Source organism: Cellulomonas sp. Root485 (genome assembly GCF_001426705.1).
Taxonomy (GTDB): domain Bacteria; phylum Actinomycetota; class Actinomycetes; order Actinomycetales; family Cellulomonadaceae; genus Cellulomonas.
In genome coordinates, this window is the sequence record NZ_LMFC01000003.1 from 617916 (window position 1) to 673186 (window position 55271).

The following is a 55271-nucleotide window of genomic DNA, read 5'->3' on the forward strand; positions in this document are numbered from 1 at the left end:
AACTGCACGTGCGCCCCGTCGTACCGGGCGGCGTCGACGGACATGAAGATGACATACGTGACGACGACGAACAGGGTGGTCGCCACACCGAGGGCGGCCCCGGAGATGCTCGTCGCGACGCCCAGCAGCTGGGACGGCTGGAACGCGTCCGTCACGGAGCTCACGGCCTCCTGGTCGAGCCCGAGCGTCGCGAGCCACGAGGTGGCCCCGCCGACCGCGTCCTGCAGCTCGGAGAGGTACTCCTGCACGAGCCCGGCGAACTGGATGCCGGCGAACACGAGCATGGCGATCAGGACGAGCAGGATCAGGTAGACGACGGCGATGACGACCGTCGTCGCGGCGGCGCGGTGCCAGCCGCGGCGCTCCAGGGGGTGCCGGATCGGGTGCACGATGATGACGAGCACCGCGGCGAGGAACAGCGGGGCGAGCACCTCACGCGTGGCGTGGACGCCGGCGAGGACGACCACGGCGGCCGAGAGGAACAGCAGCGTCCGGGTGGAGGGCGCGAGGCCCTGGGGCGATGCCATGGGTCGCGCGGGCTCCTTCGACGATGTCCACGAGCGGGTGCTCGCAAGATAGCGCGGCGGCTCAGCCCGGGGCGGCGCGCCACTCGCGGGGAGTCATGCCGTACTCGCGACGGAACACGCGACCGAAGTGGGAGGCGTCGACGAATCCCCAGCGGGCGCCGATGCCGGACACGGTCAGGTGCGCGGACGCCGGGTCGCGCAGCGCCCGCCGGCACTCCTGCAGCCGCAGCGACCGGATGGTGTCCTGGAGCCCGACGCCGGCGCGCTCCAGCTCCGCGTACAGGTGCCGGACGGACACGTGGTGCGCCGCGGCGATGGTCGCCGCGGACAGGTCCCGGTCCGCCAGGTGCCTGCGCACGTACTCCTGGACGCGGGGCACCAGCGAGCCCTGCAGCGGTGCGGCCGCGGCCGGCTCGTCGGCCAGGTGCGTCGTGATGAGCGCGCGGAGCAGGTCGATGCTGGGCCCGGCGACGAGCTCGGCCGCGGTCGGGTGGTCGAGGACGTCGGTGCTGCCGAGCGTGTCGAAGTACGGCGCGACGACGGCCGCGAGCGCGTTGTTGTCCGGTCCGATGCGCAGCCCGGCGACCGCGTCGATCGTGCCCTCGGGCAGGGCGAGCGCGCCGCGCGGCACCTGGAAGTAGTGCAGCTCCGTGCGGTCCGTGTTCAGCACGGTGTACGGGCGGGTGCTCTCGTAGACCGCCATGTCGCCCGCGCGCAGCACCGCCTGGTTGTCGCCCTGCGCGACCATCGTGGTGCCCGCCACCTGCACCGCGAGGAACACCGTCGGCTCGTGGTCCTGCCGGGCCAGGCGCGGTGTGCGGCGCAGCATCGTGGGGGTGGACCGCGCCGACGAGAAGTTGACGGGTCCCGCCTCGACGACCCGGCAGAGCACCTCGATGTCTGCGGCGGGCCGGTCGTAGTCGATCTCGACCGGGAGGACACCGGCCCAGATGGCGTCGCGGATGAGCTCGATGCGGTCGTCGGGCGGCAGGTCGTCCGAGCGCAGGACAAGGCTCATGGATAAACCTCACATGTCGGACACGGCGAACGTCCCCACCGTAAGCGCCGAGCCCCCGCGTCCGACAGACCGGATCGTGCACGGACGGACCAGAACCGTGCACGTCCCGTCCACCCACCCGCCGCCTGGCCGGACGGAGACTGGCGTCACCCGTCACGCCGCCCGAAGGGAACAGACCATGAGCCCCACCGTCGTCCTGATCCACGGAGCCTTTGCCGACGCCTCCGGCTGGGGCGGGTGATCAGTCGCCTGACCGCCGCCGGGCACACCGTGTACGCGCCGGCCAACCCCTTGCGCAGCGTGTCCGCGGACTCGGCGTACGTCCGTTCCTTCGTGTCGACGATCGAGGGTCCGGTCGTCCTGGTCGGGCACTCCTACGGCGGCGCGGTCATCACGAACGCTGCCGTGGGCGCCGACAACGTCAAGGCACTCGTGTACATCGCCGCATTCGCGCTCGAGGAGGGTGAGGCGGTCGGTCCCGCCACCGCCCTGGGCAGCGACGGCCCGCCGCCCGACCTCACCCAGATCATCGTCGTGCGGCCGTTCCCCGACGCCGGTGAGGGGAACGCCGACGCCTACCTGGACCCGGCGGTCTTCCCGCAGGCGTTCTGCCAGGACCTGCCGCCCGAGACGGCAGCGATCATGGCGGTCTCGCAGCGGCCCGCCGCGCTGGCCACCCTCGGCGAGCCGTCCGGGCCGCCCGCCTGGCGGACGCTGCCGTCCTGGTACCTGGTCGCGTCGCAGGACCGCGTGATCCCTCCTGAGGCCGAGCGGGCGATGGCCGCGCGTGCCGGGTCGACGACGGTCGAGATCGACAGCTCGCACGTCGCGATGATCAGCCACCCCGACGAGGTCGCGGACCTGATCAAGCAGGCGATTGCGGCGGTCGGCTGACGCTGACCAGCGGCGCCGGGAACCGGGGCAGGACCGACGTGCCGTGCAGCCACGCGGTGAGCCGGTCGGCCTCGGTGTCCAGCGCTGACCGTGCGTCGGCGCCGACGTCCTCGAGCAGGACCAGGTCGACGGCGCCGTCCTTCGTCGACCAGCCGCCGACGATCCGCCCGTCGACCCAGATGGTCGCGCCTCCGTTGCCGGCGGTGTCGAACACCTGAGCGCGGTGCGGTCCGAGGTACCAGTCGCGCTCGGACCAGCCCATCGTGGTCGGGTCGAGCGCGGGCAGCAGGGCGACCCACGGCTCGACGGGGCCGACGGGGTCGGTGTCGTCGGGCAGCACCCAGCCGGACGAGCCGCCGTCCAGCGACACCTCGACCGCGCCGACGTCCCGCAGCGCCTGGCGCACGGCCGTCAGCGTCGAGCCGAGCCACCACTTCAGGTCGAGCGTGGTCCCCGGACCGAACCGGCGCAGCCACCGCTCGACCAGCTCCGCCCTGGCCTCGTCCTCGGGGACCGACGGGATCGGCTCCCCCAGCCAGTCGGCCGCCAGCGCCCACGTGGGTCGCGACGACGTCCACGAGCCGAGGTTCCCGGCGCGCACGATCGTCCCGGCGGCCTGCAGGCACGTCATCACGCGGGACACCACCGGGAACGACCCCGCCCACGACTTCCCGTGGCCGTACGCGATGGACCCCTCCAGCACGGGTTCGCGCTCCCGGAGCTGCGCCGCGGTGAGCGGCCCGTCGGCCAGGCCCGCCACGGCGGCCGTCGTCACCTCGTCGAACCACCGTGACGCGTCCTCGACGAAGCCCGCCTCCCGGACCTCCTTCTCCAGCCGACGCCTCTCGACGCCGGCGACCTTGTCGCTCGACGCGGCCTGCACGACCGGCAGCAGGTCCCGACCGACCGCGAACAGCGTCCGGCGCATCGCGAGGTGCTTGACCAGGGTGCGGTCGTCGTAGAACGCGCGGTCCAGGTCCGGCACCGTGAACCCGTCGACGCGCGCCCAGGCCGACAGGTACAGCCCGGCCGGGTCGGTGGCGTGCAGGCACACCATCGCGTCGGCCGCGGCCTCGACGGTGGCGACCCGGAACCGCGGTGCCACGGCGTGCCGACGAGCCAGGCGCGCGCGCCGTTCGTCGTCGTCGAGGTGGATCATGCGGTGATCCTCTCAGCAGACCGTTCTCAGCCGACCGTGTGGTTGTAGAGCCAGTCGTTGCGGGTGTCGTTCGCGGCCCTGCGCAGGAACATCGGCATCATCGCGTCCCGGATCGCCACGCCGAGGCGGCTCCTGGTGACCCGCTTCTGCGCGTTGATCGCGCGGGCGTACTTCACGACGGCATCGGTCCGCGGCTGCCGGGCCGCCTGGTAGGCGGCGAACGCGGTCGCGAGATCGCTCTCGCGACGCAGGGACCCGGCCAGCGCCGCCGCATCCTCCAGCGCCAGCGACGCCCCCTGCCCCGCACTCGGGCTGGTGGCGTGCACGGCGTCCCCCAGTGCGACGACCCGGCCGCGGCTCCAGTGCCGCACCCCGACGAGGTCGTCGATCGGGTACGGACGGAGCTCGTCGGTCGTCGCCGCGAGGATCTGCGGGACCGGGTACGGGTCGTCGGAGTGCAGCGCGCGCAGGTCGGCCAGCGTGACGGTCGCGTCCCGGTCGGGCGCGGTGACGTTGGCGAACCAGTAGGTGGTGCCGTCGGCGCGCACGAGGTAGCCGAAGAACGAGCGGGCGCCGAAGACGAAGTGCTGCGTCTCGGGCGTCGGCTCCAGCCCGGGCACGCGGGCGAAGCCACCGACCCCGACGAGCCCGCTGTAGGTCGGCTCGGGGGCGCCCGGGTCGATGTGCCGCCGCGTCGGGGAGCCGATGCCGTCGGCGCCGACGAGGAGGTCGCCGTCGGCGACCGTCCCGTCGGCGAACGTGGCGCGCACGCCGTGGGCGTCCTGGTCGATCGACACGAGCCGCGCGCCGTACGTCGTCGGGACCCCCGCCGCGTCGGACCCCTCACGCAGCACCTGGTGCAGCCAGCTGCGGCGCACGATGACGCTGCCGCGCTCGGGCTCGCGCGCCGGGCCGTTGGGCACCACGCCGAGCTCCTTGCCGGTCCGGCTCCACATGACCATCCGCCCGGCGCGGTGGCCGTCGGTGAGCAGCCGCTCCCGCAGCCCGAGCGTCCCCAGGACGGCGAGGCCGTTCGTCGCGACGTTGAGGAACAGACCCGCGTACGGGTCGGGCTCCGCGTGCGCCTCGAACACGCGGGTGTCCCAGCCGTCCCGCGCGAGGAGCTGGGCGGCCGCGGGGCCCGCGACCCCGCCACCGATGACGAGTGCTCTGGGCATGGCGTCCCCCTTTGATACCGTGGAAGTACGAGACTCTCGAATCTAGAGTCTCTCGTATTGCGAGAGAGTAGAGGCCGATGGAATCGGTGTCAACGCGGGAGCAGTCCATCGCGCGCATGGCGGACGTCATGCGCGACTTCATGGCGAACGCCGTGCTGTTCCAGGACGCGGTCGCGCGCACCGGCGGCCTCAACGGCACGGACCTGCAGGCGGTCAGCCTGCTGATGACCCAGGGCCCGGCCACGCCCGGGGAGCTGGCGGAACGCACCGGTCTGAGCGCGGGTGGCGCCATCACCGCGGTGATCGACCGGCTGGAGAAGGCCGGCTACGTCAGCCGCCGGCGCGACCAGGCCGACCGGCGGCGCGTCATCGTCACGGCGGACGTGGACAAGGTCCTCGAACAGGTCGGGCCGATCTACGGCCGCGTCGGCGCCCGCTGGGCCGCCTACCTGGACACCCTCACCGACGAGCAGATCGAGCTGGCGAACGAGCTCTTCGCGCGCGCCAGCCAGATCAACCGCGAGGAGATCGAGCTGTTGAAGGAGAGTCGATGATCGAGGTCACCGCACGCGACGGCCGCACCCTGCGCGCCTACGACGTCCCCGTCGACGATCCCGTCCTCACCGTCGTCTGGCACCACGGCACACCCAACGTCGGCACCCCACCGGAGCCCCTGCTGCCCGCGAGCGCCGTCCGCGGCATCCGCTGGGTGTCCTACGACCGACCCGGCTACGGCGGCTCGACGCCGCACCCCGGTCGCGACATCGCGTCGGCCGCGGGGGACGTCGAGGCCATCGCCGATGCCCTCGGTCTCGACCGGTTCGCCGTCCTCGGCCACTCCGGCGGCGGGCCGCACGCGCTGGCCTGCGCCGCGCTCCTGGGAGACCGGGTCGTCGCGGCGGTCAGCGGGTCGGGCCTCGCGCCGTACCCGGCGGACGGCCTCGACTGGTTCGCGGGCATCAACCCCGGCGGCACCGCCGAGCTGCGCGCCGCGGTCGAGGGCCGCGCTGCGATCGAGCAGGTGCTGAGCGCGAGCGAGTACGACCCCGAGATGTTCACGGCGACCGACCACGCGACGCTCGAGGGCGACTGGGGCTGGCTCGGCCGGATCGCGGGCGAGGCGCTCGAGGACGGCATCGGCGGGATGGTCGACGACGACCTCGCCTACGTCGCACCCTGGGGGTTCGACCCTGCGACCATCACCGCACCCGTCCTTCTCCTGCACGGCGACGCCGACCGCGTCGTGCCCAGCAGCCACGGGCTCTGGCTGGCCGACCGCATCCCGTCGGCGGAGCTCTGGCTGCGCCCGGGCGACGGTCACGTCTCGGTGCTGACCGCCGCGACCGACGCCCTGGACTGGTTGCTCTCGAAAGTCGACGCCCCGCGCGGGTGAATCGCTTCGGTGCCTGGTCACCGCGCGAACTCGTCGTGAGGGTGGACGGACGCCCCCGTCACCCGTCAGGGAACCGGTTGCCTGGCGGTGGGCGCTCCCGGGGGGTCAACGTCGACGTCTTCGAGAAGGGGATACCCCATGTCAGTCCGAGCACGCCCACGCACGCTGGTCACCGCACTCCTCGCGGTGACCATGGCGCTGGTGGCCGCGATCGTCACCTCACAGCCCGCCTCCGCCCACGGGTCGGTGACCGACCCGCCGCAACGCGCCTACGGCTGTTGGGAGCGGTGGGGTGCCAACCACCTCGACCCGACCATGGAGCAGAAGGACCCCATGTGCTGGCAGGCCTGGCAGGCCGACCCGAACGCCATGTGGAACTGGAACGGGCTCTACCGCGAGAACGTGGGTGGCAACCACCAGGCCGTCATCCCGAACGGCCAGCTCTGCTCGGGCGGTCGCACGCAGGCACCCCGCTACAACGCCATGGACGCGGTCGGACCCTGGGTGGCCAAGGGCGTGCCGACGTCGTTCACCCTGACACTGACCGACAGCGCCAAGCACGGTGCCGACTACCTGCGCATCTACGTCTCGAAGGCCGGCTTCGACCCGACCACCGAGGCGCTCGGCTGGGACGACCTGGACCTCGTCAAGGAGACCGGTCGCTACGGCACCACCGGGCTCTACCAGACGGACCTGAACCTGTCCGGTCGTAGCGGCCGCGCGGTCCTGTTCACCATCTGGCAGGCCAGCCACCTGGACCAGCCGTACTACCTGTGCAGCGACATCAACATCGGTGGCGGCAACACCACGCCGACCCCCACCCCGACGCCGACGGTGACCGCCACGCCGACGCCGACCCCGACCGTGACGCCGACCCCGACGCCCACCCCGACGGTCACCCCCACCCCGACCCCCACGCCGACCGGTGGCACCGGTTCCTGCACGGCGACGGTCAAGGTGGTCAACGCCTGGAACGGCTCGTTCGTCGGTGAGGTCACGGTCAAGGCCGGCTCGACCGCACTGACCGGCTGGCACGCCGCGATCGGCGGCGCGACGGTGACCCAGGCATGGAACGGCACCCTGTCGGGCGCCAACACCATCACGAGCGCCGCGTGGAACGGCTCCGTCCCGGCGGGAGGCACGGCGACCGCCGGCTTCATCGCCAACGGCACCGGCAGCGGCCTGACCGCGACCTGCGGCTCGCACTGACGCAGTGACGCACTGACGCCCGCCCGTCTCCGGTCCGGAGGCGGGCGGGCGTTCCCGTGGGCAGGCCCGTACGGTCTACTTTCCGCATGGCATCCGAGCCCGTCGCGACCGTCGAGCGCCACGCCACCTGGAAGGAGCTGTTCTTCGACCTGGTGGTGGTCGCCGGCATCGGCCAGCTGGCGCACCTGCTGCACGAGGACACCGAACCGACCACGCTCGGGCTGTACGCCGTCCTGTACCTGGCGTTCTGGATCTCCTGGGCCGGGTTCGCCGTCTACGGCAACGTCGCCGGCGACGACGCCAAGACCCGGGTCCTGATCACCGCCATGCTCGGCCTCGCGGTGATGGCCGCCTCCGTGCCGGGGATCCACGGCTCGCGCGCCTCCGCGTTCGTCATCGCCTACGTCGCGCTGCGCTGGTACGCGGGGGCGGTCGTCCAGCGGGGCAGGGTCCTGCTCGACTGGCCGCTCGCGCAGTACGGGCTCGGCGCGCTGCCCTGGCTGGTCTCGCTGTGGGTCGACGCGCCGCAGCGGTACTGGCTGTGGGGGGTCGGGATCGTCATCGACCTGGCGGTGCTGCTCCTGACGTCCGGCGAGCGCGCCCTGCAGGAGGCCGAGGAGCGGCTCGAGCGCGTGAAGACCTCGCGCCGCCGCGGCGGACCGGCGGCCGGGCTCCTGAGCATCGAGGGGAAGCACACCGAGGAGGAGCACCTCGCTGAGCGGCTCGGTCTCTTCGTCATCATCGTGCTCGGCGAGGGGCTGATCCAGATCATCGACGCTGCCGCCGACTCCGCGCAGTGGGACCGTGCGACGGCCGTCGTCTCGCTCGGCGCGTTCACGCTGCTGGCCTCCGTGTGGGCCGCAGGCCTGCTGCACGGGACCGCGGGCATCCCGCAGCTGCAGCCGCGCGTGGTCGCGCCGCGGATCGTCATGCTCCTGCACGCCCTGCTCACCGGCTCGCTGGCCGCCCTGGCCGCCGCCCTCGGGGTCGCCGTCGAGCACACGCACGAGCACCTGCCCGAGCAGTACCGCGCCCTGCTGTGCGGGACGGTGGCCGCCTACTGCGCACTCGGCGTCGTGACCGCTCTGCTCGTCGGCAAGGGCCGCCGGTGGATCCTGCTCCGGGGCGTGCCGAGCGTCGTGGTTCCCCTGCTGCTGCTGTTCGTCTGGCCCGACCTGCACGTCGGTCTGCTCGTCTGGATCCTCGTCGCCGTCGTCGTGTGGCTGGTGCTGGAGAAGCCGGCCGACGGGCGCCGGCGTCGCGAGGTCAGCTGACGAGGGCGCGGCGCCGTTCGGACGCGCGGAACACGAGGATCGACACCGTCCAGACGAGCGCCACGCCCGCGAAGAACACCGAGACCGCGCCGAGGGTGCCGGGAAACCGCTCCTGGAGCGCCGCGGTGCAGTACTCCTCGACCGTGACGCCGGGGACGAGGTCGATGAAGGGACCCTCGTCCTCGTAGCAGTTCCGCTCGATCGCATAGGCCCCGATCGCCAGGAACAGCCCCCACGGGAGCAGGAGGACCAGCAGCCGGAGCAGCTCCGCGCCGAGCGACAGCGGCGGCCGGCCCTGCCTCCGCCGTGCCGTCTGTCCCCTCGACCGCAGCGCACGGGCGCCGAGCCAGATCCCGGCGAAGAGCAGCAGCCAGAAGATGGCCATCTCCATGGTCAGCCCCACCTCCGTCGCGCACGACAGTAGGGCGGGCACCGACCGGACGACGTCGGATCAGGCCGCGGTCACCCGGACGGGTCAGGCGCGCGTGAGCGGCAGGCCGAACGCCTCGAAGTGCTCCGGGCCGATGAAGGCCGTGAGTGCAGCGACGTGGTCGCCGCGGAGCGTCAGGACGTCGATCGACCAGGCGAGGTGCACGTCGTCGCCGGGTGCTCGCAGGTACGACGCCACCGCGGGCTGGCCGTTCGCGCTCGTCGGGACGTGCTGCCAGGAGCCGCACGTGAACGCGATCGTGGTCGCGAACTCGGTGACCGCCGCACGGCCGCGGTACCAGTGCGGCAGCGGCGGCATCGACCAGGTGACGTCCTCGGTCAGCAGCGAGAGGAGCAGGTCCACGTCGCCGCGTTCCAGGGCCGACGAGTAGGCCGCGACGACCTCCCGCACGCGGGCGTCGGCCGCGGGGTGGGCGTCGCGGGAGGGTACCTTCGCCGCGACCGTCGCCCGCGCCCGCTGCAGCGCGGAGTTCACCGACGCGGTCGTCGTGTCCATCCACGTGGCGATCTCGGCGGCCGAGAAGCCCAGCACCTCGAACAGCAGGAGCGCGGCACGCTGGTTGCCGGGCAGGTGCTGCAGGGCGGCGACGAACGCGAGCTCCACGGACTCGCGCTGCTCGTAGCGCGCGTCCGGGTACGGGCTGAGCCAGGCGGCGTCGGTCAGCGGGAGGTCGCCGACGACGGCGTGCTCGCTCGACGGTCCGAGGTCCACGGGCATCGCGCGACGGCCGCGCCGGGCCATGAGGTCGAGGCACGCGTTGGTGGCGATGCGGTACAGCCACGACCGCAACGAGCTGCGTCCCTCGAACTCGTCGATCGCCCGCCAGGCTCGCAGCAGCGCCTCCTGCACGGCGTCGTCGGCGTCGTGCACCGAGCCGAGCATCCGGTAGCAGTGCGCGTGCAGCTCACCGCGCAGGGGCGCCAGCTGCTCGGTGAAGGTGTCCACCTCGGACAGGTCCGTCATGACCGATGATTCTCCCCCGTCGCGCAAGTCTTACCTGTATGACCACACTCACCACCGCCACCACGCTCGACGTCCCCGGCGCCCGGCTCCACTACGAGCTGCGCGGCTCCGGCCCGCTGATCGCCCTCGTCGGCGCCCCCATGGACGCCACCGCGTTCGCCCCGCTGGCCGACCTGCTCGCCACCGACCACACCGTGCTCACCACCGACCCCCGCGGCATCAACCGCAGCTCGGTCGACCATCCCGACCGCGACTCGACGCCGGTCGAGCGGGCCGCCGACCTGGCCGCGCTTCTCCGGCACGTCGACGCGGGACCCGCGACGGTCCTGGGCTCGTCGGGCGGAGCCGTGACCGTCCTGGCCCTGGTGGAGAGCGCGCCGGAGCTCGTGCACACCGCCATCCCGCACGAGCCGCCCCTCGACGAGCTGCTCCCCGACCACGCCGACCTGTACGACAGGACCGAGCAGATGATCGCCACCTACCTGACCGGCGACACCCGCTCGGCGTGGAAGCAGTTCATGGAGATCGGCAACCTGCAGATGCCCGACGAGGTGTTCGAGATGTTCTTCGGCACGCCGCGCGAGGGTCAGGACGCGCTCGACGAGCACTTCCAGTTCGCGCACATGCTCCGGGCGACCGTGCGGTTCCGGCCCGACATCGAGGCGCTCAGGGCGGCACCGACGCGGCTCGTCGTCGGCATCGGCGAGGAGTCCGCCGGCGAGCTGTGCGACCGGACGTCACGGGCGCTCGCGGACCTGCTCGGCATCGAGCCGACCCTCTTCCCCGGCGACCACATCGGGTTCGCCCAGCAGCCCGAGGCGTTCGCGGCGCGACTCCGCGAGATCCTGGGCGCATGAGCCTCGACGCCACCTTCACCACGCCCATCCGCAAGGACGGCGCCTTCGCCACCTACCTGGAGCTCGACGGCTCCGCGGAGCTGCTCGGCACCCGCAAGGCGGTCAAGGTGACCGGCACGCTCGACGGCCACGAGTTCGCCGCGACCCTGATGCCGTCGGGCTCGGGCCCGCACTGGCTCCCGTTGCGCAAGGCCCTCTGCACGACGATCGGCAAGAGCGCAGCGGGCGAGCTGGTCGAGGTCCGCCTGCTCGCGCGCACGACCTGACCGTGCCGAACCCGACATGAGTGTCGCGATGACGTTCATGACGTCACTCATGTCGGGTTCGGCGGAGGTCAGTTCCCTGTGATGACGAACTGGCTGCCCGGTTGGGTGACCACGTTGCCGGTCGCGTTCCCGGAGAACGTGACGTTCGACAGGATCGCGTTGCCGCGGATCCCACTCATCGCCAGGATCCCGGCACCGTTGCGCGAGTTGGTGATCCGCACGTTCGTGATCCGGACGTCCGGCACGACGCCGCCGCCGTTCTTGAACTGGATGCCGTCGTAGGTGGAGTCGTCGATGTCGGTGTCCCGGATGGTGACGCCGGTGATGTCCAGGGTGCTCGGGAAGATCGTGATGGCCCCGAATTCCTGGTCCTCGTTCCAGAACGCCCCGCCGGTCCGGTACAGACCGTTGTTGGCGATGAGCGTGGTCCCGCCGAACGGCAGGGGGCTGTGGTCGGTCGCCAGCATGATGCCCGGGTAGTTCATCGTGTCGTAGACGAGGTTGTTCTCGATCGACTGGTTGGAGCCGCCGTAGATGGCGATCCCGTTGGCGCGCCACGGCAGCTGGATCGTGTTGTTCACGAAGTGGTTGTCGTGGGCGTTGTCGGTGGTGCGGTCCTTCACGTACGGGTTGGCCCAGATGGCCAGCGCGTCGTCACCGGTGGTGCGGAACGACGAGTTGAACACCCGCGAGTTCCGGGTGCCGTTGGAGAAGTTGATGCCGTCGGCGTAGGTGTTCCGGATGCGCATGCCGGTGAGCTGGAGGCCGTCGGCGGGTCCCCAGAGCTCGGGGATGTTGTCGTAGTCGCGGCCCACCCAGACACCCACGTTGGCGTGCTCGATCCACACGTTGCTGATCGCGGTGCCCGTGCCGAACCGGCCGTTGAGCCCGACGCCGCCCTCGTCGTTCCCGTCGCCGCCGCGGATCCGGCCGGAGCCGAAGATGGCGATGTCGGAGATCTGGACACCCTTGTCGATGTCGAACCCGAAGTTGCCCTCGTGCGGGTGGTTGAGGGTGTTCGCGTCCTGCGGCTCGATCAGCGAGTACAGCTGCGAGCGCCACATGCCGGCCCCGCGGATCGTCACGTTCGAGATGCCCACCTGGTTGTACATCCCACGGTTCAGCGGGTCGTCGGTGAGGATCTTCTTCTCCTGCCGCCACTGCCCCTCGGGGATCCAGACGCAGCTGATCTGGCCGTTCTGGTCGGCCGTCACGGCTGCCTGGATCGCCGCAGTGTCGTCGAGCCCGTCGTTCGGGACGGCACCGTAGGTCGTGATGGAGGTGCACTCCGCGGGCTTGGGGAGCGCCGGTGCCACCTGCTCGAGGTCGACCAGGTCGATGATGTAGAACGCCGCCGTGTCACCGGCGTCGCGCTGCAGCCGGAACACCGTGCCCGCCGGGTAGGACTGCGCGAGCAGCGCGTGGGACTCGTCGAACAGCCGGCGGGCGTCGCCACCCGGCGTGTTGGTGAGGCCCTCGGGCTGGTCGGTCGTCCCGTACAGCCAGCTGTGCCGTGACGACAGCGTCACCTTCTGCACGAAGGTCCCGTTGGCGTACAGGCTGATGGTCGCGTCCTGGCCGCCGCCGCCCGCCGCGTCCGGGATGGAGTTCCGGATCACGATGGAGTTGGTGGCGTTGGTCGACGTGAGCTGCACGTACTGGCCCTGGCTGGTGAGGCGCACCGACTTGCGGCCCGAGGACTCGGTGCCGAAGTTGGTGTGCCCGAACGTCCGCACCGCGTCGGCCTCGAGCAGGGTGCCCGTGTAGGTGCCGGCCTCGGCCTCGTAGGACGTGTACGGGACGGCCGCCCCGCGTCCGACGACGATCGACTGCGCGAGTGTGTTGTTGTTCTCGTTGGTCTCCGCGACGGCGTTCGTCGCGTCGGCCGTGGCGGTCAATGTGGCCCCGCCGGTGGCGGCGGTCCACGTGCCGCTGATCGCGACGGCGGCCGTCGCTCCGGAAGCCAGGGGCCCCGTCGCACCGTTCAGGGTCGTGCTGCCGACGACGAGCCGCGTGGTGGACGCGGCCGCGGCCGACGAGCCCCGGTTCTTCACCGTGACCGTGAAGGAGACCGACGAGCCGACGGCCGGGTTGGCCGGGTTCGACGCGATGGCGAGGACCTGCAGGTCCGGGCCGGGCGCCTCGGTCACGACGACCTTGGTGGGGTTGCTGTAGCCGTTGTTCGCCTCGTTCTGCTCGACGACGGTGTTGGCGGGGTCGACGACCGAGCCGATCGTGTATGACCCAGCGGGGCGGGTGCCGATGGCCGCGGAGACGGTCGTCGACTGCCCCGCCGCGATCGCCGGGACATTCACGCTCCCGACCTTCGTCCCATCGACGGTGAGGTCAGCCGTGGTCGCAGCCGACGCCAGGTTGCCGCCGTTGCGCACGGTCGCGGAGAGCGTGATCGTGGCGGTCTCGACGGGCGACGCCGGGCTGGCCGTCACCGCGGTGACGGTGAGGTCCGGGTTGGGTGCCGGCAGGCCGATGACCTGGAGCACGGACACCTGCCCGTTGCCCGCACCGGTGTTGCCGGTGAACACGAGCCGGACGTCCGTGGCCGACCCGCTGACCGGGACGGTCACCTTGTTGCCCGATCCCGGCGCGAACGCGTACGCGGCCGACCCCTTCAGCGACGTCCACGCCCCGGTGCCGACGCGCCCCTCGATCGAGAAGGTCTGCGTCCGCGCACCCCACGCGGCGACCGGCGGAACGCCGACGACCACCTGCTGGAGCGTCGACTGCGACGCCAGGTTCACCGCGAGCCAGCTCGGGTAGGCGCCGCCGGCGCCCTCCCAGTACGTGTTCGGGTCGGCGTCGACCGCGTTCCCGGCGACGAACGAGAACTCCGTCGACGACGCCGTCGCCGGGCGGGCGGCTGCGAGGTCCTCTCCCGTGGTCGGCTCAGGACCGGACGACACGACGACCGAGCCGGACGCCACGTTGTTGGTCTCGTCGGACTCGGCGACGGTGTTCGCCGGGTCGACCGTGACGGTGAGCGGGTAGGTGCCGGTGGCTCGGGTGCCCGCGTTCACGGTGATGGTGGTCTGCGCACCGGCCGCGAGCGCCGGGACGTTCACCGTGCCGACGGTGGTTCCACCGATCGCGACGACGCCGGTGGTGGCGGCCGAACCGGCGGTCCCGGAGTTGCGGACCGTGGCGCCGACCGAGATCGCCTGCGTCGGTGTGACCGTGATCGGGTTCGTCGTCAGTGCGACCTGGAGGTCGGGGGTCGTCGGCACGGGCGTCGTGGTGCCGAACACCTGGAGCTCGGCGACCTGGGCGTTGGACGAGCCGGTGTTCGCGGTGAACACGAGCCGGACGTCGGTCGCGGAGCCGCTGACCGGGACGGTGACCGTGTTGCCGGACGACGGACTGAACGCGTAGGCCGCGGAGGCCTTGAGGGTGCTCCACGAGCCGCTGCCGGTGCGGCTCTCGACCGCGAACGTCTGCGTCCGGTTGCCCCACGCGGCGTCGGGGTTCAGCTTGACGACGACTCCCGTGAGCGTGGACGGCGCGGCCAGCGACACCGTGAGGCTCGACGGGTACGCGCCTGGCGCACCCTCCCAGTAGGTGGCGGTGGAGCCGTCGACCGCGTTGCCGGCGACGTAGGCCTGCTGCACGGAGGTCGCGGTGATCGGCCGCCCCTGCGCGAGGTTGCTGCCCTCGGGCGGGTCGACGGGCGGGGTCGAGGAGGTGCCGTAGACCTCGACCTCGGACAGCTGCGCGGCGGGCCAGCCGGTGTTGGCGCTCACGGCGGCGCGGACGTAGCGGGCGCTGGTGTCGGTCACGTCGACCGCGACCGCGTTGCCGCCGGTGAACGCGTACGACGCCGACGCCTTGAGCGTCGTGAAGCTGGACCCGTCGGTGGAGCCCTGGAGCGTGACGGTCTCGTTCCGGGCACCCCAGCCGCCGGGGATCTTCAGCGTGATGTCGGTAACCGTCGCCGCCGCGCCGAGGTCCACCTGGACCCACTGCGGGAACGCGTTGTTCGCCGACTCCCAGTAGCTGGCCTGGTTCCCGTCGGTGACGTTGCCGGCGACGTAGGTCTGGTTCGAGCTGCTGGCGGTGGCGGGCTTGCCCGCGGAGAGCAGCACGGGCGCGGCGGACGCCCCCTGTGCGACGAGCGCGACGCCCAGGGGCGCGACGAGCGCGATCGTGGCACCGGCCACGATCGCGTGCTTCAACCGAGTTCTCATGAACGTCCTCGTTCTCCCGCGTCATTGCGGGGTCGACCCCGGGCGCGCGAGAGCGACCGAGGTGCGGAGTGGGACGGCGAGATGAGTGCGGTTCATCGCGACCGGGATGCACGGCTTTGTGCATTCTGTTTGTCGAGTTCTTGCAGTAGTGAGGTGCGACATTACGAACATGTCGCACATCCCGTCAAGGGTGCGTGTCAGGGTCACGCTAGGTTTTCCAGGACGGAGAGGGGACACCCATGTCGTTCCAGGCCTACCTGGACACCATCGAGGACAAGACCGGTCTCACGCCGCGACAGCTGGTGGAGATCGCACACGCGAAGGGCCTCGACGCCCCGGGCGCCAAGGCGGCCGGCGTCGTGACCTGGCTGGCAGACGACTACGGCCTCGGCCGCGGACACGCCATGGCGCTGTGGCACGTGATCTCGAAGGGGCCCACCATCAGCACCAAGCACGTCGGCACGGACGGCGTGCACCGCGACGAGTCCGAGACGCTGTGGCTCGACGGCAAGGCCACGAAGCCCAGCTGACATGAACGCGACCGACGACTACATCGCGACGTTCCCCGACGAGGTCCGCCCGATCCTGACCGAGGTCGCCGAGGCGCTCCGTCGTGCGCTCCCCGGCGCCGAGGAGCGGATCCGGTACGGCATGCCCGCGTTCATGCTGAGCGACCGGTACGCGCTCCACTTCGCCGGCTGGAAGCACCACGTCGGGATCTACCCGGTCTCACCCCTGGAAGCGGAGCTGGAGGCCGAGGTGGCGCCGTACCGCGCGGCGAAGGACACCGTGAAGCTCCTCTACAAGAACCCCGTGCCGACCGAGCTCGTCGAGCGCATCGCCGTCGCGATGCGCGCCCGGCACCCCTAGAGCGTCGCGGCGAGCTTGTCGAGCGACGACTCCAGGCCCTGCCGGGACAGCTCGGCGGTCTGCGCGTCGGCGTACCCGCGCTCGACCACGGTCAGGAGCCCGTCGCGCACCGTGATCACGTGAGGGACCTCGCGCGGGATGCCGGCCGGGAAGCCGAGCTCCTGCGGGTCGTAGGAGCCGCCGTCGGCATCGCTGAACCCGTTGACGAACTCCAGCCGCTCGCCGTCGACGATCCGCGTGTAGGTCCACGTGTTCCAGAGGTCGACCCCGTCGGGCGTCCGCATCGCGACGAGCGAGACCCCGCCGACCCGCACGTCCATCCGCGCGACCGGGCACGTGAACCCCTGCGGTCCCCACCACGCGCGCACGACGTCGGACTCGGTCCAGGCGGCCCACAGGGCACTCGCCGGGGCGTCGAACGCCCGCTGCACCTCGAGGTCGGTCATGACGCCAGCACCTCGTCGAGAAGGGCCATCGACGCGCGCGTCCCGGACTCCAGCCCGCCGGACGGCACCCAGCCGTCGCGGTCCTCGACCGACGCGAAGAGCGACACCGACGTCAGCCGGCACCCGGTCGGCGTGGGCTCGAACGTCTCGACCACCAGCTGCAGCGCCCCCGGACCGCCGGGCTCGAACTCGGAGGTCGACACGAGGCGGTGCGGCGCGCTGACCTCGTGGAAGACCCCGCGCATCGGGTACTCGGTGCCGTCGGCGCGCGTCATCACCAGCCGCCACCGCCCGCCGACCCGCAGGTCGTGCTCGTCCACGACGACCGCGAACCGCTCCGACCCCTTCCAGCGCGGCATCCGCTCGGGGTCGGTGTAGGCGCGGAACGCCAGCTCGGGCGGCGCCTCGAAGTCGTGCACGACGACGACGTCCTGCCGTCCCGGCTCGACGATCAGCTCAGTGGTTCCCATCGTGTTCCCTCCGCATCGCGGCGATCTCGCGGTCCAGGGCGTCGAAGCGCTGCCGGAACGCCGCCCGGTGGTGCTCGAGCCAGTCGGTGGCGTCGTCCAGCGCGTCCTCGCGGAGTCGGCTCGGACGCCACTGCGCACGCCTGCCCCGGGTGATCAGACCCGCCTCCTCGAGCACCCGGAGGTGCTTGGAGACGGCCTGCGTGGTCATGTCGAACGGCTCCGCCAGCTCGGCCACGGTCGCCTCGCCGTCGGCCAGCCGGGCGAGGATCGCCCGGCGGGTCGGATCGGCGAGGGCAGCGAACGTCGCGCTCAGCGGATCCACCTGTGAAACCTCTCGGTTGTGCAACCTCTTGGTTGAAGAGTGCTCCTGCGGCGCGCCGCTCGTCAAGCGCATACGCTCGCGAAGGCGGCGACGCCGCTGCACTGCTGCGAGACGAGGGGAGTGTCCATGAGCATCAACGATGACGACATCACCACCGAGCCGGCACCCGCAGGGGAAGGCGTGGCCGACGGCGGCGCGAACCCGGGCGGTCACGACGGCGGCGCGGACGGCTCCGCAGGCGAGGGACCCGCCGACGGCGGCGCGAACCCCGCCGGGCACGACGGGGGCGCCGACGGCTCCGCAGGCGAAGGACCGGCCGACGGCGGCGCGAACCCCGGCGGGCACGACGGCGGGGCGGACGGCTCGGCGTAGTGCCCGAGCGCATCCTGAGGCGGCAGGAACGAGAGCGCGGACCGGTCCTGCGGTCCGCGCTCTCCCGCTGCATCGGCGTCCCGACCGAACAGTTCGCCGACGAGTTCTGGGGCCGCACCGCCCTGCTCTCCCCCGCGAACGACGACTTCACGGACCTGTTCTCCCCGGCGGCGGTCGACGAGCTCGTCGGCCGACGTGCCCTGCGCACGCCGTTCGTCCGGCTGGCGCACGAGGGCTCCGTGCTGGCGCCGGACCGGTTCACCGCGTCCGGCGGGTACGGCGCCGCGGTGTCCGACCAGGTGTCGAGCGACAAGGTGCTCGCCGAGTTCGCGGCGGGCGCGACGATCGTGCTCCAGGGCCTGCACCGGATGTGGCCGCCGCTGGTCGACTTCACGCGCGAGCTCGTCGAGGAGCTGGGGCACCCCGCGCAGGTCAACGCGTACGTCACGCCGCCGTCGTCGCAGGGGTTCTCGCCGCACTACGACACCCACGACGTGTTCGTCCTGCAGGTCTCCGGCGAGAAGCACTGGGTCATCCACGCGCCCGTGCACCCCGACCCGCTCCAGGACCAGGTGTGGACCGACCACCGCGCCGCGGTCGCCGACGCCGGCCGCGGTACGCCCGTCATCGACCGGGTCCTGCGCCCCGGCGACGCCCTGTACCTGCCGCGCGGCTGGATCCACTCCGCGACCGCTCTCGGTGACACGTCCATCCACCTGACCGTCGGGCTGTCCGCGTACACCCGGGCCGACGTCGTCGACACGCTCCTGAGCCTGGTGGGAGACTCCGCAGCCCTGCGCGCCTCCCTCCCGATGGGCATCGACGTCAGCGACCCCGACCAGCTGCGCCCGATCGTCGAGGAGACGGTGATCGACCTCGTCGCGGCGCTGCAATCCACTGACCCGGCGAGCCTGACCGCGAGGCGCCTCGGCGCCCGGTTCGACCGCGACACCCGCCCGGAGCCGGTCGCCCCGCTGGCCACGCTCGACGCGATCACGGGCCTGACCGAGCACACCCGGGTCCGGTGGCGCAGCGGCTACGGCGGCCGCATCGAGACCGCGGGCGACCGCGTGCAGCTGACCGCTCGGGGCACCGTGCTGTCGTTGCCGGTCGAGGCGGCACCGGCCCTGGAGGCGCTGCGCACCGGCGACCCGGTCACCGTCGGGTCGCTCCCCGGGCTCGACCTGGCCAGCGCGCTCGTCGTCGTCCGCCGCCTGCTGCGCGAGGGCGTGGTGGTGACGTCGCCGTGACCTCGTCGTGAGCGGAGAGTGGGTGCCCTGCAGCGACGGCGCCCGCGACCGCGGCGACCCGCTCGTCGCCACCGGCTCTCACGGCGACCGCTGGTTCCTGGTCGAGAACCAGGCCGCGTGGGGACGGCACGCGCTGCTCGACCCGCCGTTCGACCACGCCCTCGGCCGAGCGCTGGTGCACCGGATCGAGGGCGACGGGATCCGCCCGCTCGCCATCCGCCGCCCGGGCCGACGAGCCCCGCAGGTCGGTGTCCGGTGGGCGCTCGTCGACTCACGCCCCGGCCGGGAGTCGGTGCGCTGGGGCCACGTCGTCGATGCCCGCGACCTGCTCGACGTGCCGCTCGACGGCTCTGCGGGTGTGCCGTCGGACCGGCCCGTCTTCGCCGTCTGCGCCCACGGCCGCCACGACCAGTGCTGTGCCGTCCGCGGGCGGGTGGTCGCGGCGCGGTTGGCGACGCGGTACCCGGAGGAGACCTGGGAGTGCTCGCACCTGGGTGGTGACCGGTTCGCGGGCACGATGGTCCTGCTCCCGCACGGCCTGTACTACGGCTGGGTCGACGACGGCGACGCGGTCACGGTGGCCGACGCCTACCTCGCCGGACAGGTCGACCCGCGACTCCTGCGCGGCCGCAGCGCGTACTCGCACCCGGTGCAGGCCGCGCAGCACTTCGCCCGGGAACAGCTCGGCGACCACCGCCTCGACGCCTACCCGCCGCTGGGCGAGCAGCGCACGCCCGACGGCTGGTCCGTCCGGCTCGACGCCCCCGACGGTCCGGTGACCGTCGGGCTCGTCGAGACGTCGTCGGCACCCCTGCTCTCCACCTGCGCCGCCACGCAGGCGCTGCCGGTGCGGCAGTGGTCGCTCGCCGGGATCGAGTCCTAGGACGCCTGCGAGATCCGGATGTGGTTGCCCGACGGGTCACGGAACGCGCAGTCGCGCGGGCCCCAGCCCTGGTCGGTCGGCTCCTGGACCACCTCGGCGCCGGACGCCTTCACGGTCTCGAAGGTCGCGTCCACGTCGTCAGAGGCGAAGACGAGCATCGGCAGGACGCCCTTGGCGAGCAGCTCCTGGATGACGTCGCCGTCGGCCTGCGAACGGCCGGCGTGGGGGTCGGACAGCACGATGCCCAGACCGGGCTGGGCGTCACTGCCGAGGGTGACCCAGCGGTGGTCGCCGGCGGACACGTCCTGCGTGACCTCGAGGCCCAGGGCGTCCCGGTAGAAGGGGAGCGCCTCGTCGACGTCGCTGACGGTGATGTTGGTGTACTGGAGTGAGATCGTCATGAGACCGACCCTAGGAGCGCGGTTCCCGGCACCGCTTCTTCGATCCTGACCACTTACGGGACGATGTACCCCGCCGTCCGGAACAGCTCGTACCACTCCGGCCGCGTCAGCGGGATGTCGGAGCCCTGCGCCGCACCCGTGACCCGGTCGGGGCTCGTCGTGCCCAGGATCACCTGCATCTGCGCGGGGTGCCGGGTGATCCAGGCGGTCGCGATCGCGATGGCCGGGACGTCGTACTTCGCGGCCAGCCGGTCGATCACCGCGTTGAGCTCCGGGTAGTCGGGCGAGCCGAGGAAGACGCCGGTGAAGAAGCCCGCCTGGAACGGGGACCACGCCTGGATGGTGATGTCGTGCAGGCGGCAGTAGTCGAGGATGCCGCCGTCGCGGTCGATCGACTGGTCCTCGGCCTGCATGTTGGCGGCCACCCCGCGGGCGATGATCGACGAGTGCGTGATCGACAGCTGCAGCTGGTTGGCCACGATCGGCTGGCGCACGAACTTCTTCAGCAGCGCGATCTGCCCGGGCGTCTGGTTGGACACCCCGAACGCACGCACCTTGCCCGCAGCCTCGAGCTCGTCGAACGCGCGCGCCACCTCCTCCGGCTCCACCAGCGCGTCCGGGCGGTGCAGCAGCAGGATGTCGAGGTAGTCGGTCCCGAGCGCGGCGAGCGAGCCGTCCACCGACTCGATGATGTGCTCGTAGGAGAAGTCGAAGCCGTCGGGCGGGACGATGCCGCACTTGGACTGGATGACGACCTCGGCACGGTCGGCCGGGGTCAGCCGCAGCGCCTCGGCGTACCGCCGCTCGCACACGTGCATCGCGCCGCCGTAGATGTCGGCGTGGTCGATCATCGTGATCCCCGCGTCGCGTCCCGCGGCGACCAGGGTGCGGATCTCGTCGTCGGACTTGTCGGCGATGCGCATCAGCCCGAGCACCACGTTGGGCACGACGATGTCTGTTCCGGGCAGGGTGAAGGTCTTCATCGCCTCATGCTGCGTCGGAACCTCACGCCCCGCGCGCCGAGGTCGCGAGCAGGCTCGCCTGCGGGCGGCGTTCCCGGCCGGTCGGCTCGCGGACCAGGCGGGAGTCCACGACGAACCCCGCGTCCTCCAGGAGCGCCGCCACCGTGTCCGGTGAGTGCAGCCACGCGTCGCACTGCACGTCGTGCCCGTACGCGTGCGTCAGCGACCGGTGCTCGTCGGCCCCCGCCTGGAAGCCCAGCAGCACGTGCCCGCCCGGCGCGACCACGCGACGGAGCTCGCCGACGACCGCCGGCAGCCCGTCCGGCGGCGTGTGGATGATCGAGTACCAGGCCAGCACGCCGGCCACCCCCGCGTCGGGCAGGTCGAGCGCGGTCATCGACCCGACCTCGAAGCGCAGCGACGGGTGGTCGCGACGAGCCACCGCGATCATGCCCGGGGACAGGTCGATGCCGACCACGTCGATGCCCAGCCCGGACAGGTACGCGGTCAGCCGGCCTGTCCCGCAGCCGACGTCCGCGACCAGTCCGTCGACCCGGTCGGCGAAGTCGGCGAGCATCGCGCGGTCGAGCGGACCCTCGGCGTCCAGCCCGGTGACGATGCGCGCGTAGTCCTCCGCGACGGTGTCGTACGTCGTGCGGGTGGCGTCGAGGCCCACAGGTCAGTCCCGGACCACGAAGCCCGCCCGCAGCAGCACCTCGTCGCGCGACGACGGGCCCACCAACAGCTCGAACCTCCCCGGCTCCACGATCCGACGGCCGCTCGCGTCGACCAGCGTGCAGTCCGCGACGGGCAGCGTGAGGTCGACCACCACTCGCTCACCGGGCGCGACGTCCACCTGCCGGTAGGTCTTGAGCTCCTTGGTCGCCCAGGTCACCGACGTGACGGTGTCGCGGACGTAGACCTGCACGGTCTCCAGCGACGGCCGGTCCCCCGTGTTGTGCAGCGTGACGTGGGCGCGCACGGTGTCGTCGGCGCCGAGCACGGGCTCGAGCACCTGCAGGTCCGCGTACTCGACGGTGGTGTAGGACAGTCCCTCACCGAACGCGAACGGCACCCGCTGCGTCAGGTCCGCGTACCGCGTCCCGTGCTGGCCGGGCAGCTGGTTGTAGAACACCGGCAGCTGGCCGACGTGCTCCGCGAAGGAGATGGGCAGGCGGCCAGACGGCTCGATCCGGCCCAGCACCAGCTCGGCGATCGCGGTCCCGCCGCGCATGCCCGGGTTCGCGGCCCAGATGATCGCGGCGGCGTTCCTGGCCGACGGCGGGAGCACGTGCGGCTTGCTCGCGATGACGACGACCACCATCGGCGTGCCCGTCTCCGCGAGCGCGTCGAGCAGGGCGACCTGCCCGCCGACGAGCTCGAGCGTCGCGGTCGACCGGCCCTCGCCCACCAGCTCGATACGGTCACCGACGACCGCCACGACGACGTCGGCGGACCGCGCGGCGGCCACCGCCTCCGCGATCAGCGTGGCGTCGGGGTCGACGGGGAACACGACCTGCGGACGCGGCTGGCCGTCGGGGAAGAACTCGCCGTCCGGGTCCACACCGAGCGTGAGGATGTCCGCACCACGGGCGTGCGTGACGGTCCAGCCGTCGGGCACCTGGGCGCGGAAGCCGTCGAGCACGGTCTGCGTCAGCTCGCGGGGGTGGCCGTCGGGCAGCCAGTCGGCCTGGCCCGAGGCACCCGCCCAGTCGCCGAGCTGGGTGTGCTGGTCGTCGGCGTTGGGGCCGACGACCGCGATCGTCTTCGCGGTGGCCGACAGCGGGAGCGTCCCGTCGTTGGTCAGGAGCACCAGCGAGCGCCGCGCCAGCTCCAGGTTCAGCTCGGCGTGCTCGGCCGAGCCGATGACCGCCGTCTGGCGCTCCACCGACGGGTGCCGGGGGTCCTCGAACAGCCCCAGCTCGAACTTCAGCGTGAGGATCCGGCCGACGGCCGCGTCGAGGGCGGCCTCGTCGAGGAGCCCGTCGTGCACCGCCTCCTGTGCCCCCTCGAAGAAGCCCGGCGTCGTCATGACCATGTCGTTGCCGGCCCGGACGGCGGCGGCCGACGCGTGCGCGTAGTCGGGCTGGATGTGCTGCTCCCAGACCATCCGGCCGACGTTGTCCCAGTCGGTGACCAGCGTGCCCTCGTAGCCCCACTCGCCGCGCAGGACCTCGCCCAGCAGCCACTCGTTGATGGTGATCGGCACGCCGTCCATCGACTGGTACCCGAGCATGAACGTCCGGCAGCCCTCGCGGGCCACGCGCTCGAACGGGGGCAGGAACCACGAGCGGAGCTTGCGGCGCGAGATGTCCGCCTCCGTGGCGTCGCGCCCACCCTGCGTCTCGGAGTAGCCGGCGAAGTGCTTGGCGGTGGCCAGGATCGCCGTCGGGTCGGACAGGCCGTCGCCCTGGTAGCCGCGGACCATCGCCGACGAGAGCTCCCCGATGAGGAACGGGTCCTCGCCGAACGTCTCGCTGACCCGGCCCCAGCGCAGGTCCCGGGCGATGCAGAGCACGGGGGAGAACGTCCAGTGGATCCCGGTCGCGGCCACCTCGACCGCCGTGGCACGCGCACCGCGCTCCAGCAGGTCCGCGTCCCACGTGGCGGCCATGCCCAGCTGCGTCGGGAAGATCGTCGCGCCCTCCCAGAAGGAGTGCCCGTGGATGCAGTCCTCCGCGACGAGCAGCGGGATCTGCAGCCGCGTCCGCGCGGTGAGCTCGTGCGCCTGGCGCACCCGCTCCGGGGACGTGTGCAGGATCGACCCGACGTGCAGGTTGAGGACCAGGTCCTCGACGCTGCCCTGGGCGTTCAGCTGCATCATCTGCCCGACCTTCTCCTCGAGCGTCATGCGCCCGACGAGGTCGGCGACGCGTTCGGCGACGGGAAGAGAAGGGTCCTGGTACGGCGCGTTCATGGCGATGTCCCGGTGTCGGATCGATTCGAGGATGATGTCTGCGGGACACCCTAGAGGAGCGTGCAATGACGGACGAGTACGAAGCGGTTCGGGCGAAGCTGAACGACGGATCGCTGTATGTCGACTTCGGCCCCGGGCTGGAGGAGCTCGAGGCCGATCGCGTCGCGGGCAAGGAGCTGACCTACGACTACAACCACTCCCGCCCCGGTGAGGCCGCCCGACGGACGTCGCTCCTGCGGCAGCTGCTCGGATCCGTCGGTTCGGATCCCTGGGTCGAGCCGCCGTTCCACGTGTCCTACGGCTCGCACGTGCACGTCGGCGACGGCTTCTACGCGAACTTCAACCTGGTGCTCGTCGACGACGCCGACATCCACATCGGCGACCGCGTCCTGATCGCGCCCAACGTCACCATCTCGACCGCGGGCCACCCCACCGTGCCCGAGGAGCGCGTCGGCGGCTGGCAGTTCTCCCTGCCGGTGCGCATCGAGGACGACGTGTGGATCGGCGCGAACGTCGTGATCCTGCCCGGCGTGACCATCGGCGCGGGCAGCGTGATCGGCGCCGGCTCCGTCGTCACGCGCGACATCCCGCCGCGCGTCGTCGCGGTCGGGTCGCCGTGCCGGGTGCTGCGGTCGGTGGACGAGGGGGACCGGCCTCCGCACCGGAGGCGGTAGCCGCGCTCCTCTGTTGTGCGTCCCGCGCACCCTCCCGACGATCAGGGCGGACGGGGACGCGATCCTCCGTTGCTTTTCACCGCCTTCCCGACGGCCCCCCGACCTCGCCGACCGGCCGCGACCGAGCCCGTGGATGCGGTGCCCGCGCGGAACTGGTCCGCCTATATGCACAGGTCAGCGCCGGATGTCAGCGGCCAGTCGTACACTTGTTCTAGCCCGGTGCGGGTGGTTGCGGTGCGACTGGAGGTGATCACGGTGACGGTGCTGCTCGCCGAACCCGTCGTCACTCGTTCCCCTGAGCGCGGTCGCATCCCCACCGATGCCATCCCCGCGTCGCTCGACATGCCCGCCGAGGCCGGCTCGATCGCGCCGTCCGCTTCCGCGACGCCTTCGCTGGCGCCGTTGGCTGCCTCACTCCGGTCAGGACCGTCCCGCGCCACGATCTCCCCCGTCGCCTCACCTCCTTCCGCACCTGCTCCCGCGGCCTTTGACCTGCCGAGCTCTACCTCCCTCGCGTCGCTCCCGGCGCCCGCCCTGGTGTGGGCCGACTCGGGGCGCGGCGCTCGTCCGGGAGCCTCGCCGACGGTGCCGACGGGTGCGCGCGTCGTGGACCTGGGTGCGGTGGAGGACTTCCCGCTCCCCGGGATCGACGTCGCGCAGCTGGTCGCGATGCTCGGCTCGGTGCCCGTCGCAGAGGTGTCGGGGGCGGCGCTCGTGAACGGCGTCGCGGTTTGGCAGCAGGCCGTGAACATGATCCAGGCCGCGCAGGCGGCGTGGGTCCGCGAGCTCGAGGCCCGCACGCCGGACGCGCTGCGGCACGTCCCGGACGAGCTCGCGTGCGCGCTCGTCTCCACCAAGCGGCATGCGGAGAACCTGTTCCTGCGCTCGTGGGGTGCCGCCCAGCACCCGGCACTGGCGGACGCCTGGGCATCCGGAGCGGTCGACGCGCGCAAGGTCGACGTCATCCTGGACGAGGTCCGCCGAGGCGGAGGAAGCCTGTCGGACGGCGAGGTCGCCGCGGTCGTCGCCGACGCCGTGGACAAGGCGGGGACGATGACCGGCCCTCAGCTGACCCGGCACGTGCGCACCACCCTGATCGCCGCGGACCCCGCCGTCTCCGAGCGACGGAGGGTGGTGGAGCGGGAGCGGCGAGGTGTCTTCCTCGAGCTGGCGCCCGACGCGATGGCCCGGCTGATTGCCTACCTCCCCGCGGCCGAGGCCACCGCGGCGTTCACCGCGATCGACGCCCTGGCCGGCCACGCTGCGGCGGACGGCGATACCCGGACGGTGGACCAGCGCCGCGCGGACGCCTTCGCCGACGTGTTCACCTCGGTCCTGGACCGCCAGGCCACCCCCGACGGTAGCCCGCTGCCGACCCGGCACGGGCAGCGGGTCGCGCTGCAGGTCTCCGTCGCGGCCACCACCCTGCTCGGGCTGGACGATCGGCCCGCGCACCTCGGGTCGTACGGTCCGATCCCCGCGCAGGTCGCCCGTGAGCTTGCCCAGGACGCCACCTGGCGCCGGGTGCTCACCGACCCGGTCACCGGACAGGTCTGCTCCGTCGGCACCGCTGCCTACCGACCGGGGGCGGACCTGACCCGCACCGTCATGGCCCGCGACGTCACGTGCACGTTCCCCGGCTGCCGCCAGCCCGCGACCCGGTGCGAGATCGACCACCGCATCCCCTACGACTTCGCCCGCAGCCCCGAGCAGCAGGTGCACGATCCGCAGACCTGCGAGGCGAACCTCCACGCGCTCTGCAAGCACCACCACCAGGCCAAGACCGAGGGCTGGTGGACCGTGCACCACGACCCGGCCACCGGTGTCTCCTGGTGGACCGACCGTCACGGCATCACCTACGCCCGACATCCGGTCCGCGTCCTGGTCCCACCCGACGCCCTGCACCACCGAGCGACCTCACCGCCACCTCTCGGAGATCCGCCCTTCTAGGTGTGCTTGCCTCATCCTCGTCGAGGCACAGCGCCGCGCGACGCGTCTGGGCGGATGACGTCGCGAGTACGCCCTCGGGGCGCACGACACCCCAGCGCGGCGCCCCAGGCGAACCGCACGGCTCCGCACGCCGGCCCGGCATGCGGGGTGCGAAATCCAGAACGCGCAGCGGAGTTGCCCGTTACCTTGGCGCGCATGCGCATCGCCGTCCTGTCCGACGTGCACGGCAACCTGACCGCGTTCGACGCCGTGCTGGCCGACATCGACGCCCGCGGGATCACCACGATCCTCAATCTGGGCGACGTCGCCGGGAAGGGTCCACGCGGCTCGGCGGCGATCGCCCGGACGCGTGAGCGCTGTGCGCTGACGGTCCGCGGGAACTGGGACGACTTCCTGCCGGCGTCGGCCGAGCACGAGGACCCGTCGATTCGGTGGTGGCACGACGAGCTGACCGCCGACGACCGCGGCTGGCTGAAGAACCTGCCGCTCAGCCACGACCTGGTGGTCGCCGGCCGCAACATCCGGCTGTTCCACGCGTCGGCGACGAGCGTCTACACCCGAGTGCACTTCCACCACACCGACGACGAGTTCGCGGCGATGTTCGCGACGACCGAGCTCACCGGCGACGGCCCGGAACCGACGGTGGTCCTCTACGGCGACGTGCACGACGCCTACGTCGAGACGGACCACGGCCGCACCCTGGTCAACGTGGGCAGCGTCGGCAACCCCCTCGACGAGACGACCGCGTCCTACGTGGTCCTCGAGGGCGTCGGGGAGACGTTCAGCCTGCAGGTCGTGCGCGTGCCGTACGACGTCGAGGCGGAGATCGCGGTCGCGCGGTCCGTCGGGATGCCCGAGCTGGAGCCGTGGTCGATCGAGCTGCGGACCGCCGTCTACCGCGGCCGGCACGCCGAGCTGGGGCTCAGCGTCCCGGGCTGACGCCCACGGCGGTCACCAGGCGGCGGACCACCTCGTCCGGGTCCGACTCCCACTCCGTGGCCAGCACCTGCACGACACGCCAGCCGCCGGAGCGCAGCGCGGTGGGCTGGGTGACGCGGCGCTCGTCGAGGGAGTGTGCGGAGAGGCGCGCCGGCTGGTCGACGAGCACCCCGACCGTGTGCTCGGCCGCGCCGACCGGACGGAGCGCGAGGTCGGCGCGGAACGCGGACTGCCCGACGCCCGCGACGACCTCGACACCGGCCGCGCGGACCGCGTCGGCGATCTGCTCCACGATCGGCGCGACCGGCTCGGGCGCAACCCGTCCGCTGCGGTCGCGCAGCCCGGTCAGCACACCCGCCGCTGCGGCCGCATCCCCGTTGGAGACCGCGTCGGCGTAGTGCAGGAAGCCGCGCAGGGTGTTGGCGCCGTCGTTGTAGGTGTTGGTGATCGCGGTGTGGTCGATGCTGCTGACCAGCACCATGTGCCGGCGGGCGCGGCTGAAGATGACGTTGAGCCGCTTCTCGCCGCCCGCGTTGTTGATAGGCCCGAAGTTCATGCGCATCCGACCGTCGGGTCCGGCGGCGTAGCAGACGCTCATGAGGATGATGTCGCGCTCGTCGCCCTGGACGTTCTCGAGGTTCTTCACGAACAGCCCGACCACCTGGCCGTCCTCCTCGCGCGCGATCTCGGCGTCGTAGAGCCGCGCGAACTCGGCGTCCTCACGTCCCAGGCGTTCCAGCGCGCGCTCGATCTCGGACTGCTGCGCCTCGGAGAACGCGACGATCCCGAGCGTCTGACCGGTCCCCCGCGCCAGCAGCTCGCGGACGACGTGCGCGATCCAGACGGCCTCCAGCGGGTTGGTGCGCTGCGTGTACACACCGTCGAGCACGCGCATCGCGCTGATGCTCCGCTCCAGCATCCCGTCGACGGCCGCAACGACGTCGTCCGGGGAGAAGGATCCGCCCGTCACCTCCAGCGGCTGTGCGCGTACGTGCGTCAGGGTCCGGTCCGGGATCGTGGTGAGCCGGCCCTCGTAGAACGCCGCGTTGCTGAACTGGATGAGCGCCTCGTACTGGCTGCGGTAGTGCCAGGTGAGCATCGTCGACGGGAGCCGCACGGACCCGACCGCCAGGAAGCTGTCGGAGTCGAGGACCACCCCGACCGGGGCGTCGTCATCGGCGACGGGCTGGTCCGCGGCCGGCCCGGCCACCTGGAAGTACCGCGTCGGCGGCAGCTGCATCCGGTCGCCGACCACGATCACCTGCGCACCTCGGAACAGCGCCGGCACGGCCTCCTCGACGGGGATCTGGCTGGCCTCGTCGAAGATGACGACGTCGAAGGACGTGTCCAGCGGCAGGGTGTCCGACAGCGACGACGGGCTCATCAGCCACACGGGCCGCATCGCCGCGACGACGGCCCCGGGCTCGGAGGACGCGAGGTGCCGGATCGACTTGTACGCGCGGACCTTGCCGAACTCGTGCTCCAGCTCGCGCCGGCCGGTCATCCAGACCGCCTTGAGCGCGCGGTCCTCGGTGCTCATGCCGGTGACGCTGCGCTGCGAGTGCGCGACGGACTCCGTGAACCGCGCACGCAGGCGGGCGGTGACCACGTCGGCGTTCGCGCGCTGGAGCGCCGGGGCGCGCTCGGCCACCCGGTCCAGCAGGTCCGCCAGGCGATCACCGTCGAGCCGGTTGAGGGCCGGCTCCTGCGCGCGGGCCTCACGCATCGACGCCGCGACGACGGCGTGCTCCAGCTGGTCCGGGGACGCGTCGAGGTGCCGCAGCGCGCGCAGGACGGTCGGCGCCGCGGCGAGGTCGCGCAGGGTGCCCGCCGCCGCGCGAACGAGCGCCTGCCCGTCCGCGCCGGTCAGGCCGCGCAGCTCGTCGCGCAGCGCGGTCATCGGGAGGTCGTCGGCACCCACGACGAGCCCGGACAACGCCGCCCGCACCGCCTCGACCTGTTCGGGGAGCCGGTCGAGGACGTCGTCGGGCTCGGTGTCCGCGAGGCGCGTGCGCCACACCGCGAGCGCGCCCGTGTACCGGCGGATCGCGGTGATCCGGTCGCTGAGCACCGCGAGGTCGCCGTGCCCCCACTCCCGGGCGAGCTGCTGCGACAGGGCGTCGGCGCGGGCCGCGGTGTCGTAGCGCGCGACGAGGAGCTCCAGCGCCTGCGTCACGCTCGGCCGGACCTGGCGGTCGCCCGCGTCGAACCCCGCCGCGACCAGCCGCTTCACGCGCCGCCACCCCCCGTCGAGGAACTTCCACGCCGACGTCTCCCGTCGCCGGGCGATCTCCAGGGCAGCCACCGCGTCGGGTGCGGACAGCGGCTCGCGCCAGCCGACCGCGGAACGGTCGGCCGCGTCCGCGGTCGCCTCGACCGCTCGCCACTCGTCCGTCGCGTCCTGCAGCCGACGCGCGGCCGGGGTGCGCGGGGTGACCGCCGAGCCGAGGTCGCGCTGGACCAGCGGGGCGAGCACCGCGTGCATCTGCCCGATCGCGTCGGCGTCGTCGACCGTGAGCCCGTCGCCGTCGGACGACGCCACGAGCAGGGCGAGCACGGCGTCGATCGCCGCCGCCGCCTCGGAAGCCCGCTGTGCGACGACCGCGTCGGCGCGCGACTCGTCGAGGATCACGGGGTCGACCAGCCGGACCGGTGTGCGCGCGAGCACCGGGGCGGCCCCCGCGCGTGCCAGCGCGGACACCAGCGCGTCGACCAGCGGACGGGCGGGCACCCAGTCCGCCGGCTCGGGCAGCAGCGCCTGCTCCGCGGGGGCCAGGTCGTCGCCCCAGCGGAAGCCGCGCAGTGCGATCAGCCGGTCGAGCACGTCCTGCACGCCCGCGAGCGCCTGCTCGTAGGCACCGACCTCGGCGAGTGCGGCCGTCGTCGCCTCGATCAGGGCGGCCCGGCGGGCCTCCACCGCGTCCAGCGGCTCGTCGTCGGCCAGCCACCGCTCGTACGTGTCCCGCAGGCCGTGCACGAACTCCTTCTTGTCCTGCTGGCTGTCGTGCACCAGCGTGCAGATCTCGCCGAGCCCCTGGGCGCGCAGCCGCGCGTGCACGACGTCGAGGGCCGCGCGCTTCTGGCACACGAACAGCACGCGCTTGCCGTGCGCGACGAAGTCGGCGACCAGGTTGGTGATCGTCTGCGACTTGCCCGTGCCGGGTGGTCCCTGGATGACGAAGTTGTCCCCGGAGCGGGCGAGCGCCACGGCGCCCACCTGCGACGCGTCCGCGGGGACCACCAGGTAGCGGTCGGCCACCGGGATGGTCGCGCCGTGCTCGGCCACGTCCCGCGGGGCGGTGGAGAACAGCTCGTCGAACGCCGCGTTCGCCATCGGCTCGGTCAGCAGGGCGTCGTAGTCGCGGACCAGGCTGAGCGTGCGGTAGTTGAAGTTGGCCAGCGTGACCATCGTCAGGTCGACGTCCCACGTGTACGGGTTGTCGTCGGCCGTCGTCTGCACCGAGAACGTCTCGACGACGTGCTGCGGCGCCGGCGCGTCACCCAGCTCGACCGACAGCGGGATCGGGCGCCGCTGGATCCGGTCGGCGTAGATCTGCACGCCCAGCGGCGCCCACGCGGGCCGACGATAGGAGTACGCGTACTGGCGGCGGCCGATCGTGGGCCGGCTGGACGGCCGACGGCGCCGGTAGGCCTGCAGCGCCACCTGCGCGCGGTGCTGGACCAGCTCGATGCGGGGCTTCTCGACGAGGCCGACCACCACGGCCGGCTGCGTCGCGCGCGCCTGCTTCTCGATGCTCCCGCGGAGCTCCTCGATCGCACCGTCGGCGGCCAGGTCGATCGTCTCGGGCAGCCGCAGCCCGAACAGCTCGTCCAGCTGGTGGCGCAGCACGGGGTTGACCTCGGCGACCGTGCTGGTCAGCTCCAGCCGGTACGCATCCCGCACGCCGCGCTGCTTGGTCAGCGTCACCGGCGCCAGCACCAGCGGCGACTCGATGGGCGCGGTCGGGTCGTTCTTCACGTCGTGCCAGCGCAGGAACGCCACGACGAGCCGCAGCTGGTCCCGGCCGTACTCGGCACGGTCGCGACGGGCGGACGAGATCAGCGCGTCGAGCGCGGCCGCGGCGTACGGGGCGTCGTCCCAGCGGACCAGCGAGCCGACGTCGAGCACCTTGCCGTCCAGCAGCCGCGAGGACGCCGGCCCGCCCCACGTGAACAGCTGCGACGCGCGGATGTGCCGGACGTCGAGCACCAGGGGCACCGACGCCTCGGTGAGGTTGAGGGTCCGGCCGGTGGGCCGGAAGTGCAGCAGCGGGTTGCGTCGCGACGCGTCGAACAGCCGGTCCCGCAGGTTCTCCAGCACGGCGGCCCGACCATCGGAGCGAGCAGTCAGCACCCGGTCGAGGTCGAAGTCCTCGGGCTGGTCGCGGTACGACTCGAGCCGGGAGACGACGTCGGCGAGGTCCTGGGCGCGGCGCCGGCGGTCCGGCGCGATCATCGAGCTGGCGACCGTCGCGAGCACCGGGTGCAGGCCGGGATCCAGCGCGAACAGGTTGTTCCGGTGCTCCTGGAGCAGAGCCGCGTCGCCCTCGTCGGCCAGGTCCAGTCCGCACACGAGCGCGACGAACAGCTCGCCCAGGCTGGCGATGTCGGTGAGCTCGTCGTGGTGGCCGGCGAGGTGCTCCCAGCGCTGCCAGCCCGCGACGATGCGGACGACGCTCTGGTCGGACTCCACCTCCACCGCGCCGCCCAGCTCGGCGGCGGCGATCGCGGCCCGGTTCCGGACCGGCGGCCCGGCCGTCGACACGTCGATCGACACCGGGTCGTCGCCCTCGTCGTCGAGCGCCGCGAGGCCACGCAGCGGAGCCACCCGCCCGGTCTCGTGCAGCGCCTGCACCGTGCGGAACATCGGCAGCAGCAGCCCGAGGACGTCGTCGGCCGGCAGACCACCCCGGTCGACGGAGCGCGCGATCAGCCGGCGCATCAGCGCACCACCCGCGGGGAGTCCGCCGACGCCATTACCCTGGTCATCGCCCGGTCGCCCAGGTCCAGCTCGGCGCCGATCATCCGCAACAGCTCGTCGCCCAGACCCACCCGGCGGGCCAGCGCGAGGACCGCGCCGAGGTCGTCGGCACCGCCCTGGTCGTCGGCCGTCGCGAAGTCGAGCAGCACGGCCGCCAGGTAGGTGCGCGTCTCGGCGGCCAGCGTGGTGGGCATGTCGGTGATCGTCGGGGAGCCGCCGATCACCACCCCGAACCGCTGCGCCAGGTCGAGCGCCTCCTCGCTGCGCACGGCATCGTCGGCCACCAGCATCCACACCAGCGATCGCGTGACCTCCGCCAGCCGGTCCTGCCCGAGGACGTCGAGCACCGCGAGGTCGAGCTGCGGGCCGAGCGAGGCCCCGACCATCGCGTCGGCACCCTCACCGCGCTCCGCCCACTCCTGCAGCGCCCAGGCACGAAGGACCGTCTCCGGGTGGGTGCTGCCGGCGCTCGGCACGCTGTAGTCCACCTCGGCGGCCTGCCGCAGGTACGCCGCGGAGTCGACCTTGGCCAGCCCGGTGACCAGCTTGACCAGCCCGCTGACCGCGGTCGTCAGCGAGCCGCAGGCCAGCATCGCGCCCCGGTCCGCGACCAGCTCGGTGGCCAGCCGGAACCGGCGTGCGGTCTCCAGGTACTCCGACGGGGTGCGGGCGTCGGACTCGGCCGCGTCGAGGAGGCGTGACGCCGCCAGGTACCGGCCGTCGTCCGCGGTCCACAGCACGTGGTGCGCCAGCTCGTGCCCCGCCACCGCGCACAGCTCGTCCGGGTCGAGCAGGTTCAGCGTGCCGCCGGTGAGGATCAGGACCGCCCGGTCCGGCACGAACACCAGCTCCGCGTTGGCGCCCTGGCCGCGCTCGTCGACGTAGATCTCGATGGGGAGCACCACGCCGAGGGCGTCCGCGGCCCGCTGGACGGCGGCATGCACCTCCGCATGACCGGCCGCGTCCACCCGGTACGTCTGCCGCAGCAGCAGCTGCTCCAGCTCCGCCGTCGGCGTGGTGGGCCGCAGCGACCGGAACGCGACCGGGTTCTCGCGCTCCAGGACGGTCGCGACGTCGCGGTGGTACGCCAGCGGTCCCCAGACGGTCACCCGCGCTCCCTTCGTCGTGGCCCGGCGACGATAACGCGAGCGGGGGACATCTTTGCTGAGTCTTCACATTCGCGCCTTGGCGCGGGGGTGTCGGGTTCGGCAGGGTGAGGCGGGTCCAGGCCGGACCGGACGCAGGGGGCGGACGGCCGGCGGACGCACACGCAGGGGGATCGCATGACTGCTGCACGTCACCATGCCCGCAGGTGGGGGGCACTTCTCGGAGTGCTTGCCCTCACCGTCACGCTCGGGTCGACCACCGCGACCGCGAGTCCGTCGTCCGACCGCACCGACCGCACGAGCCGGGCGGAGGCCGCCCGGGTCGACCGCGTCCCGGTGCCCGACCCGCAGTGGTTCGACTGCAGCAGCGCCTTCGGCGAGCGCACCTCGTGCGGCACCGTCCAGCTGCCGCTCGACTACGACCAGCCGCGCAAGGCCACGACGGAGGTCGCGCTGCTGAAGCTCTCGGTCGCCGACCCGTCGCGCAAGATCGGCACCCTGTTCATCAACCCCGGCGGTCCGGGCGGCTCCGGGGTGCAGATCGCCGCGGCCGCGTCGTTCTTCCTGTCCCCGGAGGTCCTGGAGCGGTTCGACGTCCTCGGGATGGACCCGCGCGGCACCAACTTCAGCAGCAACGTGCGGTGCTTCCGCAACCTCGGCGAGCAGGCGACCGGCCTGGCCGGTCTGAACGTGCCGTTCCCCGTCGGTGACGCCGAGACGGCTGCGTACGTCGCGTCGTCGAAGGCGTTCGGCGCCGCCTGCTCGAGCACCGGCACCCCGCTGTCCGGCTCGATGTCGACGGCCGAGGTCGCTCGCGACATGGACGTGCTGCGCCGGATGGTCGGCGACCCGAAGCTGACGTACATCGGCTTCTCGTACGGCACCTACCTGGGGAACGTGTACGCGAACCTGTTCCCCGACCGCGTCCGGGCCGTCGTGATCGACGGCGTGCTCGACCCGCTCGCCTGGGCGGGTACGAACGAGAACGCGAGCATCCCGCAGACGCAGCGGCTGAAGTCCGGCGAGGGTGCGTCGAAGGCGCTGGACGAGGTCCTCGCCCGGTGCGCAGCAGCCGGACCGGAGTACTGCCTCCTCGCCGGCCTCGGCGACCCGGCCACCGTCTACGCGGAGATCGTCGCGTCCCTGAAGGGGAACCCGATCCTGGTCACGGACGACGAGGGGAACCCGCTGTTCGAGATCACGTACGCCGTGCTGATCTCCGTCCTCCTGTCCGACCTCTACGCGCCCGAGGGCTCGAGCTGGGTGGACCAGGACCTGACCTTCGTGCACAGCCTCCAGAACCCGACCGACGCCGACCTGTCCGCTCTTCGGGCGGCATTCGTCACGCGGTTCGAGGCCCTGCACCGATCGGACAGCTCGCCGGCCGGCGCCCCTGCCGGGTTCCCGTACGACAACTCGTTCGACGCGTTCCAGAGCGTGCTGTGCACCGACGGGCGCAACCCGGCCACCGCCGAGGAGTGGGTGCCGGCGTCCGCCGCCGCCGACGCAGCCGCACCGGGCTTCGGACCGTTGTGGACGTGGGCCTCGGCGCCGTGCGCGTCGTCCACGTGGACGGTCCGCGACGAGGACGGGTACACCGGTCCGTTCACCCGGAAGACCGCTGCTCCGGTGCTCGTCGTCGGCAACTACTGGGACCCCGCGACGAACTACGAGGGTGCCGTGGCCGCGGCCGGGCTGCTTCCCCGGAGCAGCCTCCTGTCGAGCGACTCGTGGGGCCACACGGCCTACGGCACGTCGGCGTGCGTGACCGACGCCGTCGACGCCTACCTGCTGACGGGTCAGACGCCCGCAGCGGGAACCGTCTGCACCGGTGACGTGCAGCCGTTCACCGACCCGCTGGGCTCCGAGCCTGGTCCGCAGTCGCGCGGCGCTGCTCCGTCGCGACCCCTCCCGCCGGTGGTGCCGCCGCTGCCGGGTGCCGCGCCGCGCTCCTGACAGCCGAGTGCCCTGGCCGGGCGGTCCGCCGCCCGGCCAGTGCTCGCGGTGGCCCACATCGTCCGGACTGCTCTGATAGCGTCCCGGCGAGGTCGAGCCCGGAGCATGCTTCCTGGGTCGCGTCAGGGGATGACGAGGTCGCCGGTTCGGCGACGGCAAGGGGCAACGATGACCGACTCCTTCGCGGCTGCCGCGCGGCGCTCGGACGACATCTGGGCCCGCCTGAGGACGGACCCGACCGGGTTCCGGGTCCTCACCGGCGAGCGCACGACGGGCGCCCTGCACATCGGCCACTACTTCGGCTCCCTGCAGAACCGGGTGGCGCTCCAGGGCATGGGCGTCGAGATGTTCCTGGTCATGGCCGACTACCAGGCGATCACCGACCGCGACGCGGACGACGCCATCGCGGACAGCGTGCGGAACATCCTGCTGGACTACCTCGCGATCGGCATGGACCCCGAGACCACGACGATCTTCACGCACAGCATGGTCTCGGCCCTGAACCAGCTCCTGCTGCCGTTCCTGAGCGTCGTGACGATGGCGGAGCTGCAGCGCAACCCGACCGTCAAGGACGAGATCGCGCTCACCGGGGGGCGGGCGGTGAGCGGCCTGATGATGACGTATCCCGTGCACCAGGCGGCCGACATCCTGTTCTGCAAGGGCAACCTCGTCCCCGGCGGCAAGGACCAGCTGCCGCACATCGAGGTGACGCGGACCATCGCACGTCGGATGAACAGCACGTACTTCGGCCGCGACTACTTCCCCGAGCCCGATCTGCTGATCAGCGAGACGCCGCTGCTCCTCGGCACGGACGGTCGCAAGATGGGAAAGAGCCTCAACAACGCGATCTACCTGCGGTCGACCGCGGACGAGACGCTGGCGCTCGTCCGGCGCGCGAAGACGGACGCGGAGCGGTCGATCACCTACGACCCCGACGCGCGGCCGGAGGTCGCCAACCTGCTGCGCATCCTCAGCGCCTGCACCGACAGGACCCCCGAGTCCTGGGCACAGACGCTCGGTGACGGAGGTGGCGGAGAGCTCAAGCGCGTGCTGGCCGAGGCGCTGAACGACTTCTTCGCTCCGATCCGCGCGCGCCGGCAGGTGTGGGAGCGCGACCTCGACGGCGCCATGGCGGTGCTGCGCGCTGGGGTCAAGCACGCGAACGCCCTCGCTGACGACACCCTCGACGACGTGCGCAAGGCCATGCGGATGGACTACTTCGACTAGGTCCCGTCCGGCGACGACAGGGAGAGGGGCACGCTCACGCCTGCGCGGAGCTCGCGCCGACCGTCAGCTGGCCACGAGCGCCGCCGGATCACCCATTCGGCGATCGCGAGGTTCACGGTCCAGGCCAGTGCCATGAGCAGCGCGCGAACGGTCACGCCGGTCATCCCGATCGCCAGGAACGGGCCGAGGATCAGCGCCTGGGTTCCGGCGCCCTGACCGATCGCGTAGCCCCGGGTCATCCATGCGCTGTGCGTGACGACGTCCCGGCGCAGGATCGCGACCACCCCGAGCACGAGGAACGCGACCATCGCGGTCCCGAACAGCAGCCGGAACACCTCCAGGAGCGGCCCGTCGGTGGCGGGCAGCTCGGCGAACGACGCCATCCACAGACCCGACAGGGCAGCGGCGACCCCGGCGGGTGCGACGACCCGACCGGCCAGGCGGTGCCAGCGTGGGCGCCGACGACGCAGGCCCGGGTGGAACTGGAACGCCCCCAGCAGGCAGAACACGCTCGCGGACACGATGTGCACCACGACGGGCAGCGGCATCGCGACGAACCGCGCGTTGTCCGGGGTGACCTCGGGGTCGCCTGCGAGCTCGGTGAGCCGGATCGAGCCCGCCAGCATCGGGACGAGGCTGAGCAGGACCAGGCCCGCCGGGATGAGCCACTCGCGTCTGCGGTTCGTCATGCCGTGAGCCTCGCCGCCGCGGACGCCGCGCACATCGGCCGAGCAGCCGCACCGGCGTCGGCCGTTCGGCCGAGGAAACCCTGCGGCCGGTTCGGTCGTTCACCCCTCGACGGCCACCCCCATCCGGACGGAGACCCCATGAACCCGCTCGTCTGCCCCAAGTGCGGCTCGGACATGCGCGCGTACGAGCGCAACGGCGTGACCATCGACCAGTGCACGGGCTGCCGCGGGATCTTCCTGGACCGCGGCGAGCTGGAGAAGCTCACCGACGCCGAGGCCTCGTACTACGGCTCGCGACAGGCACCCCCCGCACCTGCACCCGCACCCGCCCGCTACCCCGAGGACGACCGGTACCGCGACGACCGGTACCGCGGTGGCGACCGCGACGACTACTACAAGAAGAAGAAGAAGCGCAGCTTCCTGGACGACCTCTTCGACTGAACCCGGATGTCAGACCCTCACGGCAGGGTGTGCGCATGGATGTGCGGGCAGCGGTCGAGCGCAGGGTCGAGTCGGGTGAGGTGCACGGGGCCGCGTGGCTCGTGGACCGCGCGGGGGACGTGTCCAGCGGCGCGGCGGGCAGCAGCGCGGTCGACTCGGTCTTCCGCATCTCGTCGGTGACCAAGCCGGTGGTCGCGGCGCTCGCGATGCAGCTGGTCGACGACGGGCTGCTCCGCCTGGACGACCCCGTCGACGCCCTGCTGCCGGAGCTCGCCGACCGGCGCGTGCTGCGGACCCCCGACGGCCCGATCGACGACACCGTCCCCGCCGACCGCCCGATCACCGTGCGCGACGTGCTCGAGTTCCGGCTCGGCCTCGGCATGGACTTCGCCGGCCCGTTCCCCGGCACGGTGCTCGGCGCGCTCGCGGAGCGGGGTCTGCCGGTCGGTCCGCCGTCGCCGCAGGCCGCCCCCGAGCCCGACCAGTGGATGCGGATCGTCGGGAGCGTGCCCCTGTCCCACCAGCCGGGTGAGAAGTGGCTGTACAACACCGGCGCGCAGGTGCTCGGGGTGCTCGTCGCACGCGCGGCGGGCCGACCGCTGCCGGAGCTGCTGGCGGAGCGCGTCCTCGGCCCGCTGGGCATGACCGACACCGGCTTCCACGTGCCGCCCGACCGGCTGGGGCGGCTCGGCCGGCAGTGGCTCGGGACCGAGGTCTACGACGAGCCCGACGGGCAGTGGGCCACGCCGCCCGCGTTTCCCGACGCCGCCGCCGGGCTGGTGTCGACGGTCGCGGACCTCCACGCGTTCGCGGCGAGCCTGCGCACGGCCGACCCGTCGTGGCGCACCGCGCGCCACGGGGAGGAGTGGGGCCTGGGCGTCGGCGTCCAGCTCGCCGACCTGCCCGACGGTCGGCACGCCGGCAGCTACGGGTGGGACGGCGGCCTGGGGTCGACGTGGTGGACGGACCCGGTGACCGACACGATCGCGATCCTGCTCACCACCGACGCGTGGACGTCACCGCAGCCGACGCCGGTGTTCGACGACTTCTGGGCGGCGGCCTTCTAGACCAGCTGCTCGACCAGCGCGATGACGACCGAGTCGTTCCAGCCGTCGATCCCCTCGAACACGACCGTCCGCTCGGGCGAGTCCGCCCAGACCTGCTCCAGCCGCCGGAACTCGTCGGCGTCGCCCTCGGCGCTCACCGCCCAGGTGAACTCGGCCGTCTCCCGGTTGAGGTACGCCGACTCGACGGTGAACCCGAACGCCTCCCGCGCGGGCACCAGGCGCGTCGGCCACCACGTGAGGAACTCGTCGAGCAGGTGCGGCTTCACGTTGTAGCGGCGGAGCTGGACGGTGCGGGGCACGACGGGTTCCTCTCGGTCGGGTTCTGTCATGGTGCCTCAGCGGACGTGCAGCGCACCCACCGTCGCCTCGACGTGGATCACGGCGTCCCGCAGCGCGAGCTCGGTGACGGTCACACCGTCGACCTTGGCCGAGATCGCGTCCTGCACCGCGATCACGACCCACGGCTCCGACTCGCCGCGCTGGACCTCGACCAGTCCCGGGGGCAGTCCGCGGTCCCGCAGCGCGGCGTTGATCGGGCCGACCAGGAACGGCACGAGCTTGTGCGCGGGGAGCGCCCGGGCGTGCGCGGTGACCACGAGCGTCACCACCCCCGCCGAGAAGTCGGCGAACCGGACCGTGACCGCGACCGTGCCGGCCGCGGCGGCCGCGAGGCGCAGGGCGGTGGACGGGTCCGGTATCGCGCGCAGGTCGATGTCGGCGTGGATCGTCGAGCCCTCGCACCGCACGTCTCGGACCATCGGAGGCAGGGGTTCCTTCGCCACGACGACGGCGATCGCCTCGGCGAACGGTAGGGCGATCTGCATCGGCACTCCTGGGTCGGCCGGACGGTGACCTCTGCACGGTACGGCCTGCCCGTCAGGCGGGGGTGCCCTCCGCGAGCCAGACCGCGAACGCGTCGAACGACGAGGGGCGGCCGAGGAACCGCTCGACCAGCTCCGCAGCGTCCGCGGTGCCGCCGGGTGCCAGGATCGCGTCGCGGTACCGGCGGCCGACGGTGGGGTCCATGAGCCCAGAGGTGAACCCGGTGAGCAGGTCCTTCGCGATGATCAGGCTCCAGAGGTACGTGTAGTACGCCGAGCCGTACCCGTCGAGGTGCCCGAACCCGGCGTACTGGTGGGTCTCGGCGATGGGGGCGTACGGCCCGAAGCGCGCGTCGATGTCGGCCGTGTACGAGGCCAGGTCCGCGGGCGGAGCGGCGTGCAGGCCGTAGGACAGGGCCGTGTAGTTGAGCTGACGACGGGTCCACGCGCCACGGCCGAACGCGTCGGCCCGCCGCATCCGCTCGACCAGCGCGGCCGGGATGGGCTCCCCGGCGGCGTTCGTCGCGAAGGACCCGAGCACGCCCGCGTCCCAGCCCCACTCCTCGAGCAGCTGGCTGGGCGCCTCGACGAAGTCCCACTCGGTGGCGACGCCGCTGAACATCGCCCACGGCTGGTTGCCGCCCAGCACCTCGTGCACCAGGTGACCGAGCTCGTGGAAGAACGTCAGCACGTCGTCGTGCTCCATCAGACCGGTCGGGAAGTTGCAGACCAGCGTGCCCTCCGGCAGCGAGCGCCCCGCGATGCCCGGCACCAGCGGGAACTGGGCGGCGTGGTTGAACTTCCCGGAGCGCGGGTGCATGTCGAGGTAGACCCGGCCGATCGCGCGTCCGTCGTCGGTGACGTCGTAGACCTCGACGTCCTCGTGCCACGTCGGAGCGTCGACCGGCCGCAGCTCGATCCCGAACAGCCGCGACACCACGTCCAGCACGCCCGGCTTCACCGTCTCGTACCGGAAGTACTCGCGGACCTCGCGGGAGTCGACGTCGTACTGCTCGTTCTTGATGACCTGGTCGTAGTAGAGGTTGTCCGCCGCGGTCACCGCGGTCGCGTCGGGCACGTCCTGGCGGTACCGCGCGAGCATGAGGTCGACGTCCCGGGCCGCGGGCTCGGCGGTGAGCGCGTCCAGCCGGTCGACCAGGTCCGCGATCGCCTGGCCGGAGCCGATCATCTTGACCTCGGCGTCGTACGTGGGCCAGTCCGGGTAGCCGAGCAGCGTCGCGCGCTCGGCGCGGAGCCGGAGCAGCTCGGCGAGGATCGGCTCGTTGGCCGGCCACCCGATGCGCTGGTGCTCCGTGGTGAGCGCCAGCCGGACCGACGGGTCCGTCGCGTACGTGCGGACCGGCAGCAGGTCCGGGTACTCGGTGGTCAGCGTGACCAGGCCGTCCTCGCCTGCCGGGTGCTCCGCGCGGAAGTCCTCGGGCAGCCCGTCCAGCTGCTCGGGCCGCACCTGGATGCTGCGGACCCCGTCGCGGATGTTCCGGGAGAACTCCAGGCCCAGCTCGGTGCACCGCTGCGCGAGCGCCTTCAGTCGGTCGCGGTCCTCCTGCGAGCGGTCGACGCCGGCGCGCCGGAAGTCACGCAGGACGTGCTCGCGCAGCCGGGTCGCTCCCGCGTCCAGACCTCCCGGGTCCGTCGCGGCGAGCACCTGCCACAGGTCGTGGTCCAGGCCGCGCTCCGTGACCAGGTCCTCGGCGGCCTGCGCGCGCTCCTCAGCGGCTGCGCGCAGGTCGGCGTCGGGGTGCACCTCGGAGAGCAGGTGCGCGGCCGCGGACCCCGTCGCGATCGCGATGTCCGCGTCGTTCCAGAGCTCCAGCACCTCCGTCGTCGAGCGTGGCGTGCCGTCCTTCAGCCGGGCCAGCAGCGCACGGGCGTCGTCGAGCGACGCGTCCACGGTCGTGGTGAGGAAGGCCGGCCAGCCGGCGGGGTCAGTGGGGAAGGAGGTCGGCATGAGCCGACGATAACCGGCGCCCCCGTGACTCGTGCGACCCCTTTGTGGCGAGGCGCCCGGCTCCGGCAGCGCGGACTCGTAGGCTCGACGGGTGCAGACCCGGCTGGCCGACATCGCGCAACAGGCGCAGGTGAGCACGGCGACCGTCTCCCGCGTGCTGAACGGACGGCCCGGCGTCTCCGGCGCCACCCGCCAGTCCGTGCTCGCGGCGCTCGACATGCTCGGCTACGAGCGCCCCGCGTCGTTGACCACGAAGTCGGTGGGCCTGGTCGGGCTCGTGGTGCCGGAGCTGACCAACCCGGTGTTCCCCGCCTTCGTCGACGCCATCGAGCAGCGCCTCTCCGAGGAGCGGTTCACGCCGCTGCTGTGCACCCAGTCCCCCGGCGGGACGTCCGAGGACCGGTACGTCGAGGTGCTGCTCGACCACGCCGTGAACGGCATCGTGTTCGTCTCCGGCCTGCACGCCGACAAGCAGGCCAACCTCGGGCGGTACCAGCGGCTGCGCAACTCCGGCGTCCCGATCGTGCTGGTCAACGGCTACAACGCCGAGATCGACGCGCCCTTCGTCTCCACCGACGACGAGGCCGCGATCGACGCGTCCGTCGACCACCTCGTCGCGCTCGGCCACCGTCGCATCGGGCTGGCCATCGGCCCCGACCGGTTCGTGCCCACCCGTCGCAAGGTCGCCGCGTTCGGCGCGGCCCTCGCGCGGCACGGCCTCGACGACGGCGGGGTCCACGTGAGCTCGTCCCTGTACACCGCCGAGGGCGGGCAGGCCGCCGCCACCGACCTGCTCGACTCCGGGCACACCGCGATCGTCTGCGGCTCCGACCTCATGGCCCTCGGTGCGATCCGTGCCGTGCGCTCGAACGGGCTGCGCGTCCCGGAGGACGTGTCCGTGCTCGGGTACGACGACTCCCTGCTCGTCGCGTTCGCCGACCCGCCCCTGACCACCGTCCGCCAGCCCGTCGACGCGGTGTGCCGGGCCGCCGTCGACGCGCTCCTGGCCGAGATGCGCGGGGAGAAGCCGTCGCGCGTGGAGCAGCTCTTCGCCCCGGAGCTCGTCGTGCGCGGCTCGACGGCTCGCGCCCCGGTCTGAGTGGGAGGCCGCCCCTAGGGTGAAGCCCATGCCCGAGCCCTTCGTCTCGCCGACCACGCCTGAGGCCATCGAGGACCTGCGGGCTCGGTTGCGGGCGACGCGGTGGCCGGAGTCGCCCGAGGACGCCGGCTGGTCGCTGGGCATCGACCTGCACTACCTGCGTGAGCTCGTCGCCTACTGGGCCGACGGGTTCGACTGGGCTGCGCAGGAGGCGGCGCTGTCCCGGCATCCCCGGTTCCACGTCCCGCTGGGTGCCCGTCGGATCCACGTCGTGCACGCCCGCGCGGCTGCCCCGGGCGCTCTCCCGCTCGTCCTGACGCACGGCTGGCCGGACTCGTTCTGGCGGTACAGCAAGGTGATCACGCTGCTCACCGACCCCGACGACCCCGCGGACGCGTTCGACGTCGTCGTCCCGGACATGCCGGGGTTCGGGTACTCGGGCGGTGCGCCGCTGGACGTCGTCGGCGTCGCGGGCCTGTGGGCCGAGCTGATGACCGCGCTCGGCTACGACCGGTTCGGGGCGGCCGGCGGGGACATCGGCAGCGGGGTCAGCCGGTTCCTCGCGCTCGACCACCCCGACCGCGTCGTGGCGGTGCACCGCACGGACGGCGGGATGCCGATCTACACCGGCGACCCGGCAGACCTGGCTCCCGAGGAGCGCGACTTCATCGCGAGCGCCCAGGCGTGGGGGGCGGGCGAGGGCGCGTACGCCGCGATGCACCGGACCAAGCCGCTGACCGCGGCCGTCGGCCTGACCGACTCCCCGGCCGGGCTCGCGGCGTGGATCGTCGAGAAGCTGCACGCGTGGAGCGACGCGGACCTCTCCGCCGACGACATCCTCACCAACATCACGATCTACTGGCTCACCGGAACCATCGGCTCGTCGATGCGGATGTACCACGCCAACTCCCAGGTCCCGCTCGAGCAGCACGCCCGCCGGGTCGAGGTGCCGTCCGGGTTCACGCTCTTCCCGCACGACCTGGTGCGGCCGCCGCGCGCGTGGCTCGACCGCATGGCGAACACCGTGCGCGTGACCGAGCCGGTGCACGGGGGCCACTTCGCGCCGATCGAGGAGCCCGAGCAGTACGCCCAGGAGCTGCGCGAGTTCTTCCGGCCCTACCGCTGATCCGGACGCCGGGCGAGAATCGCTCCGCCCGGCACGTCGGCGTCGGGATCGAGCAGCACGGTCACCTCCGTCGCGAAGCTCGCGTCACGCAACCAGCGGGCAACCCGCTCGACGGGTCGCCAGTACACGTCGATCCGCATCGGGTGGCCGCCGTAGCCCTCCGTCTTGTGGTTGCGCTGGTCACCGACGTGGAACCCGAGCATGGCGACGCCGCCGGGACGCAGGACGCGGTGCAGGTGGCCGGCCACCGTCGGCATGTCCTCGTCGGGGACGTGGATGGTCGAGTACCAGGCCAGGACGCCGCCGATCGACCCGTCGGGCACGTCGAGCTCGGTCATGGAGCCGACCGTGAAGCGCAGTCCCGGGTGCGCACGGCGAGCGAGCCGGACCATCTCCGGGGAGAGGTCGATGGCCGACGCGTCGAGCCCGAGACCCTGCAGGAGCGCGGTGACGTGCCCGGGTCCGCACCCGACGTCGACGACAGGGCCACCGACCGCGCGGACGCACTCGGCGAACATCGCGAGAACCCCCCGGGTGACCGGCAGGTCGTCGAGCCTCGTGAGCATGATCCGCGCGTAGCTCTCGGCGACCGTGTCGTACGACTCGCGCGCGTCCGCCAGCCAGCCGGTCACGGACGCCCCAGGATCAGTCGCACCGTGACGGTGTCCCCCAGCTCCAGGACCTCCGCCTTGCGGACCATGTCCTTGACCGGCACCAGGTAGCGGCCGTCCTTCGGGAAGAGCGACGTCTCCCACTCGGTGTCGTCGATGCGAGCGAGCACCGGGATGACACCCCACCCGTAGGTGACCTCCGAGGACACCGCCTTGATCGCGGCACTCTCCGCGGCCGGCACGGGCACGTAGTGGTACGGGGACGGCCCACGCCAGTAGATGATCTCGCCGGTGAACTCGAACTCCATCGCGCCATGATGCCGTCACGGCCGGACACGGGCACCCCTCTCGAGGTGCCCGTGCCGTGGTCAGTGCCAGTCGGAGATCTGGACGTCCGCCGGGGCGGGTGCCCCGGTGCCCGTCTCGACCAGCTGCTTGAGGCTCATCAGGAACGTCGCCCACTTGGTGCTGCAGTGCGACATGAACTCGACCTGCTCCTTCCACCCCTCGTGGGCGAACAGGACGATCACGTACTCGCCCTCCTGCTTCAGCTCCCACCGCACGGTCGTCCCGATCCACTCCGGCGGCCCGTCGACGACCTCCCAGAGCACGCTCCGTCCCGGCACCTGGTCGAGCACGACCATGTCGATGCCACCGGGCTCGAACCGGAACTCCAGCAGGCCACCGACCTCGGCCTGACCCGTCGTGTCGGCCGTCCACCAGCCCGCCAGGCCGTCGACCGTCGCCACCGCCGCGTACACGTCGTCCAGGGCCGCACCCTTCACGCCGACCCTGTGGATGATGTCCACCATCTCGATCTCTCCTCTCGTCATCTCTTCTGACTGCGCTCGATCGCCTCGGCGATCCGCTTGATCCGCTGCAGGCGCGCGTCCCACGCCGCCCCGACGTCGGCCAGCTGCGCCACCGCGCGGGCGAGCTGGGCCTCGTCCACCCGGTATCGCCGCTCGCGCCCGGCGGGCGTGACGTGCACCAGACCGACCCGGTCCAGCACCACCAGGTGCTTGGCGACGGCCTGGCGCGTCACCGGCAGGCTGTCGCTGAGCGTGGTGGCCGTGCCGGCCCCGTCGGCGAGCAGGAGGTCGAGCATCCGGCGACGCGTCGGGTCCCCGATCGCGGACCAGAGGTCGTCGTCGACGGCGACGCTCATGGCGTCGACACCAGCCCGGCCGCGTACTGGGCGATGGCCGGCACGAACCGGTCCCAGCCCTCGACGTGGTCGGCGTACGCCGCCTCGAGGGTCGCGATCTCCCAGCCCTTCTCCCGGAACCCGGTCTCCGTCATCCGGAGCAGGGTTCCCGCGCCGGACGGGACGAGCTCGAACGTGACGAGCAGCGAGGGCCCGTCGGTGCCCTCGTCGAAGACCCAGCGGAACGAGAAGAGTCGCGGCGGGTCGGCCTCCACGACGGTGAGCGGCTCGACGTGCTCGTCGGCGGTACCGAGGCCCCAGCCCACCGACGACGCGACGCCCGGGGTCGGTGACACGTCCGTCTCCGCGCCGCCCCACCACTCCCGGATGTGCTCGGGACTGCTGACGACCGCGAAGACGACCTCCGGCGACGCGTCCACGTGGATCTCCCGCTCGATGCTGCCGAACTCCATGAGCTTCTCCTTCTGCAACGTTTGGTTGCAGATGACGATAGCCTCCGGATCCAACCGACGCAACCATCAGTTGCATATGCTCCGCGGACCCGACATGGATGTCGCGACGCACCGGTTTCACGACACCCGTGTCGGGTTCGACGTCCGGGGACGTGGGTTGCTGGGACGTGCCGCGGTCGGTCGGGCCGGTGGCACACTCGGCCGGTGACCTCGCCGTTTCCCGACCAGCGCCCGGCCCGGGTCCGGGTCGAGTGGGGGCTGAGCGGGGCGTTGCAGCTGCTCGGACCGGACGGCTCGTCGAGTCTCGTCGTCGTCGTCGACGTCCTGTCGTTCTCCACCGCTGTGACGGTCGCGTGCGATCAGGGTGTCGTCGTCCACCCCTACCCGCACCGCGATCGCGCGGGCGCGGAGGCGCTGGCCGCACGACTCGGTGCTGCGCTGGCGCAACCGCGGGGAGACGGGCGGCTCAGCCTCTCGCCGGCGTCACTCCTCCGCCTGCGCGGCGGTCGGCTGGTCCTGCCGTCTCCGAACGGGGCCACCATCGCGCACGGACTCGCAGGCACGGGCGCGACGGTCGCCGCCGGCTGTCTCCGCAACGCGTCGGCGGTCGCTCGCACCGCGACCGAGCACCTCGCCGCGGACGCGCGGAACGACGTCGTCCTCGTCCCGGCGGGCGAGCGGTGGCCCGACGGAGCCCTGCGACCGTGCCTCGAGGACCTGCTCGGCGTCGGCGCGATCGCGGCGGCCCTCCGCGACGACGACCTGTCGAGCGAGGCACGTGCGGCCACCCGGCTCTGGCTCGCGACGCCCGATCCGGCGGCAACCGTCCGGGACGCGACGAGCGGTCGCGAGCTCACGGCGGCCGGCTGGTCCGACGACGTCACGATCGCGACCGACCTCGACGCGACGGGCACGGTCGCACGGCTGGTCGACCACGGCGAAGGCCCGGCGTTCACGACCACCTGACCCCCGACGCCGCGCACAGCCCGCCCCGGCGACCAAGCCATGCGTCCCGCCGCGGAGCGCTCGCACGGCGCTCAGGGCTTGCTCGTCAACGCGTGCGAGGCGGACCAAGCCATGGGTGCCGCGGCGGAGGGGCCGCGCGGCACTCATGGCTTGGTGGTCAGCGGCGGCGGGCCGCGACGCTGGTGATCACCGGTGCCAGCAGCGCGATCGCCGACGCGACGAACGCGGCCGTCGCGACCGTCGCGTCCACCAGCGGGCCGTTCGTGCGGCCGAGGCCGATCCAGGCCAGGCCCCACGCCATCGCCAGGCCGACGGGGACGATCACGGACGGGCGGCCCCGGCCGAACACCGCGTAGGCGACCGACAGTGCCGCACCGGCGGCGAGCACGATCACCGACCAGGCCGTGGCGCCCAAGCCGAGCTCGCCGACGTCGGCGACCGTGAGGAACGCGGCGATGTTCGCGAGCGTCGCCACGCTGACCCAGCCGAGATACAGGCCCATGGTCACGTCGGTGATCAGGGAGGTCGCCGTCCCCGTGTGCGCGATGCGCACCAGCCGGACGAACACCACCGCGAGCACGGCGAGCAGCGCGAGGATCACGACGACGCTCCCGCCGACCGACCCCGCCTGCACGACCCCGATCCACACCGCGTTGAGCAGCATCGAGGCGAGCACCCACCACGACACCGCGCGCAGGCGCGGGTCGGCGCCCTGGCGGGGCAGGGCCTGCGCGACCGCGAACACGCCGAGGCCGAGGTAGATCAGCGACCAGATCGAGAAGGCGGGGGTGTCGGGGGCGAGCGGGGTGGCGGTCGCGGACAGGGCGCCGTCGGCGGCGTCCGCGATGGGCTGGCCCCCGAACGCGCCGGACCCGACGGCGGCGCCGGCGATCGCGACGACCGCACCGACCAGGACGGTGACCTGGCGGACCCGGTCCCGGGTCGTGGCGGGTGCGTGGGTGTCGAGTGCGGTGTCCATGCGGCCATCGTGCCAACACTCAGCATGCTGAGCATCTCGAAAGGAGTTGACCCGTCGGAGAGGCTGGTCCGCGATGACGACCCGTATGCACGACGACGAGCTCGACCTGCCCGTCGAGCTCGTGGAACGCCTCCTCGCCGACCAGCAGCCGCAGTGGGCCCACCTCCCCGTCAGCCGCCTCGCGTCGAGCGGCACCGACAACGCGATGTTCCGCCTCGGCGACGACCTGGTGGTGCGGATGCCCCGCATCCACTGGGCCAGCGACACGGTGGACCACGAGGTCCGGTGGCTCCCGCAGGTCGACGGGCTGCTGCCGGTGACGATCCCGCGGGTGCGGGCCGTCGGCACCCCCGCCGCGGGCTACCCGTGGACCTGGTCGGTGCTGACCTGGGTGCCGGGCGACAACCCGGTCCTCGGTAAGCTGGGGGATGCGGAGAACCTCGCGCGCGACCTCGCATCGCTCGTGCGGGCGATCCGCGCGCTGACCCTGGACGGCGGCAGGGTCAAGGACGGACGGCTGGTCGACCGCGACGCACAGGTGCGCGACGACATCGTGGCCGTCTCCGACGAGATCGACGCGGACGCGGTGACCGCGATCTGGGAGCAGGCGCTCGCCACCGCCGAGTGGGACGGCCGGCGCACCTGGGTGCACGGCGACCTCGCGCCGGGCAACCTGCTGCTCACCGACCACCGACTCACGGGCCTGATCGACTTCGCGGGCATCGCCACCGGCGACCCGACGCTGGACCTCGGCGTCGCCTGGAATCTGCTGCCGCGACCGGCCCGGGCGGTCTTCCGGGACGAGCTCGACGTCGACGGGACCACCTGGACCCGCGCCCGGGCACGCGCGCTCGCCCAGGCGCTGGTCCAGCTGCCGTACTACCGCGACACCAACCCGGTGCTCGCCGCCAATGCGCGGCACGTGATCCGTGAGGTGACGGCCGAGGCCGGCTGACGGCAACCGCCGGGACGATTCGACTGGACTACCCACCCGTCGGCGGCGCACCATCGACCCGTTCCTGAACGACGCGAGCACGGAGCGCACCACGATGCAGCAGGGAAGCGAGGCGGCCGTCCTGGCCTGCTCAGCCGGGGCCCGGACGCCCGCCCAGCACGCCTGACGCCGTCCCCGGCGACACCACCGACGGACCGCTGATCCGCCGGTCCTCGGGCGTACCCCGGCGGGTGCTCGCGCCGTCACGACCCCGTGCCGGCTCCCGCCTCCCCGAGAGCACCGACCATGAACCCCCTGAACGAGAACCAGATCCGCACGTCCTTCGTGAACTGCTCGCGCCGCGAGGCCGCGCAGCTCACCCTCCCCCCCGACCTGTCCGACCTGCGCTGGGACCGGCTCGACTACCTCGGCTGGGTCGACCGCAAGGCACCCCAGCGCGCGTACGTGGTCCTGCCGGTCGACGACGTCCTCGTCGGCATCACCCTGCGCTCGCCGGAGGGCGCCGCGTCCCGCCGCCGAGCCGTCTGCGCCTGGTGCGAGGACGTCTACGCCACGGACGACGTCTCGATGTACGTCGCCCGCCGCGCGGGCGGTCCCGGCCGCAACGGCGACACCATCGGCACGCTCATCTGCACCACGTTCGAGTGCTCGCACAACGTGCGGCGCAAGCCGACGATCATCGAGGCCGGTCAGGACCCGGCCGGGCTCGTCCTGCGCCGCATCGACGGGCTGCGCGAGCGGTCCGTGCGGTTCGCACGCGAGGTGCTGCGCGCCCTGTGACTGCTCCGTCCGATGGTGCGGCGACGCTCCGCCGCACCATCGGACCGGCTCGGTTGCCAGCGCGAACTATCTCCCACCTGTGACCGTTCTGTGCTGATCTAGTGGGCGGCCGACAGGGGGTTGGCCCGGCGTGGCCTACAGGCCGCGTCGACGTGTGAGGAGGACACCGCATGGCGGCACGTCGAACTCTGGTCGCACTAACATCATCGATCGCCATCGTCGCAGCGGGGGCGCTCACGTCCCCGGCGGCGGCGCACGATCGCGGGAGATCCCCGGAGAAGTTCGCCCAGAAGGTCACCACCCGGGCAGTCCAGGGCCACCTGGCGGCCCTGCAGCGCATCGCCGACGAGAACGGCGGCAACCGCGCCGCCCTGACGTCCGGCTACGAGGCGAGTGCGCGCTACGTCGAGCGCACCCTGCGCAAGGCCGGCTACACCACCGAACGGGACCCGTTCACGTTCGACCGCGAGATCATCGACACGGCCACCCTGACGGAGAACTCCCCGGGCTCCGCCGCGTACGAGGTGGACCAGATGGAGTTCTCCCCGAACTCTCCCGTCGGCGGGGTGACGGCCGACCTGGTCGCCCCCACCGACCCCCTCGGCTGCCTCGCCACCGACTGGTCGGGCGTCGTCGCCACCGGGAAGATCGCCCTCATCAGCCGCGGTTCGTGCGCGTTCGCGATCAAGGCCGCGAACGCCGAGGCCGCCGGCGCGGTCGGCGTCGTCATCTACAACAACGTCCCTGACGTGCAGCTGTTCGGCACGCTCGGCGCGGAAGGCGTGACCATCCCCGTGGCCGGCTTCCGGCAGGCCGACGGCCAGGCGCTCGCCACCGCGCTCGCCGCCGGTGCGGTGAACGTGACGCTCGACCTGACCAGCCACACCGAGGTGGCCGAGTCGTTCAACGTCATCGCCGAGACCAAGCAGGGCCGGGACGACAACGTCGTCATGCTCGGCGCGCACCTCGACAGCGTCGAGGAGGGACCCGGCATCAACGACAACGGCACCGGGTCGGCGACGATCCTCGAGGTCGCCGTCCAGCTGGCCAAGTCCCACACCCCGCACCACAACACGGTGCGCTTCGCGTGGTGGGGCGCCGAGGAGCTGGGGCTCATCGGCTCGACGGCCTACGTGGACGAGCTGGCCACCCAGGAGGGTGAGCTCGACCGCATCGCGACGTACCTGAACTACGACATGGTCGGCTCGCCCAACTACATCATCGGCGTGTACGACGCGGACCAGTCGACCTACCCCGCGCCGGTCGACGTCCCCGAGGGCTCCGAGGCCACCGAGGACGTGCTGACCGACTGGTTCGACTCGATCGGTCAGCCGTGGGTCGACACCGAGTTCTCCGGACGCTCCGACTACCAGGCGTTCATCCTCAACGGCGTCCCGGCGTCCGGTCTGTTCACCGGAGCCGACGACGTCAAGACGGACGAGGAGGTCGCCCTCTTCGGCGGCACCGCGGGGATCACGCACGACCCGAACTACCACTCGGCCGGTGACAACCTGTCGAACGTCAACGCGACCGCCCTCGGCATCATGACCAAGGCGATCGCAGCGTCCACGTACAGCCTCGCGTGGGACACGTCCGCCATCAACGGCATCTCCGGCCCCGGCAAGGGCAAGCCGCACCCGAGCCACGGGCACGGACCCGGCAAGCACCTCGGACCCGAGGACCGCGTCATGCTGGAGCGCGCCTCCTGATGACCGTGGGTGGCGCGCACGGGCTCCGTGCGCGCCACCCTGCGGTCACCCCTTGACGGCCCCTGAACACCTGCCCTAGCGTCGACCCGCCGCCGGGCAAGCGCTTTCTCGCAGGGGTTGAGATGCACGTACGACGACGTACAAGCCTGTTCCTCATCACGCTCAGCGTGCTCGGTGTCGCGCTCAGCGGCGTCGCCGGCGCAGCGTCCGCGCACGCCGGGCCCGGTCACGACCGACCCGATGCGGTCGTCTCCGCCGACGGTCGCGGCGACTTCACCAGCGTCCAGGCGGCCATCGACGCCGCCCCCGCGGGCGCCACCGAGGCGTGGGTCATCGCGGTGCGACCCGGCGAGTACCGGGAGCTGGTCAAGGTCCCCGCGACCAAGCCGTTCCTCACGATCGTCGGCACGGGTCACCGCGCCCAGGACGTCGTGATCGCCTACGACAACGCCAACGGCACCCCCAAGCCCGACGGCTCCGGCCCCTACGGCACGTCGGGCAGCGCCAGCGTGACGCTCGACGGCGCCGACTTCACCGCCCGGAACCTGACGTTCGCCAACCTGTTCGACGAGGCCGCGCACCCGGAGATCACCAACCGCCAGGCAGTCGCCGTCCTCACGCGCGCCGACCGGCTCGTGTTCGACGGCGTCCGGTTCCTCGGCAACCAGGACACTCTCTACGTGAACAGCTCGTCGGCGGCCGTCGTCGCCCGCGCGTACTTCCGCGACTGCTACGTCGAGGGCGACGTGGACTTCATCTTCGGCCGCGCGACCGCCGTGTTCGAGGGCGGCGAGGTCCGCTCGCTGACCCGCGGATCGGCCACGAACAACGGGTACGTCACCGCGCCGAGCACCATGATCGACAACCCGTACGGCTTCCTGTTCACGCGCGTCCGCTTCACCAGCGACGCCCCCGCCGGCACCGTCTTCCTCGGCCGGCCATGGCACCCGAGCAACGACCCGAACGCGATCGGCCAGCTGCTCGTGCGGGACTCCTGGATCGGGGACCACATCGGGGCGGTCGCCTGGAGCGACTTCTCCGGCGGCTGGTCCTGGCGGGACGCCCGCTTCGCCGAGCACCACAACCGCGGACCCGGCGCCCTGGTCACCGCCGACCGGCCGCAGCTGACCCCGGCGGAGGCGAAGGCGTTCACCGTCCAGGCGTACCTCTCGGGCACGGACGGCTGGTCACCTCAGGCGCGTCGCCGCTGATCGGCCGCTCACCCGAGCCGGTACACGGACACGTGCGAGCGGGAGTCGGCCGTGAACTCCTCGCCGGACCAGTCGGCGTCGCGGCTCTCCAGCGTGAAGCCGGCCAGCTGTCCCATGAGGTCGAGCTCGGACGGCCAGATGTAGCGGTGCGGTGTGCGGCCGAGCTCGGCCTGCCGGCCCGCGTCGAAACGGAAGTGGTGCGAGACCACCCGCTGGTGCAGGACGTCGTAGGTGTCGAGGCCGATGTACCCGGGCTGGTTCAGCCAGACGGTCGCCTCCACTCCGGGCGGGAGCTTGCGCAGCTCGGGCACCCAGAGCTCGATCACGAACGCTCCGCCCGGGACGAGGTGGCGGGCGGCGTTGCGGAAGCACGCGACCTGTTCCTCCTGCGTGAGCAGGTTCGCGATGGTGTTGAACACGAGGTAGACGAGGCTGAACTCGCCCGGTGCGGTGGCCGTCGCCATGTCGCCCAGCACGACCGGGATCGCGTCCTCGTCGACCTTGGTCCGCAGCTGCTCGACCATGTGCGGCGACAGCTCGATGCCGGTGACCGGAACCCCGCGCTCGGCGAGCGGAACGGCGACGCGACCGGTCCCGATCGCGAGCTCGAGCGCGCGACCCCCGTCCGCGAGCGCTACGAGCCTGTCCACTGTCGGTCCGAGGACCTCGGGCGCGAACATGCCGGTGCCGGGGGTGTCGTAGCGCCGTGCGGTCTCGGCGTCCCAGAGCTGTTCCATCGGGTCGACGATGTCAGTGGACGGCCGCGCCCGTCCACGGGATTCAGGCCTCGGGTATGGGCCGTCCGAACGTCTCCAGGGTGATGGCGGCCGGGTCGGGTCCGCCGCGCACACCGCGGTCGAGGGCGGTGATCGCGGCGAGCTCGGCCTCGCTCAGCTCGAAGCCGAACACGTCGAGGTTCTCGGCGATCCGCGTGGGGTTGGTGGACTTCGGGATGGCCGAGCGCCCCTGCTGCAGGTGCCAGCGGAGCATCACCTGCGCGGGTGACCGGCCGTGCTCGTCGGCGATGCCCGTGATCGTCGGGTCGTCGAGCGTGCTGCCGGCATACCCCTCCCGGTAGAACGTGATGCCGCCGATCGGGGACCACGCCTGCGTGAGGATCCCGTGCTCGGCGTTCGCGGCCAGCACCTCCGGCTGGGAGAAGTACGGGTGCACCTCCACCTGGTTGAGCGCGGGCACCACGGACGCGGTACCGAGCAGCTCCTCGAGGTGCTCGGGCATGAAGTTGCTGACGCCGATCGCGCGGACGCGGCCGTCGGCGAGGAGGGTCTCCAGCGCGCGGTACGCCTCGATGGTCAGGTCGAACCGGCTGGGCAGGGGCTGGTGCAGGATCAGCAGGTCGAGCTGGTCGACGCCGAGCTTCCCGACGCTCTTGTCGAAGGCGTGCAGGGTGGCGTCGTAGCCGTAGTCGGAGATCCAGACCTTCGTCTCGAGGAACACCTCCGACCTCGCGACGCCGGACCGGCGCAGGCCCTCGCCGACCCCGCGTTCGTTCAGGTAGGCCGCGGCGGTGTCGATGTGCCGGTATCCGGTGGCGAGCGCGGTGGCGACGGCGTCGGCCGTCTCGTCGGGCGGGGTCTGGAAGACACCGAAGCCGAGCGCGGGCATCTCGGTGCCGTTGTTGAGGGTCAGGGTGATGGACATTCCGTCGACGCTACGACGGCGTCGCGGACCTTGGGAGGCCCTGGCGTGACCCCCCAGTCAGCGCAGCGCCGCGACCTTGCGGGCCAGCACCTCGCGCTCACGCTCGTTCCCGCACAGCGCGATCGCCTGCTCGAGCTCGCGCCGGGCGTCGTCGTGACGACCGAGGCGGCGGAGCAGCTCGCCGCGCACGCTCGGCAGCAGGTGGGACTCGCGCAGGCGGCCCGCCGCGACCAGCTCGTCCACCACCGACAGCCCCGCCGCAGGACCCTGCGCCATCGAGATCGCGACCGCTCGGTTCAGCTCGACGACGGGTGACGGGGCCAGCCGCCCGAGCGCTTCGTAGAGCACGACGATCCGGTCCCAGTCGGTCGCCTCCACCGACGGCGCGACCGCGTGGCACTCCGCGATCGCGGCCTGGACGCCGTACGCCCCCAGCCCGCGGCCCACACGAC

55 protein-coding genes (2 of these 55 cut by a window edge) are annotated in these 55271 nt (G+C 72.4%); 26 read left to right on the forward strand and 29 right to left on the reverse strand.

What is annotated here, in order from left to right; all coding sequences use genetic code 11:
• Together ASD16_RS16760 and ASD16_RS16765 are read right to left on the reverse strand one after the other, a co-directional pair.
• Positions 1-527, reverse strand: partial view of an AI-2E family transporter gene (locus ASD16_RS16760; protein WP_055920037.1) — the beginning only. Its footprint begins 577 nt before the window's first position; the window shows 527 of its 1104 coding nt (coding positions 1-527); it begins with the start codon at positions 525-527; its stop codon lies off the left edge, out of view.
• Between the two features lie 61 nt (positions 528-588).
• Positions 589-1545 (reverse strand): helix-turn-helix domain-containing protein, encoded by a 957-nt coding sequence (locus ASD16_RS16765; RefSeq protein WP_055920040.1) that lies wholly within the window; start codon positions 1543-1545, stop codon positions 589-591.
• A 237-nt stretch (positions 1546-1782) separates the two neighbouring features.
• Between ASD16_RS16765 and ASD16_RS16770 the strand changes: the two genes are divergently transcribed.
• Positions 1783-2439: an alpha/beta hydrolase gene (locus tag ASD16_RS16770; RefSeq protein WP_235523373.1), complete on the forward strand. Its 657-nt coding sequence runs from the start codon at positions 1783-1785 to the stop codon at positions 2437-2439.
• On the opposite strand, the gene ASD16_RS16775 is transcribed toward ASD16_RS16770, so the two are convergent.
• Together ASD16_RS16775 and ASD16_RS16780 are read right to left on the reverse strand one after the other, a co-directional pair.
• Positions 2411-3598, reverse strand: coding sequence for a winged helix DNA-binding domain-containing protein (locus ASD16_RS16775; RefSeq protein ID WP_055920043.1), 1188 nt, complete (start codon positions 3596-3598; stop codon positions 2411-2413). The genes ASD16_RS16770 and ASD16_RS16775 overlap by 29 nt on opposite strands.
• Positions 3599-3624: 26 nt before the next feature.
• Positions 3625-4776: an FAD-dependent monooxygenase gene (locus ASD16_RS16780; protein WP_055920046.1), complete on the reverse strand. Its 1152-nt coding sequence runs from the start codon at positions 4774-4776 to the stop codon at positions 3625-3627.
• A 77-nt stretch (positions 4777-4853) separates the two neighbouring features.
• On the opposite strand from ASD16_RS16780, the gene ASD16_RS16785 reads away from it, so the two are divergent.
• From ASD16_RS16785 to ASD16_RS16800, 4 genes are all read left to right on the forward strand, one after another.
• On the forward strand, positions 4854-5330 hold the full coding sequence (locus ASD16_RS16785) for a MarR family winged helix-turn-helix transcriptional regulator (protein WP_082570920.1): 477 nt from the start codon (positions 4854-4856) through the stop codon (positions 5328-5330).
• Positions 5327-6169: an alpha/beta fold hydrolase gene (locus ASD16_RS16790; protein WP_055920052.1), complete on the forward strand. Its 843-nt coding sequence runs from the start codon at positions 5327-5329 to the stop codon at positions 6167-6169. Before ASD16_RS16785 ends, ASD16_RS16790 begins: the two co-directional genes overlap by 4 nt.
• Positions 6170-6307: 138 nt before the next feature.
• The gene (locus tag ASD16_RS16795; RefSeq protein WP_055920056.1) at positions 6308-7378 is read left to right on the forward strand and encodes a lytic polysaccharide monooxygenase; all 1071 of its coding nucleotides are present in this window, start codon (positions 6308-6310) and stop codon (positions 7376-7378) included.
• A gap of 86 nt (positions 7379-7464) precedes the next feature.
• Entirely contained in the window at positions 7465-8652 is a 1188-nt protein-coding gene (locus tag ASD16_RS16800; protein WP_055920059.1) for a low temperature requirement protein A, read from the forward strand.
• On the opposite strand, the gene ASD16_RS16805 is transcribed toward ASD16_RS16800, so the two are convergent.
• Together ASD16_RS16805 and ASD16_RS16810 are read right to left on the reverse strand one after the other, a co-directional pair.
• Positions 8645-9043, reverse strand: a complete 399-nt coding sequence (locus ASD16_RS16805; RefSeq protein ID WP_055920062.1) for a hypothetical protein — start codon at positions 9041-9043, stop codon at positions 8645-8647. The two genes, ASD16_RS16800 and ASD16_RS16805, sit on opposite strands and share 8 nt — an antisense overlap.
• 84 nt (positions 9044-9127) lie before the next feature.
• Entirely contained in the window at positions 9128-10066 is a 939-nt protein-coding gene (locus ASD16_RS16810; protein WP_055920063.1) for a sigma-70 family RNA polymerase sigma factor, read from the reverse strand.
• Positions 10067-10104: 38 nt separating this feature from the next.
• Here ASD16_RS16810 and ASD16_RS16815 point away from each other — a divergent pair, with 38 nt between their 5' ends.
• Both ASD16_RS16815 and ASD16_RS16820 read left to right on the forward strand, forming a co-directional pair.
• Positions 10105-10923 (forward strand): alpha/beta fold hydrolase, encoded by an 819-nt coding sequence (locus ASD16_RS16815; RefSeq protein ID WP_055920066.1) that lies wholly within the window; start codon positions 10105-10107, stop codon positions 10921-10923.
• Positions 10920-11189, forward strand: coding sequence for a DUF1905 domain-containing protein (locus tag ASD16_RS16820; RefSeq protein ID WP_055920068.1), 270 nt, complete (start codon positions 10920-10922; stop codon positions 11187-11189). The genes ASD16_RS16815 and ASD16_RS16820 overlap by 4 nt, the downstream gene beginning before the upstream one ends.
• Before the next feature lie 68 nt (positions 11190-11257).
• On the opposite strand, the gene ASD16_RS16825 is transcribed toward ASD16_RS16820, so the two are convergent.
• Entirely contained in the window at positions 11258-15388 is a 4131-nt protein-coding gene (locus ASD16_RS16825) for a CARDB domain-containing protein (protein WP_055920071.1), read from the reverse strand.
• A gap of 239 nt (positions 15389-15627) precedes the next feature.
• Here ASD16_RS16825 and ASD16_RS16830 point away from each other — a divergent pair, with 239 nt between their 5' ends.
• A complete protein-coding gene (locus tag ASD16_RS16830) occupies positions 15628-15918 on the forward strand; it encodes a DUF4287 domain-containing protein (protein WP_055920073.1) in 291 nt (96 codons plus the stop codon).
• Position 15919: 1 nt separating this feature from the next.
• The gene (locus ASD16_RS16835; protein WP_055920076.1) at positions 15920-16258 is read left to right on the forward strand and encodes an iron chaperone; all 339 of its coding nucleotides are present in this window, start codon (positions 15920-15922) and stop codon (positions 16256-16258) included.
• On the opposite strand, the gene ASD16_RS16840 is transcribed toward ASD16_RS16835, so the two are convergent.
• From ASD16_RS16840 to ASD16_RS16850, 3 genes are read right to left on the reverse strand one after another with little or no spacing between them, the layout of a single operon-like run.
• Positions 16255-16704, reverse strand: a complete 450-nt coding sequence (locus ASD16_RS16840; RefSeq protein ID WP_055920080.1) for an SRPBCC domain-containing protein — start codon at positions 16702-16704, stop codon at positions 16255-16257. The genes ASD16_RS16835 and ASD16_RS16840 overlap by 4 nt on opposite strands.
• Complete coding sequence (locus ASD16_RS16845; RefSeq protein WP_055920083.1) at positions 16701-17174, reverse strand: SRPBCC domain-containing protein; 474 nt, start codon at positions 17172-17174, stop codon at positions 16701-16703. Before ASD16_RS16845 ends, ASD16_RS16840 begins: the two co-directional genes overlap by 4 nt.
• The gene (locus ASD16_RS16850) at positions 17161-17496 is read right to left on the reverse strand and encodes a helix-turn-helix transcriptional regulator (protein WP_055920086.1); all 336 of its coding nucleotides are present in this window, start codon (positions 17494-17496) and stop codon (positions 17161-17163) included. The genes ASD16_RS16845 and ASD16_RS16850 overlap by 14 nt, the downstream gene beginning before the upstream one ends.
• A 126-nt stretch (positions 17497-17622) precedes the next feature.
• On the opposite strand from ASD16_RS16850, the gene ASD16_RS16855 reads away from it, so the two are divergent.
• From ASD16_RS16855 to ASD16_RS16865, 3 genes are read left to right on the forward strand one after another with little or no spacing between them, the layout of a single operon-like run.
• Positions 17623-17868: a hypothetical protein gene (locus tag ASD16_RS16855; RefSeq protein WP_055920661.1), complete on the forward strand. Its 246-nt coding sequence runs from the start codon at positions 17623-17625 to the stop codon at positions 17866-17868.
• The gene (locus tag ASD16_RS16860) at positions 17868-19118 is read left to right on the forward strand and encodes a cupin domain-containing protein (protein ID WP_235523374.1); all 1251 of its coding nucleotides are present in this window, start codon (positions 17868-17870) and stop codon (positions 19116-19118) included. Before ASD16_RS16855 ends, ASD16_RS16860 begins: the two co-directional genes overlap by 1 nt.
• A 22-nt stretch (positions 19119-19140) precedes the next feature.
• A complete protein-coding gene (locus ASD16_RS16865; protein WP_055920667.1) occupies positions 19141-20001 on the forward strand; it encodes a sucrase ferredoxin in 861 nt (286 codons plus the stop codon).
• Here ASD16_RS16865 and ASD16_RS16870 read toward each other — a convergent pair.
• From ASD16_RS16870 to ASD16_RS16885, 4 genes are read right to left on the reverse strand one after another with little or no spacing between them, the layout of a single operon-like run.
• Complete coding sequence (locus tag ASD16_RS16870; protein ID WP_055920091.1) at positions 19998-20402, reverse strand: VOC family protein; 405 nt, start codon at positions 20400-20402, stop codon at positions 19998-20000. The genes ASD16_RS16865 and ASD16_RS16870 overlap by 4 nt on opposite strands.
• Before the next feature lie 53 nt (positions 20403-20455).
• Positions 20456-21385: an aldo/keto reductase family oxidoreductase gene (locus tag ASD16_RS16875; protein WP_055920093.1), complete on the reverse strand. Its 930-nt coding sequence runs from the start codon at positions 21383-21385 to the stop codon at positions 20456-20458.
• 22 nt (positions 21386-21407) lie between these two features.
• Positions 21408-22040: a class I SAM-dependent methyltransferase gene (locus tag ASD16_RS16880; RefSeq protein ID WP_055920095.1), complete on the reverse strand. Its 633-nt coding sequence runs from the start codon at positions 22038-22040 to the stop codon at positions 21408-21410.
• 3 nt (positions 22041-22043) lie between these two features.
• A complete protein-coding gene (locus tag ASD16_RS16885) occupies positions 22044-24281 on the reverse strand; it encodes a glycoside hydrolase family 3 N-terminal domain-containing protein (protein ID WP_055920098.1) in 2238 nt (745 codons plus the stop codon).
• Between the two features lie 65 nt (positions 24282-24346).
• On the opposite strand from ASD16_RS16885, the gene ASD16_RS16890 reads away from it, so the two are divergent.
• From ASD16_RS16890 to ASD16_RS16900, 3 genes are all read left to right on the forward strand, one after another.
• Positions 24347-24955: a sugar O-acetyltransferase gene (locus ASD16_RS16890; protein WP_055920101.1), complete on the forward strand. Its 609-nt coding sequence runs from the start codon at positions 24347-24349 to the stop codon at positions 24953-24955.
• Positions 24956-25189: 234 nt separating this feature from the next.
• Positions 25190-26905, forward strand: a complete 1716-nt coding sequence (locus tag ASD16_RS16895; RefSeq protein WP_162250314.1) for an HNH endonuclease signature motif containing protein — start codon at positions 25190-25192, stop codon at positions 26903-26905.
• Positions 26906-27100: 195 nt separating this feature from the next.
• Positions 27101-27844 carry a metallophosphoesterase gene (locus tag ASD16_RS16900; protein ID WP_055920107.1) on the forward strand — a complete coding sequence of 248 codons (744 nt, stop codon included), beginning with the start codon at positions 27101-27103 and terminating at the stop codon, positions 27842-27844.
• On the opposite strand, the gene ASD16_RS16905 is transcribed toward ASD16_RS16900, so the two are convergent.
• Positions 27828-32786 carry an AAA domain-containing protein gene (locus ASD16_RS16905; RefSeq protein ID WP_055920110.1) on the reverse strand — a complete coding sequence of 1653 codons (4959 nt, stop codon included), beginning with the start codon at positions 32784-32786 and terminating at the stop codon, positions 27828-27830. The two genes, ASD16_RS16900 and ASD16_RS16905, sit on opposite strands and share 17 nt — an antisense overlap.
• Complete coding sequence (locus tag ASD16_RS16910; RefSeq protein WP_055920114.1) at positions 32786-33934, reverse strand: M48 family metalloprotease; 1149 nt, start codon at positions 33932-33934, stop codon at positions 32786-32788. Before ASD16_RS16910 ends, ASD16_RS16905 begins: the two co-directional genes overlap by 1 nt.
• A gap of 174 nt (positions 33935-34108) precedes the next feature.
• On the opposite strand from ASD16_RS16910, the gene ASD16_RS16915 reads away from it, so the two are divergent.
• On the forward strand, positions 34109-35887 hold the full coding sequence (locus ASD16_RS16915; protein WP_055920115.1) for an alpha/beta fold hydrolase: 1779 nt from the start codon (positions 34109-34111) through the stop codon (positions 35885-35887).
• A gap of 168 nt (positions 35888-36055) precedes the next feature.
• Entirely contained in the window at positions 36056-37114 is a 1059-nt protein-coding gene (trpS, locus tag ASD16_RS16920) for a tryptophan--tRNA ligase (RefSeq protein ID WP_055920118.1), read from the forward strand.
• Here the strand turns inward: trpS and ASD16_RS16925 are convergent.
• Positions 37111-37803 carry a DUF2306 domain-containing protein gene (locus ASD16_RS16925; RefSeq protein ID WP_055920670.1) on the reverse strand — a complete coding sequence of 231 codons (693 nt, stop codon included), beginning with the start codon at positions 37801-37803 and terminating at the stop codon, positions 37111-37113. The two genes, trpS and ASD16_RS16925, sit on opposite strands and share 4 nt — an antisense overlap.
• 138 nt (positions 37804-37941) lie before the next feature.
• On the opposite strand from ASD16_RS16925, the gene ASD16_RS16930 reads away from it, so the two are divergent.
• On the forward strand, positions 37942-38244 hold the full coding sequence (locus ASD16_RS16930) for a zf-TFIIB domain-containing protein (protein WP_055920122.1): 303 nt from the start codon (positions 37942-37944) through the stop codon (positions 38242-38244).
• A 35-nt stretch (positions 38245-38279) separates the two neighbouring features.
• Positions 38280-39311, forward strand: coding sequence for a serine hydrolase (locus ASD16_RS16935; protein WP_055920126.1), 1032 nt, complete (start codon positions 38280-38282; stop codon positions 39309-39311).
• On the opposite strand, the gene ASD16_RS16940 is transcribed toward ASD16_RS16935, so the two are convergent.
• From ASD16_RS16940 to ASD16_RS16950, 3 genes are read right to left on the reverse strand one after another with little or no spacing between them, the layout of a single operon-like run.
• Complete coding sequence (locus ASD16_RS16940) at positions 39308-39610, reverse strand: hypothetical protein (RefSeq protein ID WP_055920129.1); 303 nt, start codon at positions 39608-39610, stop codon at positions 39308-39310. The genes ASD16_RS16935 and ASD16_RS16940 overlap by 4 nt on opposite strands.
• 36 nt (positions 39611-39646) lie before the next feature.
• Complete coding sequence (locus tag ASD16_RS16945; RefSeq protein ID WP_055920133.1) at positions 39647-40135, reverse strand: hypothetical protein; 489 nt, start codon at positions 40133-40135, stop codon at positions 39647-39649.
• Between the two features lie 52 nt (positions 40136-40187).
• Complete coding sequence (locus ASD16_RS16950; protein WP_055920135.1) at positions 40188-42101, reverse strand: M3 family metallopeptidase; 1914 nt, start codon at positions 42099-42101, stop codon at positions 40188-40190.
• 91 nt (positions 42102-42192) lie between these two features.
• On the opposite strand from ASD16_RS16950, the gene ASD16_RS16955 reads away from it, so the two are divergent.
• Both ASD16_RS16955 and ASD16_RS16960 read left to right on the forward strand, forming a co-directional pair.
• A complete protein-coding gene (locus tag ASD16_RS16955; protein WP_055920139.1) occupies positions 42193-43200 on the forward strand; it encodes a LacI family DNA-binding transcriptional regulator in 1008 nt (335 codons plus the stop codon).
• A gap of 28 nt (positions 43201-43228) precedes the next feature.
• On the forward strand, positions 43229-44326 hold the full coding sequence (locus tag ASD16_RS16960) for an epoxide hydrolase family protein (RefSeq protein WP_055920142.1): 1098 nt from the start codon (positions 43229-43231) through the stop codon (positions 44324-44326).
• On the opposite strand, the gene ASD16_RS16965 is transcribed toward ASD16_RS16960, so the two are convergent.
• The 5 genes from ASD16_RS16965 to ASD16_RS16985 are packed head-to-tail and all read right to left on the reverse strand — an operon-like array spanning position 44317 to position 46557.
• Positions 44317-44958 carry a class I SAM-dependent methyltransferase gene (locus tag ASD16_RS16965; protein WP_055920145.1) on the reverse strand — a complete coding sequence of 214 codons (642 nt, stop codon included), beginning with the start codon at positions 44956-44958 and terminating at the stop codon, positions 44317-44319. The two genes, ASD16_RS16960 and ASD16_RS16965, sit on opposite strands and share 10 nt — an antisense overlap.
• On the reverse strand, positions 44955-45245 hold the full coding sequence (locus tag ASD16_RS16970) for a DUF1905 domain-containing protein (RefSeq protein WP_055920148.1): 291 nt from the start codon (positions 45243-45245) through the stop codon (positions 44955-44957). Before ASD16_RS16970 ends, ASD16_RS16965 begins: the two co-directional genes overlap by 4 nt.
• 60 nt (positions 45246-45305) lie before the next feature.
• Positions 45306-45770, reverse strand: a complete 465-nt coding sequence (locus ASD16_RS16975) for an SRPBCC domain-containing protein (RefSeq protein ID WP_235523375.1) — start codon at positions 45768-45770, stop codon at positions 45306-45308.
• The gene (locus tag ASD16_RS16980) at positions 45767-46105 is read right to left on the reverse strand and encodes a metalloregulator ArsR/SmtB family transcription factor (RefSeq protein WP_055920151.1); all 339 of its coding nucleotides are present in this window, start codon (positions 46103-46105) and stop codon (positions 45767-45769) included. The genes ASD16_RS16975 and ASD16_RS16980 overlap by 4 nt, the downstream gene beginning before the upstream one ends.
• Positions 46102-46557, reverse strand: a complete 456-nt coding sequence (locus tag ASD16_RS16985; RefSeq protein WP_055920154.1) for an SRPBCC domain-containing protein — start codon at positions 46555-46557, stop codon at positions 46102-46104. The genes ASD16_RS16980 and ASD16_RS16985 overlap by 4 nt, the downstream gene beginning before the upstream one ends.
• A 204-nt stretch (positions 46558-46761) precedes the next feature.
• Between ASD16_RS16985 and ASD16_RS16990 the strand changes: the two genes are divergently transcribed.
• Positions 46762-47523, forward strand: a complete 762-nt coding sequence (locus ASD16_RS16990; RefSeq protein WP_055920157.1) for a 2-phosphosulfolactate phosphatase — start codon at positions 46762-46764, stop codon at positions 47521-47523.
• 157 nt (positions 47524-47680) lie between these two features.
• On the opposite strand, the gene ASD16_RS16995 is transcribed toward ASD16_RS16990, so the two are convergent.
• Positions 47681-48502, reverse strand: coding sequence for a tryptophan-rich sensory protein (locus ASD16_RS16995; RefSeq protein WP_055920160.1), 822 nt, complete (start codon positions 48500-48502; stop codon positions 47681-47683).
• 73 nt (positions 48503-48575) lie between these two features.
• Between ASD16_RS16995 and ASD16_RS17000 the strand changes: the two genes are divergently transcribed.
• The 4 genes from ASD16_RS17000 to ASD16_RS17015 all read left to right on the forward strand — a co-directional run bounded on the left by ASD16_RS17000 (position 48576) and on the right by ASD16_RS17015 (position 53157).
• Complete coding sequence (locus tag ASD16_RS17000; RefSeq protein WP_055920164.1) at positions 48576-49457, forward strand: aminoglycoside phosphotransferase family protein; 882 nt, start codon at positions 48576-48578, stop codon at positions 49455-49457.
• Positions 49458-49742: 285 nt separating this feature from the next.
• On the forward strand, positions 49743-50237 hold the full coding sequence (locus ASD16_RS17005; protein WP_055920167.1) for an FBP domain-containing protein: 495 nt from the start codon (positions 49743-49745) through the stop codon (positions 50235-50237).
• A gap of 170 nt (positions 50238-50407) precedes the next feature.
• Positions 50408-51946, forward strand: a complete 1539-nt coding sequence (locus ASD16_RS22395; RefSeq protein ID WP_055920170.1) for a M20/M25/M40 family metallo-hydrolase — start codon at positions 50408-50410, stop codon at positions 51944-51946.
• A gap of 122 nt (positions 51947-52068) precedes the next feature.
• A complete protein-coding gene (locus ASD16_RS17015) occupies positions 52069-53157 on the forward strand; it encodes a pectinesterase family protein (protein WP_082570923.1) in 1089 nt (362 codons plus the stop codon).
• A gap of 8 nt (positions 53158-53165) precedes the next feature.
• Here ASD16_RS17015 and ASD16_RS17020 read toward each other — a convergent pair whose 3' ends face one another.
• The 3 genes in view from ASD16_RS17020 to ASD16_RS17030 are tightly spaced (at most 57 nt apart) and all read right to left on the reverse strand, a layout consistent with a single transcriptional unit that may run on beyond the window.
• Entirely contained in the window at positions 53166-53894 is a 729-nt protein-coding gene (locus tag ASD16_RS17020) for a bifunctional 2-polyprenyl-6-hydroxyphenol methylase/3-demethylubiquinol 3-O-methyltransferase UbiG (protein WP_055920176.1), read from the reverse strand.
• A 43-nt stretch (positions 53895-53937) separates the two neighbouring features.
• Complete coding sequence (locus ASD16_RS17025; protein ID WP_055920179.1) at positions 53938-54819, reverse strand: aldo/keto reductase; 882 nt, start codon at positions 54817-54819, stop codon at positions 53938-53940.
• 57 nt (positions 54820-54876) lie between these two features.
• A protein-coding gene (locus ASD16_RS17030) for an RNA polymerase sigma factor (protein WP_369817989.1) crosses the window boundary here: on the reverse strand, positions 54877-55271 show its 3' end. 817 nt of this gene lie beyond the right edge of the window; 395 of the gene's 1212 nt are visible here — the last part of the coding sequence; its start codon lies off the right edge, out of view — the gene reads right to left on this strand; its stop codon occupies positions 54877-54879.

What these genes read in the sequence shown, in the direction of transcription:
- ASD16_RS16795 (WP_055920056.1), top strand. Translation starts at nt 6,308, where the DNA reads ATGTCAGTCCGAGCACGCCCACGCACGCTGGTCACCGCACTCCTCGCG.
- ASD16_RS16775 (WP_055920043.1), bottom strand. Translation starts at nt 3,598, where the DNA reads ATGATCCACCTCGACGACGACGAACGGCGCGCGCGCCTGGCTCGTCGG.
- ASD16_RS17020 (WP_055920176.1), bottom strand. Translation starts at nt 53,894, where the DNA reads ATGGAACAGCTCTGGGACGCCGAGACCGCACGGCGCTACGACACCCCC.
- ASD16_RS16960 (WP_055920142.1), top strand. Translation starts at nt 43,229, where the DNA reads ATGCCCGAGCCCTTCGTCTCGCCGACCACGCCTGAGGCCATCGAGGAC.
- ASD16_RS16780 (WP_055920046.1), bottom strand. Translation starts at nt 4,776, where the DNA reads ATGCCCAGAGCACTCGTCATCGGTGGCGGGGTCGCGGGCCCCGCGGCC.
- ASD16_RS16820 (WP_055920068.1), top strand. Translation starts at nt 10,920, where the DNA reads ATGAGCCTCGACGCCACCTTCACCACGCCCATCCGCAAGGACGGCGCC.
- ASD16_RS16785 (WP_082570920.1), top strand. Translation starts at nt 4,854, where the DNA reads ATGGAATCGGTGTCAACGCGGGAGCAGTCCATCGCGCGCATGGCGGAC.
- ASD16_RS16915 (WP_055920115.1), top strand. Translation starts at nt 34,109, where the DNA reads ATGACTGCTGCACGTCACCATGCCCGCAGGTGGGGGGCACTTCTCGGA.
- ASD16_RS16945 (WP_055920133.1), bottom strand. Translation starts at nt 40,135, where the DNA reads ATGCAGATCGCCCTACCGTTCGCCGAGGCGATCGCCGTCGTCGTGGCG.
- ASD16_RS16980 (WP_055920151.1), bottom strand. Translation starts at nt 46,105, where the DNA reads ATGAGCGTCGCCGTCGACGACGACCTCTGGTCCGCGATCGGGGACCCG.
- ASD16_RS16970 (WP_055920148.1), bottom strand. Translation starts at nt 45,245, where the DNA reads ATGGAGTTCGAGTTCACCGGCGAGATCATCTACTGGCGTGGGCCGTCC.
- ASD16_RS16835 (WP_055920076.1), top strand. Translation starts at nt 15,920, where the DNA reads ATGAACGCGACCGACGACTACATCGCGACGTTCCCCGACGAGGTCCGC.
- ASD16_RS16905 (WP_055920110.1), bottom strand. Translation starts at nt 32,786, where the DNA reads ATGCGCCGGCTGATCGCGCGCTCCGTCGACCGGGGTGGTCTGCCGGCC.
- ASD16_RS16875 (WP_055920093.1), bottom strand. Translation starts at nt 21,385, where the DNA reads ATGAAGACCTTCACCCTGCCCGGAACAGACATCGTCGTGCCCAACGTG.
- ASD16_RS16800 (WP_055920059.1), top strand. Translation starts at nt 7,465, where the DNA reads ATGGCATCCGAGCCCGTCGCGACCGTCGAGCGCCACGCCACCTGGAAG.
- ASD16_RS17005 (WP_055920167.1), top strand. Translation starts at nt 49,743, where the DNA reads ATGAACCCCCTGAACGAGAACCAGATCCGCACGTCCTTCGTGAACTGC.
- ASD16_RS16870 (WP_055920091.1), bottom strand. Translation starts at nt 20,402, where the DNA reads ATGACGATCTCACTCCAGTACACCAACATCACCGTCAGCGACGTCGAC.
- ASD16_RS16890 (WP_055920101.1), top strand. Translation starts at nt 24,347, where the DNA reads ATGACGGACGAGTACGAAGCGGTTCGGGCGAAGCTGAACGACGGATCG.
- ASD16_RS16840 (WP_055920080.1), bottom strand. Translation starts at nt 16,704, where the DNA reads ATGACCGACCTCGAGGTGCAGCGGGCGTTCGACGCCCCGGCGAGTGCC.
- ASD16_RS16950 (WP_055920135.1), bottom strand. Translation starts at nt 42,101, where the DNA reads ATGCCGACCTCCTTCCCCACTGACCCCGCCGGCTGGCCGGCCTTCCTC.
- ASD16_RS17015 (WP_082570923.1), top strand. Translation starts at nt 52,069, where the DNA reads ATGCACGTACGACGACGTACAAGCCTGTTCCTCATCACGCTCAGCGTG.
- ASD16_RS22395 (WP_055920170.1), top strand. Translation starts at nt 50,408, where the DNA reads ATGGCGGCACGTCGAACTCTGGTCGCACTAACATCATCGATCGCCATC.
- ASD16_RS16935 (WP_055920126.1), top strand. Translation starts at nt 38,280, where the DNA reads ATGGATGTGCGGGCAGCGGTCGAGCGCAGGGTCGAGTCGGGTGAGGTG.
- ASD16_RS17025 (WP_055920179.1), bottom strand. Translation starts at nt 54,819, where the DNA reads ATGTCCATCACCCTGACCCTCAACAACGGCACCGAGATGCCCGCGCTC.
- ASD16_RS16930 (WP_055920122.1), top strand. Translation starts at nt 37,942, where the DNA reads ATGAACCCGCTCGTCTGCCCCAAGTGCGGCTCGGACATGCGCGCGTAC.
- ASD16_RS16845 (WP_055920083.1), bottom strand. Translation starts at nt 17,174, where the DNA reads ATGGGAACCACTGAGCTGATCGTCGAGCCGGGACGGCAGGACGTCGTC.
- ASD16_RS16985 (WP_055920154.1), bottom strand. Translation starts at nt 46,557, where the DNA reads ATGGAGTTCGGCAGCATCGAGCGGGAGATCCACGTGGACGCGTCGCCG.
- ASD16_RS16885 (WP_055920098.1), bottom strand. Translation starts at nt 24,281, where the DNA reads ATGAACGCGCCGTACCAGGACCCTTCTCTTCCCGTCGCCGAACGCGTC.
- ASD16_RS16765 (WP_055920040.1), bottom strand. Translation starts at nt 1,545, where the DNA reads ATGAGCCTTGTCCTGCGCTCGGACGACCTGCCGCCCGACGACCGCATC.
- ASD16_RS16830 (WP_055920073.1), top strand. Translation starts at nt 15,628, where the DNA reads ATGTCGTTCCAGGCCTACCTGGACACCATCGAGGACAAGACCGGTCTC.
- ASD16_RS16975 (WP_235523375.1), bottom strand. Translation starts at nt 45,770, where the DNA reads ATGACGAGAGGAGAGATCGAGATGGTGGACATCATCCACAGGGTCGGC.
- ASD16_RS16810 (WP_055920063.1), bottom strand. Translation starts at nt 10,066, where the DNA reads ATGACGGACCTGTCCGAGGTGGACACCTTCACCGAGCAGCTGGCGCCC.
- ASD16_RS16790 (WP_055920052.1), top strand. Translation starts at nt 5,327, where the DNA reads ATGATCGAGGTCACCGCACGCGACGGCCGCACCCTGCGCGCCTACGAC.
- trpS (WP_055920118.1), top strand. Translation starts at nt 36,056, where the DNA reads ATGACCGACTCCTTCGCGGCTGCCGCGCGGCGCTCGGACGACATCTGG.
- ASD16_RS17000 (WP_055920164.1), top strand. Translation starts at nt 48,576, where the DNA reads ATGACGACCCGTATGCACGACGACGAGCTCGACCTGCCCGTCGAGCTC.
- ASD16_RS16995 (WP_055920160.1), bottom strand. Translation starts at nt 48,502, where the DNA reads ATGGACACCGCACTCGACACCCACGCACCCGCCACGACCCGGGACCGG.
- ASD16_RS16815 (WP_055920066.1), top strand. Translation starts at nt 10,105, where the DNA reads ATGACCACACTCACCACCGCCACCACGCTCGACGTCCCCGGCGCCCGG.
- ASD16_RS16855 (WP_055920661.1), top strand. Translation starts at nt 17,623, where the DNA reads ATGAGCATCAACGATGACGACATCACCACCGAGCCGGCACCCGCAGGG.
- ASD16_RS16925 (WP_055920670.1), bottom strand. Translation starts at nt 37,803, where the DNA reads ATGACGAACCGCAGACGCGAGTGGCTCATCCCGGCGGGCCTGGTCCTG.
- ASD16_RS16900 (WP_055920107.1), top strand. Translation starts at nt 27,101, where the DNA reads ATGCGCATCGCCGTCCTGTCCGACGTGCACGGCAACCTGACCGCGTTC.
- ASD16_RS16825 (WP_055920071.1), bottom strand. Translation starts at nt 15,388, where the DNA reads ATGAGAACTCGGTTGAAGCACGCGATCGTGGCCGGTGCCACGATCGCG.
- ASD16_RS16805 (WP_055920062.1), bottom strand. Translation starts at nt 9,043, where the DNA reads ATGGAGATGGCCATCTTCTGGCTGCTGCTCTTCGCCGGGATCTGGCTC.